This is a genomic window from Altererythrobacter sp. C41, assembly GCF_016803135.1.
Taxonomy (GTDB): domain Bacteria; phylum Pseudomonadota; class Alphaproteobacteria; order Sphingomonadales; family Sphingomonadaceae; genus Pelagerythrobacter.
Genome location: NZ_JAEVFE010000006.1, coordinates 1 through 55622, shown reverse-complemented (window position 1 = coordinate 55622; position 55622 = coordinate 1). Strand labels below are relative to the sequence as shown.

At 67.0% G+C, this 55622-nt stretch carries 55 protein-coding genes, 1 tRNA gene and 2 pseudogenes; 26 read left to right on the top strand and 32 right to left on the bottom strand.

Annotated elements, in window-relative coordinates:
- The first annotated feature begins 306 nt into the window (after positions 1 to 306).
- The 12 genes and pseudogenes from JNO53_RS11415 to JNO53_RS11360 all read left to right on the top strand — a co-directional run bounded on the left by JNO53_RS11415 (position 307) and on the right by JNO53_RS11360 (position 10676).
- Positions 307 to 1692 (top strand): FAD-dependent oxidoreductase, encoded by a 1386-nt coding sequence (locus JNO53_RS11415; protein WP_203111120.1) that lies wholly within the window; start codon positions 307 to 309, stop codon positions 1690 to 1692.
- Between the two features lie 24 nt (positions 1693 to 1716).
- Positions 1717 to 3150 carry a mannitol dehydrogenase family protein gene (locus tag JNO53_RS11410; protein WP_203111118.1) on the top strand — a complete coding sequence of 478 codons (1434 nt, stop codon included), beginning with the start codon at positions 1717 to 1719 and terminating at the stop codon, positions 3148 to 3150.
- 86 nt (positions 3151 to 3236) lie between these two features.
- Entirely contained in the window at positions 3237 to 4796 is a 1560-nt protein-coding gene (locus tag JNO53_RS11405; protein ID WP_203111116.1) for an alkaline phosphatase D family protein, read from the top strand.
- Between the two features lie 45 nt (positions 4797 to 4841).
- Positions 4842 to 5741, top strand: coding sequence for an ROK family protein (locus JNO53_RS11400; protein WP_203111114.1), 900 nt, complete (start codon positions 4842 to 4844; stop codon positions 5739 to 5741).
- 32 nt (positions 5742 to 5773) lie between these two features.
- Positions 5774 to 5989, top strand: coding sequence for a hypothetical protein (locus JNO53_RS11395; protein WP_203111112.1), 216 nt, complete (start codon positions 5774 to 5776; stop codon positions 5987 to 5989).
- A gap of 264 nt (positions 5990 to 6253) precedes the next feature.
- Entirely contained in the window at positions 6254 to 6505 is a 252-nt protein-coding gene (locus JNO53_RS11390) for a hypothetical protein (protein WP_443111176.1), read from the top strand.
- A gap of 144 nt (positions 6506 to 6649) precedes the next feature.
- Positions 6650 to 6958: a DUF6127 family protein gene (locus JNO53_RS11385; RefSeq protein ID WP_203111110.1), complete on the top strand. Its 309-nt coding sequence runs from the start codon at positions 6650 to 6652 to the stop codon at positions 6956 to 6958.
- A complete protein-coding gene (locus JNO53_RS11380; protein WP_203111405.1) occupies positions 6958 to 7347 on the top strand; it encodes an HK97 family phage prohead protease in 390 nt (129 codons plus the stop codon). Before JNO53_RS11385 ends, JNO53_RS11380 begins: the two co-directional genes overlap by 1 nt.
- A gap of 62 nt (positions 7348 to 7409) precedes the next feature.
- Positions 7410 to 8254, top strand: a pseudogene (locus tag JNO53_RS11375) (phage major capsid protein); the annotation flags it as partial.
- Positions 8253 to 8714, top strand: a complete 462-nt coding sequence (locus tag JNO53_RS11370; RefSeq protein ID WP_203111403.1) for a DUF2793 domain-containing protein — start codon at positions 8253 to 8255, stop codon at positions 8712 to 8714. The pseudogene JNO53_RS11375 and the gene JNO53_RS11370, both read left to right, overlap by 2 nt.
- Positions 8715 to 8907: 193 nt before the next feature.
- Positions 8908 to 9993: an OmpA family protein gene (locus tag JNO53_RS11365; RefSeq protein WP_203111107.1), complete on the top strand. Its 1086-nt coding sequence runs from the start codon at positions 8908 to 8910 to the stop codon at positions 9991 to 9993.
- A 92-nt stretch (positions 9994 to 10085) separates the two neighbouring features.
- Positions 10086 to 10676 (top strand): superoxide dismutase family protein, encoded by a 591-nt coding sequence (locus tag JNO53_RS11360; protein ID WP_203111105.1) that lies wholly within the window; start codon positions 10086 to 10088, stop codon positions 10674 to 10676.
- Between the two features lie 12 nt (positions 10677 to 10688).
- On the opposite strand, the gene JNO53_RS11355 is transcribed toward JNO53_RS11360, so the two are convergent.
- From JNO53_RS11355 to JNO53_RS15475, 7 genes are all read right to left on the bottom strand, one after another.
- Positions 10689 to 12305 (bottom strand): MFS transporter, encoded by a 1617-nt coding sequence (locus JNO53_RS11355; protein ID WP_203111103.1) that lies wholly within the window; start codon positions 12303 to 12305, stop codon positions 10689 to 10691.
- Entirely contained in the window at positions 12286 to 12990 is a 705-nt protein-coding gene (gene queC / locus JNO53_RS11350; protein ID WP_203111101.1) for a 7-cyano-7-deazaguanine synthase QueC, read from the bottom strand. The genes JNO53_RS11355 and queC overlap by 20 nt, the downstream gene beginning before the upstream one ends.
- A gap of 61 nt (positions 12991 to 13051) precedes the next feature.
- On the bottom strand, positions 13052 to 13363 hold the full coding sequence (locus JNO53_RS11345) for a DUF3617 domain-containing protein (protein WP_338015344.1): 312 nt from the start codon (positions 13361 to 13363) through the stop codon (positions 13052 to 13054).
- A gap of 181 nt (positions 13364 to 13544) precedes the next feature.
- On the bottom strand, positions 13545 to 14438 hold the full coding sequence (gene hslO, locus JNO53_RS11340) for an Hsp33 family molecular chaperone HslO (RefSeq protein WP_203111095.1): 894 nt from the start codon (positions 14436 to 14438) through the stop codon (positions 13545 to 13547).
- A gap of 48 nt (positions 14439 to 14486) precedes the next feature.
- Positions 14487 to 15416, bottom strand: coding sequence for an ornithine carbamoyltransferase (gene argF / locus JNO53_RS11335; protein ID WP_203111093.1), 930 nt, complete (start codon positions 15414 to 15416; stop codon positions 14487 to 14489).
- Positions 15416 to 16606: an aspartate aminotransferase family protein gene (locus JNO53_RS11330; protein WP_203111091.1), complete on the bottom strand. Its 1191-nt coding sequence runs from the start codon at positions 16604 to 16606 to the stop codon at positions 15416 to 15418. Before JNO53_RS11330 ends, argF begins: the two co-directional genes overlap by 1 nt.
- 120 nt (positions 16607 to 16726) lie before the next feature.
- Positions 16727 to 17515 carry a cold-shock protein gene (locus JNO53_RS15475; protein WP_203111089.1) on the bottom strand — a complete coding sequence of 263 codons (789 nt, stop codon included), beginning with the start codon at positions 17513 to 17515 and terminating at the stop codon, positions 16727 to 16729.
- Between the two features lie 264 nt (positions 17516 to 17779).
- Here JNO53_RS15475 and JNO53_RS11320 point away from each other — a divergent pair, with 264 nt between their 5' ends.
- A complete protein-coding gene (locus tag JNO53_RS11320; protein ID WP_203111087.1) occupies positions 17780 to 18586 on the top strand; it encodes a TerC family protein in 807 nt (268 codons plus the stop codon).
- Positions 18583 to 19023, top strand: coding sequence for a TIGR01244 family sulfur transferase (locus tag JNO53_RS11315; protein WP_203111085.1), 441 nt, complete (start codon positions 18583 to 18585; stop codon positions 19021 to 19023). The genes JNO53_RS11320 and JNO53_RS11315 overlap by 4 nt, the downstream gene beginning before the upstream one ends.
- Here the strand turns inward: JNO53_RS11315 and JNO53_RS11310 are convergent, their stop codons facing one another.
- Complete coding sequence (locus tag JNO53_RS11310) at positions 19024 to 20445, bottom strand: amidohydrolase (protein ID WP_203111077.1); 1422 nt, start codon at positions 20443 to 20445, stop codon at positions 19024 to 19026.
- A gap of 98 nt (positions 20446 to 20543) precedes the next feature.
- On the opposite strand from JNO53_RS11310, the gene JNO53_RS11305 reads away from it, so the two are divergent.
- The 3 genes from JNO53_RS11305 to JNO53_RS11295 are packed head-to-tail and all read left to right on the top strand — an operon-like array spanning position 20544 to position 23501.
- The gene (locus tag JNO53_RS11305) at positions 20544 to 20942 is read left to right on the top strand and encodes a hypothetical protein (protein WP_203111075.1); all 399 of its coding nucleotides are present in this window, start codon (positions 20544 to 20546) and stop codon (positions 20940 to 20942) included.
- A gap of 11 nt (positions 20943 to 20953) precedes the next feature.
- Positions 20954 to 21889 carry a sterol desaturase family protein gene (locus JNO53_RS11300; RefSeq protein WP_203111401.1) on the top strand — a complete coding sequence of 312 codons (936 nt, stop codon included), beginning with the start codon at positions 20954 to 20956 and terminating at the stop codon, positions 21887 to 21889.
- 25 nt (positions 21890 to 21914) lie between these two features.
- Positions 21915 to 23501: a GMC family oxidoreductase gene (locus JNO53_RS11295; protein WP_203111073.1), complete on the top strand. Its 1587-nt coding sequence runs from the start codon at positions 21915 to 21917 to the stop codon at positions 23499 to 23501.
- Between the two features lie 261 nt (positions 23502 to 23762).
- Here JNO53_RS11295 and JNO53_RS11290 read toward each other — a convergent pair whose 3' ends face one another.
- The 15 genes from JNO53_RS11290 to glpX all read right to left on the bottom strand — a co-directional run bounded on the left by JNO53_RS11290 (position 23763) and on the right by glpX (position 39885).
- Positions 23763 to 25088 (bottom strand): ammonium transporter, encoded by a 1326-nt coding sequence (locus JNO53_RS11290; protein ID WP_203111071.1) that lies wholly within the window; start codon positions 25086 to 25088, stop codon positions 23763 to 23765.
- Positions 25089 to 25117: 29 nt separating this feature from the next.
- The gene (locus JNO53_RS11285; protein ID WP_203111068.1) at positions 25118 to 25456 is read right to left on the bottom strand and encodes a P-II family nitrogen regulator; all 339 of its coding nucleotides are present in this window, start codon (positions 25454 to 25456) and stop codon (positions 25118 to 25120) included.
- Positions 25457 to 25606: 150 nt separating this feature from the next.
- Entirely contained in the window at positions 25607 to 26308 is a 702-nt protein-coding gene (locus JNO53_RS11280; RefSeq protein ID WP_203111065.1) for an endonuclease/exonuclease/phosphatase family protein, read from the bottom strand.
- 118 nt (positions 26309 to 26426) lie between these two features.
- Complete coding sequence (locus tag JNO53_RS11275) at positions 26427 to 27947, bottom strand: peptide chain release factor 3 (protein ID WP_203111061.1); 1521 nt, start codon at positions 27945 to 27947, stop codon at positions 26427 to 26429.
- Between the two features lie 98 nt (positions 27948 to 28045).
- Positions 28046 to 28801 carry an SDR family NAD(P)-dependent oxidoreductase gene (locus tag JNO53_RS11270; RefSeq protein ID WP_203111059.1) on the bottom strand — a complete coding sequence of 252 codons (756 nt, stop codon included), beginning with the start codon at positions 28799 to 28801 and terminating at the stop codon, positions 28046 to 28048.
- Positions 28798 to 31191, bottom strand: a complete 2394-nt coding sequence (gene pheT / locus JNO53_RS11265) for a phenylalanine--tRNA ligase subunit beta (RefSeq protein WP_203111050.1) — start codon at positions 31189 to 31191, stop codon at positions 28798 to 28800. The genes JNO53_RS11270 and pheT overlap by 4 nt, the downstream gene beginning before the upstream one ends.
- Positions 31188 to 32288: a phenylalanine--tRNA ligase subunit alpha gene (pheS, locus tag JNO53_RS11260; protein ID WP_203111048.1), complete on the bottom strand. Its 1101-nt coding sequence runs from the start codon at positions 32286 to 32288 to the stop codon at positions 31188 to 31190. Before pheS ends, pheT begins: the two co-directional genes overlap by 4 nt.
- Before the next feature lie 64 nt (positions 32289 to 32352).
- On the bottom strand, positions 32353 to 33234 hold the full coding sequence (locus tag JNO53_RS11255) for an AraC family transcriptional regulator (RefSeq protein WP_203111046.1): 882 nt from the start codon (positions 33232 to 33234) through the stop codon (positions 32353 to 32355).
- Between the two features lie 160 nt (positions 33235 to 33394).
- On the bottom strand, positions 33395 to 33754 hold the full coding sequence (gene rplT / locus JNO53_RS11250) for a 50S ribosomal protein L20 (protein ID WP_119513652.1): 360 nt from the start codon (positions 33752 to 33754) through the stop codon (positions 33395 to 33397).
- A gap of 112 nt (positions 33755 to 33866) precedes the next feature.
- Positions 33867 to 34070, bottom strand: a complete 204-nt coding sequence (gene rpmI / locus JNO53_RS11245) for a 50S ribosomal protein L35 (protein ID WP_129525396.1) — start codon at positions 34068 to 34070, stop codon at positions 33867 to 33869.
- A gap of 123 nt (positions 34071 to 34193) precedes the next feature.
- Entirely contained in the window at positions 34194 to 34943 is a 750-nt protein-coding gene (locus tag JNO53_RS11240) for an SDR family oxidoreductase (protein WP_203111044.1), read from the bottom strand.
- Positions 34944 to 34971: 28 nt separating this feature from the next.
- Positions 34972 to 36996, bottom strand: a complete 2025-nt coding sequence (locus tag JNO53_RS11235; protein ID WP_203111042.1) for a sulfatase-like hydrolase/transferase — start codon at positions 36994 to 36996, stop codon at positions 34972 to 34974.
- Between the two features lie 36 nt (positions 36997 to 37032).
- Positions 37033 to 37839 (bottom strand): histidinol-phosphatase, encoded by an 807-nt coding sequence (gene hisN / locus JNO53_RS11230; RefSeq protein ID WP_203111035.1) that lies wholly within the window; start codon positions 37837 to 37839, stop codon positions 37033 to 37035.
- Position 37840: 1 nt separating this feature from the next.
- Complete coding sequence (locus JNO53_RS11225; RefSeq protein WP_203111027.1) at positions 37841 to 38776, bottom strand: ribose-phosphate pyrophosphokinase; 936 nt, start codon at positions 38774 to 38776, stop codon at positions 37841 to 37843.
- A 125-nt stretch (positions 38777 to 38901) separates the two neighbouring features.
- Positions 38902 to 39885, bottom strand: a complete 984-nt coding sequence (gene glpX, locus JNO53_RS11220) for a class II fructose-bisphosphatase (RefSeq protein WP_203111025.1) — start codon at positions 39883 to 39885, stop codon at positions 38902 to 38904.
- Positions 39886 to 39941: 56 nt separating this feature from the next.
- Here glpX and JNO53_RS11215 point away from each other — a divergent pair, with 56 nt between their 5' ends.
- The gene (locus tag JNO53_RS11215) at positions 39942 to 40478 is read left to right on the top strand and encodes a hypothetical protein (protein WP_203111016.1); all 537 of its coding nucleotides are present in this window, start codon (positions 39942 to 39944) and stop codon (positions 40476 to 40478) included.
- 3 nt (positions 40479 to 40481) lie between these two features.
- On the opposite strand, the gene JNO53_RS11210 is transcribed toward JNO53_RS11215, so the two are convergent.
- The gene (locus JNO53_RS11210) at positions 40482 to 41792 is read right to left on the bottom strand and encodes a homoserine dehydrogenase (protein ID WP_203111014.1); all 1311 of its coding nucleotides are present in this window, start codon (positions 41790 to 41792) and stop codon (positions 40482 to 40484) included.
- 89 nt (positions 41793 to 41881) lie between these two features.
- Positions 41882 to 42724: a hypothetical protein gene (locus tag JNO53_RS11205; RefSeq protein ID WP_338015343.1), complete on the bottom strand. Its 843-nt coding sequence runs from the start codon at positions 42722 to 42724 to the stop codon at positions 41882 to 41884.
- Between the two features lie 361 nt (positions 42725 to 43085).
- On the opposite strand from JNO53_RS11205, the gene JNO53_RS11200 reads away from it, so the two are divergent.
- From JNO53_RS11200 to JNO53_RS11180, 5 genes are all read left to right on the top strand, one after another.
- On the top strand, positions 43086 to 43733 hold the full coding sequence (locus JNO53_RS11200) for an energy transducer TonB (protein ID WP_238401854.1): 648 nt from the start codon (positions 43086 to 43088) through the stop codon (positions 43731 to 43733).
- Positions 43734 to 43811: 78 nt separating this feature from the next.
- Positions 43812 to 44609 carry a MotA/TolQ/ExbB proton channel family protein gene (locus JNO53_RS11195; RefSeq protein WP_203111003.1) on the top strand — a complete coding sequence of 266 codons (798 nt, stop codon included), beginning with the start codon at positions 43812 to 43814 and terminating at the stop codon, positions 44607 to 44609.
- Between the two features lie 74 nt (positions 44610 to 44683).
- Positions 44684 to 45217: an ExbD/TolR family protein gene (locus JNO53_RS11190; RefSeq protein WP_203111000.1), complete on the top strand. Its 534-nt coding sequence runs from the start codon at positions 44684 to 44686 to the stop codon at positions 45215 to 45217.
- Positions 45218 to 45252: 35 nt separating this feature from the next.
- Entirely contained in the window at positions 45253 to 45711 is a 459-nt protein-coding gene (locus tag JNO53_RS11185; RefSeq protein ID WP_203110998.1) for an ExbD/TolR family protein, read from the top strand.
- A gap of 134 nt (positions 45712 to 45845) precedes the next feature.
- Entirely contained in the window at positions 45846 to 46262 is a 417-nt protein-coding gene (locus JNO53_RS11180; RefSeq protein ID WP_203110996.1) for an ExbD/TolR family protein, read from the top strand.
- A gap of 13 nt (positions 46263 to 46275) precedes the next feature.
- On the opposite strand, the gene JNO53_RS11175 is transcribed toward JNO53_RS11180, so the two are convergent.
- Positions 46276 to 48732, bottom strand: a complete 2457-nt coding sequence (locus JNO53_RS11175) for a ligase-associated DNA damage response DEXH box helicase (protein ID WP_203111399.1) — start codon at positions 48730 to 48732, stop codon at positions 46276 to 46278.
- Positions 48733 to 48952: 220 nt separating this feature from the next.
- On the opposite strand from JNO53_RS11175, the gene JNO53_RS11170 reads away from it, so the two are divergent.
- Complete coding sequence (locus JNO53_RS11170; RefSeq protein WP_203110994.1) at positions 48953 to 49828, top strand: BON domain-containing protein; 876 nt, start codon at positions 48953 to 48955, stop codon at positions 49826 to 49828.
- Positions 49829 to 49882: 54 nt separating this feature from the next.
- On the opposite strand, the gene JNO53_RS11165 is transcribed toward JNO53_RS11170, so the two are convergent.
- The 4 genes from JNO53_RS11165 to JNO53_RS11150 are packed head-to-tail and all read right to left on the bottom strand — an operon-like array spanning position 49883 to position 53270.
- Positions 49883 to 50719: a DUF2059 domain-containing protein gene (locus JNO53_RS11165; protein WP_203110992.1), complete on the bottom strand. Its 837-nt coding sequence runs from the start codon at positions 50717 to 50719 to the stop codon at positions 49883 to 49885.
- A 20-nt stretch (positions 50720 to 50739) separates the two neighbouring features.
- Complete coding sequence (gene pgmG, locus JNO53_RS11160; protein WP_203110990.1) at positions 50740 to 52143, bottom strand: phosphoglucomutase/phosphomannomutase PgmG; 1404 nt, start codon at positions 52141 to 52143, stop codon at positions 50740 to 50742.
- Between the two features lie 26 nt (positions 52144 to 52169).
- Positions 52170 to 52457, bottom strand: a complete 288-nt coding sequence (locus tag JNO53_RS11155; protein WP_203110988.1) for a J domain-containing protein — start codon at positions 52455 to 52457, stop codon at positions 52170 to 52172.
- A 3-nt stretch (positions 52458 to 52460) separates the two neighbouring features.
- Positions 52461 to 53270, bottom strand: a complete 810-nt coding sequence (locus JNO53_RS11150; RefSeq protein WP_338015342.1) for a division plane positioning ATPase MipZ — start codon at positions 53268 to 53270, stop codon at positions 52461 to 52463.
- An 85-nt stretch (positions 53271 to 53355) separates the two neighbouring features.
- Here JNO53_RS11150 and panC point away from each other — a divergent pair, with 85 nt between their 5' ends.
- Complete coding sequence (panC, locus tag JNO53_RS11145; protein ID WP_203110986.1) at positions 53356 to 54216, top strand: pantoate--beta-alanine ligase; 861 nt, start codon at positions 53356 to 53358, stop codon at positions 54214 to 54216.
- Positions 54217 to 54222: 6 nt separating this feature from the next.
- Here the strand turns inward: panC and JNO53_RS11140 are convergent, their stop codons facing one another.
- Together JNO53_RS11140 and JNO53_RS11135 are read right to left on the bottom strand one after the other, a co-directional pair.
- Positions 54223 to 55119, bottom strand: a complete 897-nt coding sequence (locus JNO53_RS11140) for an iron-containing redox enzyme family protein (RefSeq protein WP_203110984.1) — start codon at positions 55117 to 55119, stop codon at positions 54223 to 54225.
- 126 nt (positions 55120 to 55245) lie between these two features.
- Positions 55246 to 55319, bottom strand: a tRNA-Gly gene (locus tag JNO53_RS11135).
- 178 nt (positions 55320 to 55497) lie between these two features.
- Here JNO53_RS11135 and JNO53_RS15375 point away from each other — a divergent pair.
- Positions 55498 to 55622 (top strand): annotated as a pseudogene (locus JNO53_RS15375) (sulfate adenylyltransferase subunit CysD); the annotation flags it as partial.

Genomic DNA, 55622 nt, shown 5'->3' with positions numbered 1-55622 from the left:
CACACATCAAGTCCTCCCATCACTGGACGGGATGATAAAACCATCAATATATCAACTATCTATAAGCACGTTGACTGGGTTGACGGGTTATGGCAGGAATAACATTATCGATATCTAGATATATCGTCATTGTAGATAACGACACGGGAAGGAGTGGGATCAGGCAGGGAGTTCCGAGTGGCGCACGCCCCCCCACCGTTCCAGTACCGCCAGCACTTTCATTCTCGGCCGGCCGCTCATCCACCGAGGCGTCGCGGCATGGCCGCGTACGAATTCAGATCACCAACAGGAAAGAAACGCCCCGCAATGCCCAAGCACAATGCGTCAATCAGCGTCCCCCGCAGCGAGGTTCCGGTTATCGGAAGCTATGACGTCGTCGTCTGCGGCGGCGGTCCGGCGGGGCTGATCGCCGCGGTCGCGGCGGCGCGAAACGGCGCGAGGACGCTGCTGATCGAACGCTATGGCTTCGTTGGCGGCATGTCGACGAGTGCGTTGGTGACGCCGATCAGCGAATTCCGGCATTTCGGCAAGCAGCATATCGGCGGCATCCCCTTCGAGCTGCTGGAGAAAGCGGCCGAACTCGGCGGCGCAGACGTCACGCGCGAGAGCGGCAATTTTCCTGTCAACGACGAGATCCTGAAACTCGCTGCCCAGCGTCTGCTGCTCGAAAGCGGGGTGACGCTGCTCTACCACTCCTGGTTTTCGGACTGTGTCGTCGAGGGCGACCGCGTCACCCATGTCATCGTGCAGAACAAGGCGGGCCGCGTCGCCTACGAGGCGGAGGTGTTCGTCGATTGCACCGGCGACGCCGACCTCGTGCGCGCGGCCGGCTTCCCGACCACGAAGGGAGACGTGCTGCAGCCGGCGACACTGTGGTTCCAGTTGGGCGGCGTCGATACCGACGCGCTCGGTTATCTGTTCGGCGACGCGGTCGACGGGATGCTGCCGGTGTCCGAGGCCATCCGCGGCCGGCTGCTCGAACTCAACGAACAGGGCGAGATTCCGATTTTCGGCGGCCCCTGGATCAACAAGTTCTTCCACGACGGCATGGTGAGCATCAACGTGCTCCGCGAGGCGACCGACGCCAGCGATCCCGAGTGGTTCACCAAGACCGAATGCAGCCTGCGCGAGAATCTGCAGCTCATCATCGAAGTGCTGCGCCGCGAATTTCCGGAATTCCGCGACTGCTGGCTGGCGAAATCGGGCATCCAGACAGGCGTGCGCGAATCCTATCACATCGTCGGCCTCTACGAGTTGCAGCGCGACGACATCCTGTCCCCGAAGGCCTTCCCCGACACGATCGCGAAGGGCGCGCACGTGATCGATATCCATGCGAGCGACAGCAACGATCAGAACGGCCTCGTCATCCCGCGGCAGGAATATAACGTTCCCTTCCGCTGCCTGGTGCCGCGAGGCAGCGTCAACCTCGTCACGGCGGGCCGCTGCCTGAGCGCGGACGGCCCCGGCTTCGGCTCGGTTCGTGTGATGGCGACCTGCATGGCGATGGGCCAGGGCGCAGGAACGGCGGCCGCCCTGAGCGTCAAGCACGGCTACAGCATGTCGGCGATGAACTTCGAGCATCTGCGCGAAACGCTGATCGCGCAGGGCGCGGTGGTCGATTTCGACAATGTCGTCGCCCCGGCGGCACCGATCGAACTGACCACCTATCCCGCGGTCAGCGCTGCCCGGTGATGCTGCCTCCCGAAAGAGCATGAGATGAGCGTCGCCCAGCCCCGCTATGATCGCGCACGCCTGACAGCCGGGATCGTCCATATCGGCCTGGGCAATTTCCACCGCGCCCATATGGCGGCCTATCTCGACGATCTGTTCGCGCTGGGCGAGGATCACGACTGGGCCATCCTCGGCGCGGGGGTGCGCCCGGCCGATGCGCGGATGCGCGATGCGCTCATGGCGCAGGACTGGCTGTCGACGGTGATCGAGCTCGACCCCCAGGGCAAGCGCGCGCGCCGTATCGGTTCCATGATCGGCTTCGTGGAGGTCGATCCCGCGAACGGCCCCCTGATCGCCGCGATGCGCCGGCCGGAAATCCGCATCGTCTCGCTGACCGTTACCGAAGGCGGCTATTTCATCGATCCCGCGACCGGCCGCTTCGACCCGTCGGCGCCCGAGATCGTCGCCGACGGTACCATGCCCGATCGCCCGGCGACCGCCTTCGGAGCGATCGTCGCGGCGCTGGCGGCGCGCCGCGACGCCGGCGTCGTGCCGTTCACGGTGCTGTCGTGCGACAATCTGCCCGGCAACGGCGATGTCGCGCGCGCCGCGGTGGTGGGGCTGGCCCGCCTGTCCGATCCCGGCCTCGCCGACTGGATCGACGCCCATGTCGCCTTTCCGAACGCCATGGTCGATCGCATCGCGCCGGCGACCGGCCCACGCGAGCGCGCGATGGCGGCGGCCTTCGGCCTCGGCGACGATCCAGTGCCGGTGACGTGCGAGCCGTTCCGCCAGTGGGTGATCGAAGACCGCTTCTCGGCCGGTCGCCCTGCCCTCGAGAAGGTCGGCGCTACCTTCAGCTCTTGTGTCCACGATTTCGAGACGATGAAGATCCGCATCCTCAATGGCGGCCACGCGATCATCGGCTATCCGGCGGAACTTCTGGGAATCGAGCATGTCCACGAGGCGATGGCCGACCCCACGATCGCGGCCTTCGTCGACAAGATCGAAAGCGACGAGATCGTGCCGATCGTCCCCCTCGTTCCGGGTCATGACCTGAGCGACTACAAGCAACTCATCCTGCAGCGTTTCTCGAATCCCGAGATCGCCGACACCGCGCACCGCCTGTGCTTCGACGGATCGAACCGGCAGCCGAAGTTCATCATCCCGTCGATCCGCGACAATATCGCCAGAGGCGTCATGCCGAAGGGACTGATCCTCGCCAGCGCCCTATGGTGCCGCTATTGCTACGGCACCGCCCCCAATGGCCGCGCGATCGCCCCGAACGATCCCGATTGGGACAAGCTGACGGCCACAGCCCGCGCGGCGAAGCAGGATCCCGTCGGATGGATCGGAATGCGTGCGATCTACGGCAACCTTGCGAACGATCCCGCCCTCGTCGCCGCGTTCGCGGAGGCGCTGCATCTCGTCTGGGATGAGGGAGTGCGCGGGGCCATGGCGCGCTACATCGAAGGCTGACCGATGCGACGCGCGCCCACCCGGATCGATGACGGTCTGACGCTGTCGAACACCGCCTTCCAGACAAACCCTGCGAGCCTTATATTATGACGGGATATCCGTTCAGCCGCCGCACCCTTCTTCGCGCCGGCGGACACGCCGCGCTGGTCGCTGCGCTGGCGCGGGCGCCCGCACTCGCCGCGCCGAAATTCCTCGACGATCCGTTCACGCTGGGCGTCGCCTCGGGCGATCCGGCGCCCGATGGCTTCGTCATCTGGACCCGCCTGGCGCCGAAACCGCTCGAACCCCATGGCGGCATGCCAGCCGAGGCCGTGCCGGTCGGCTGGGACGTCGCCGAGGACGAATCGTTCCGCCGGATCGTGCGTACCGGCGTGGCGCTGGCACGGCCCGAACTGGCGCATTCGGTTCATGTCGAGGTTGGGGGCCTCGGCAGCCATCGCCGCTACTGGTATCGCTTCGTCGTCGACGGGATCGCGAGCGACATCGGCACCGTCCGCACGGCGCCCGCCGCCGGAGCGACGCTGGACCGGTTGCGCATGGCGGTCGCCGGATGCCAGCATTACGAGCGCGGGCTCTTCACGGCTTGGCACCATATCAGCCAGGAAGCCGACCTGGATCTCGTCTATCATTACGGCGACTATATCTACGAAGGAAAGGCGGCCGGCCTGGCGGCGGCAGCCAAGGCGCCCCTCGTGCGCCACCACAACAGCGACGAGATATACAGCCTCGACGACTATCGGCAGCGCTATGCGCTCTACAAGACCGATCCCGATCTGAAGGCGGCGCACGCGGCCGCGGCGTTCGTATCGACCTTCGACGATCACGAGGTCGAGAATGACTGGGCGGGCGATCTCGATGCCGGCACCACGCCCCCGGAAGTGTTCCTGCTGCGCCGTGCCGCCGCGATGCAGGCCTGGTACGAACATATGCCCGTGCGGATGACCCAGTTTCCGTATCGGGGGTCGCCGCGCACCTACCGGCGGCTCGATTTCGGCCAGCTCGTGCGCCTCCACGTCCTCGACAAGCGCAGCTATCGCAGCATCCGTCTGTGCGAGAAGCCCGGCAACGGCAATTGCGTCGATACGCGCGACACGCCGGACACCCTGCTGGGCGGGGCGCAGGAGCGCTGGCTGGGTGAAGGTCTCACGCCTGCTTTCGCGTGGAATCTGCTGGGACTCGGCGGGCTCGTCATGCCGTTCGATCGGTCGGCGCAAGCGGTTCCCTCGAACGGCTACGACAACTGGACGGGCTATCCCGATGCACGCGAGCGGTTGATCGGGATGATCGGGGAACGCGGCAAGAATGTCGTCATCACCGGGGGCGACAGCCACATGTTCTTCATCGGCAACCTGCCGTCGCGTCGCGGAGATCTCGAAAGCCCATCGATCGCGCCCGAGTTCCACGGAACGTCGGTCAGCTCGATCAGCACCAACGGATTGCCCATCGGCCCCGATCCGCGCGCGGCGACCAACCCGCATATCTCGATGATCCACGATCAGCGCGGCTATCTGCTGTTCGATGTGGCCCCCAAGACCTGGCACGCCGATCTGCGCGTTGTCGATCAGGTGTTCACACCAGGTGGCCGCATCAGCACGCTGGCGCGCTACGTCGTGGAGCCCGGCAGGCCGCAAGCAGTCAAGGTCTGATCACCGCTCAAGGCGGCGGATTTCATCTCTCATTTGGAAGTTCCAATGACACGTTCTCCATTGATTGCCGGTCTCGAACTGGGCGGCACCAAATGCGTCGCCATTCTGGGAACCGAACCCGACGATGTTCGGGCTTGCGAAACGGTGCCGACCACCGATCCCGCCGCGACGTTGGCTGCGCTGGAAAAGGTGCTCGACAGCTGGCGCTTCGATGCGCTCGGCGTCGCCTCCTTCGGACCGCTGGATCTCGATCCGCACAGCCCCGGCTTCGGATCCGTCAGCGCAACCCCCAAACCCGGCTGGACGGGAACCGATCTCATGCGCCGGTTCGCCGCACGCTACGGCAAGCCGTTGGCGATCCAGACCGACGTGATCGGCGCCGCGCTTGCGGAGCAGCGCTGGGGCGGTGCGCAGGGGCTGTCGAGCCATTGCTATATCACGATCGGCACGGGTGTTGGTGTCGGGCTGATCTCGGGCAACCAGCCGGTGCAGGGCGTAGCGCATGGCGAGGCAGGGCATATGCGCGTGCGCCGCGCAACCGGCGACGGCTATGCCGGCTGCTGCCCGTTTCACGGTGATTGCGTCGAGGGGCTCATCTCGGGACCGGCTCTTGTCGAGAGGTTCGGCCGACCCGGACAAGATCTTGCCGAAGACGGCCCCGAATGGGATCTGTTTGTCCATGACCTCGCAGGGCTGTTGCATAACCTGATCGTCACTGCCGCACCGGAGCGGATCGCAATCGGCGGCGGCGTGATGGCATCACGAGCGGAGTTGTTTCCGAAGTTGCGTGTAGCGCTCGCTGCAAGCATTGCCGGGTATGGATCGCTTGCGGCCTATGCGGAACAACTTGGCCACCGTCTGGCCCCGCCGAAGCTGGGGCCGATGACCGGTCCATTGGGGGCGCTCGCGACTGGACTGGAAGCTTTGAGCGGCGCCAGCCGGTAACTTTCGATCCAGCAACCACGCCGGCACCGGTGATGATGCTCAATCGTGCGGTGCCAGTGGCCAGAGTGCACGGCGTCGAGGCTGCGATCGAGTTGATCGAGCCCTTGGTGCCGGAACTCGACGGCTATTTCTATTTCCATGGCGCGCGCGGAGCCTTGCTCAAGGCGGGCGGGTGCGTCGTACCTCTGCGCCTCCGCGCAAAACAAACCCGAAATAACCTGTTTGGCACTTTTTTATTGACATCGTGACGCTCTTTGGTTAGAAAAGCAAAATATCGCGATGGTGTGATTCGAAACGGGCGGTGCCGGGCTTCCGGCGCCGCCCGTTTGCGTCTCGGGCCGTCGCACAGATCGAACCGGGAGCGACATCATGGCTCAACGCCGTACGAACACCCTGCGCAAACAGGTGAGGATCTCGCCCACGCAGAAGGCGCGAGGTGGCGAAGGCATTCTCGACAAGCACTGGCGGACCTATTTCCTGCAGGAGCTCGCGACATCGCGCTCGCCTTCGGGGTGCCGCCGATGCTGCTCGGGCTGCTAGGCGACAACACCTACGCCAACTGCCGCGAGGCCAACCGCGCGCTGTGGGCAAGATCCTCGCCGGCCTGTGAGGGGCTGGCACCGTGGTTCCCCGAGGCCGCGCTGGCGGTCGACCTCGACCGGGTGCCCGCGCTGGCCGAGGATCGGGAGCGGCTGTGGACGCAGGTTTCATCGGCCGAGTCTCTCTCTGCGGATGAGAAGCGCGCCATCCTCGAGCTGGAGTAAGCAGCAAAAAATGCATGGGGGTGAGCCAGCTCACCTGCACCTTCAGCGAGAACCGCCGATAGTCGGAATGTCGCACGGGATTGGCCCATGCCTGATCATCGAAGCCCAGCGCATCGAGATCAGCAATTTTTTGGAGAAACGAACATGATCCGTGAGGACATGATCGCCCGGCTGATCGCCGAGGCGAAGGAAGGCGGCTGCGAGCTGGTGACGCTGCGCGCGATCGTCGAAGAAGCGACCGATCTCGGCGCCGACCGCGCGCTTCAGCGTACCGGGCTCGCCGATCCCGATGCGCGCGACGATCTCGACGAGCTGCGCAAGCTGCTCCAGGCCTGGCGCGACGCCAAGGCGAGCGTGTGGCGCGCGGCGCTGGCGTGGCTCGTACGCGGGGTGCTGGCGCTGGTGCTGATCGGCATCGCCGTGCGGCTTGGATTGACCGAGGTACTGCGGTGATGCGGCTGGCCGGTTACGCGGCACTGTTCGGCCGCGCGGATGCGAGCCGCGATACGATCCGGCCCGGCGCCTTCGCCCGCACGCTTGCCGAGCGGCAGGAGCCGCTGCCGCTCTATTGGCAGCACCGGCCCGAGCAGCGGATCGGCTGGGTCGAACGGATCGCGGAGGACGCGCGCGGCCTGCGCGTGATCGCCGCACTCGACAACCCGGACGGTCGCGCCTCTGCGATGCTCCGCCGGCGCGCGGTGAGCGGGCTGAGCTTCGGCTACCGCGCGCGGCGCTTCCGGCACGAACCCGCGGGCCGCGTGCTGGAGGATGTCGAGCTGTTCGAGGTGAGCCTCGTCACGCATCCGCTGCAGCACGCGGCGCGGGTGCATCTGATCATCTGACCCCCCTCCTCTGAAGAGGAGGGGGCTATTTTTTGTCAGCCCGAAGAAAGGTGAATTGCCCGATGGATATGCCCGTTACGCCCACCGCCCCCGCCGACTCGCTCGAGGAAAGCTTCGATCTCGTCGCACGGCAGGAGAAGACCGAGACCGATGTCGCGGCACTGCGCACCGATGTCGACGAAATCGGCCGTGCCGCCCAGCGGCCCGCCATTTCCGGCGCGAATGACAACCCCGAGGTCAAGGGCTTCGTCGACGGATACTTGCGCCGCGGCTCCATCGCCGAGGTCAAGTCGCTTTCGACCGGCGTTCCGGCCGACGGCGGCTACGCCGTGCCGCGCGAGATCGACGCGGAGATCGCCCGCGCCCTCACCGATATCAGCCCGATCCGCTCGATCGCGCAAGTCGTGCAGACCGGCACGAGCGGCTACCGCAAGCTGGTGAGCACCGGCGGCACCGCCTCGGGCTGGGTCAGCGAGACCGCCGGGCGGCCCGAGACCGCGACGCCGCAGTTCACCGAAATCGCCCCGCCGAGCGGCGAGCTCTATGCCAACCCGGCGGCGAGTCAGGCTATGCTCGACGACGCGGCGTTTCGACGTCGAGGCCTGGCTGGCCAGCGAGATCGCGATGGAGTTCGCCCGCGCGGAAGGGGCCGCGTTCGTCAACGGCACCGGCGCGAACCAGCCGGCGGGCTTTCTCGCCGCACCTTCGTCGGCCGTCGACGATGGCGCGCGGGCGTTCGGCACGTTGCAATATGTCCGCAGCGGCGATGCCACGGGCTTCGGGAGCGATCCCGACCTGGCGCTGATCGTGCTGGTGCACACCCTCAAGGCGGGGCACCAGCAGGGGGCGAGCCTCGTCCATGAACTCGTCCACGCTGGCCGAAGTACGCAAGCTCAAGACTGCCGATGTCACAGCCCGTCACTTTCGAATCCGCGACCCCGCGCTTCGGTCTGCGCCATCTTTTTCCGGCGCAATCCCAGAAAGAATTCATCGTCAACGAATCGCATGCGCTTCTCGACATGCTCCTGCACTGCGCGGTCGAGGGCGAGGCGAACGATCCGCCCCCTGCGCCCACGGAGGGCGAAGTCTGGATCGTCGGCCCTGCACCGACCGGCGAGTGGAACGAGCACGCAGGCCAGCTCGCCGGGCGCCAGGCGGGAGCCTGGCTGTTCGCTGCGCCGCAGGACGGCATGCGAGTGTTCGACAGGGCGGCACGGCAGGCCGCGCTTCACCAAGGCGAATGGGTGCGGGCGGTCGCCCCGGAGAGCCCCGCGGGAGGGTCCACCGTGGATGCCGAGGCGCGCGCTGCGATTGATAACCTTATCGAAACCCTCCGCCTCGCAGGAATTTTACCCCGCACCGATTGAGGAACCCAATCGTGGGTCGCGCGTTCGGGGTGGCACAGGAGGGTCTTTTTCGTTCAAGATTTCGGCCGGAGCATCCCAAAGCGAGGCATTATTGCAACAGTTTCGGGATATTGGCCGCTTGCCTCCCTCTTGGGGAAAAGTTAGAAAACAGAGCACACGGTGGCTCTATTTCGCTGAAAAGGGGAATTATATAATGCGGAAACTCGTCATTGGATTGGCGATGGCCTCTACGGCCCTTGCATCGCCGGCCCTCGCACGTGACGGCCAGTGGTACATCGAAGGCCAAGGCGGCCCGATGATCGTCGAAGATCTCGACTTCGACATCGTCGATGCCGACGGCGAGGTCATCGACACCGCCGGCGCCGACATGGACAAAGGCTACGACTTCGGTGGTGTGGTTGGTTACGACTTCGGTGGCTTCCGCCTCGAAGCCGACGCCAGCTATCGCTCCGCGTCGATCGACACGCTGACCACCGAGGGCGACCAGTTCGGCGCCGGTGGTGACGCCAGCGCCCTCGCGTTCATGCTGAACGCGCTGGCCGACTTCGGTGAAGACGACGGCCTGCAGGGCTTCGTCGGTGCCGGTGCCGGTGTTGCGCGCACCAGCCTCGACGCGACGGTTGGTGGTGTCGACGTGCTCGACGATTCGGACACGGGCTTCGCGTGGCAGGCTCTCGCCGGCATTCGCGCTCCGCTGACCGACAGCATCGACGTCGGTCTGCGCTATCGCTTCTTCAACGCCGACGACGTCACGCTTGTCGACGCGGACGGTGGCGAAGTGGACACGCGGTTCCGGTCGCACTCGATCCTGGGCACGCTGACGTTCAACTTCGGTGGCGAACCCGCGGCTCCGCCGCCCCCGCCGCCTCCGCCGCCGCCCCCGCCGCCTCCGCCGCCCCCGCCGCCTCCGCCGCCTCCGCCGCCGGTGTGCAACCAGGGGCCGTACATCGTGTTCTTCGAATGGGACAAGTCGGACATCACGCCCGAAGCAGCCACCATTCTCGACAACGCGGTGTCGGCGTACACCAACTGCGGCACGGCTTCGGTCATGCTCGCCGGTCACACCGACCGGTCGGGTACGCAGACCTACAACATGGGTCTGGCCGAGCGTCGTAACGAGTCGGTCCGTTCGTACCTCAGCGGCCGAGGTGTTCCCGACGCGCGGATCTCGAGCGAAGCGTTCGGCGAATCGCAGCCGCGCGTTCCGACCGCCGACGGCGTGCGCGAACTCCAGAACCGCCGGGTGGAAATCACCTACGGTCCGGGTTCGGGCATGTAAGTCTCGCGAAAGCGACGATTTCAATGGAAGGGGCCGGAGCAATCCGGCCCCTTTTTTGTTAAGCTAGGGTCCTCGCAAGACAGGAGCCTTTCATGATTCGCCTATCTTTCCCCATCGCCCTGACCGCCGTGGTCGCGCTTGCCGCATGCTCTCCCGCTTCGGATACCGCGGAACAGGACGCATCGAGCGAGACTTCTTCGAATGATACTGCAGCGACTGAGACTCCCTCGAGCGGGACGGTCGGATCGGCCTCGCTGGCGCTCGCCGACGGCACGCCTGCCGGGACGGTCGAACTGCTGTCCAATGGCGGCAATCTTTCGCTGAAGATCGCGGTCACGGGAATTCCGGAAGGGACCCATGGCTTCCATCTGCACACGACGGGCGAATGCACGCCGCCCGACTTCACCTCCGCGGGCGGGCACCTCAATCCCGCCGGCAAGGAGCATGGCCACGAGAATCCCGCCGGGAGCCATATGGGCGACCTCCCCAACCTCGAAGTCGCTGCCGATGGCACTGCGTCGACCACGGCCGACCTGGGCAGCGGAGACCAGAGCGTGATCGACTCGCTGTTCGACGCCGACGGCACTGCAGTGGTCGTGCACGCTGATGCGGACGACTATCGCACCGATCCCACCGGCAATGCCGGCTCGCGTCTCGCCTGCGGAGTGCTCGCACGCACCTGACGCGAAGCGCGTCTAGCGCAACTCTTCACCTGCTGCGCGTGCGCGTTCGACCACGGTCGCGCCCGCAGCAGGCACGAGCTTGAGCGCGGCGAGCAGCAATACGAAGCCGATCGGCACGGCCACCAGCGTGGACATGATGCCGAGGGTCAGGTCGTCTCCGCTGATCGCGGACACGTAGCCCGCCATGAAGGGGCCGATTCCGAGCCCGATCAGCGTGGTCGAGAGGAAGAAGATCGCCGTGGCGAGACCGCGCATGCGCGGCAGCACGAGCGCCTGACTGCTTGCGGCCGCCGCCCCGAGCGCCGACGCCGACGTCAACTGCGCGAAGAAGCTGGCGATGTAGAAGACCGTCAGGCTGGAGGTGTTGTAGGCGAGCACGAGCGGCGGCACCGAGGACAGAAGCCCGAACATGATCACCCAGACGCGTCCCGTCGGGCGGCGTTCCAGCAGGAAGTCCGCCATTCGGCCGCCGCCGATGACACCCAGGAAGCCCGCCAACGCCGAAGGCGCGCCGAGAAACCAGCCGAGATCGCTCTTGTCGGCCCCCAGCGCGCGCTCCGCATAAGGCGCGCCCCAGTAAGCCGCGGAATAGGCAACGAAGGCCACCGTGCCGTAGCCGAGCACGACCGTCAGGAATGCGGGCGATCCCCAGGTGAGCCGGAATGTCGGCAGGTCGCGCGACTTGAGCGACATCGTCCAGCTGAACACCGCGTAATAACCGACGCCGAGGAACAGCCATTGGTCGGACACGCCGGGAACGAGCGCCGAAGTCGCTGGAACGAGCGACGAGAGCAGCACCACGAGCATGGCGAAGAAGATCGCGCCGGCGATATTCACGGCCAAGGCGCCGAGTCCCCGCATGGCTGCGCCGATCAGAGTGAAGGGCGGGATCACCTGGACCAGCTCCTCCAGGAACCCGCGGAACGGGTGTGGATCTTCCGGCGTCGGCAATCCGTCCATCGCGCCGCGGATCGGCTCGCGCAGCGTCAGGATCCACAATGCCAGGAGCAGGCCGGGAATGCCCACCGAGAGAAAGGCGGCTTGCCAGCCTACGAGCCCCAGCGGTCCGCCCTCGGGATAGGCCGCGTTCCAGTTTTCGACCACCAACCCGCCGATCAGCAGCGATATGCCGCCACCGAGATAGAGGCCCGAGGAATAGATCGCGAGCGCGGTCGCGCGCAGGCGGGCGGGAAACCAGTCCGAAATCAGCGAATAGGCGGCAGGGCTGGCGGTCGCCTCCCCCACACCGACACCGATGCGCGCCACGGTCAGCGTTGCGGCATTGCGCGCGAAGCCGGAGAGTGCGGTCATCGCCGACCACAGCGCCAGACCGAGGCTCATCAGCCGCAGGCGCCTCCAGCTATCCGCCAGCCGCCCGAGCGGAATGCCGAACAGCGCGTAGAACACCGCGAAAGCCGTGCCGTAGAGGAAGCCGAGGTAATCGTCCTCCACCCCCAGATCGAGCTTGATGTCGTTCGCGAGGATCGAGAGAATCTGCCGGTCGATGAAGTTGAGTACGTAGACGATCACCAGAACGCCGAGTGCGTACCAGCTATAAGCCGGTACCGTTTCCCGCGACCGCTCCGCATCGGCGGGCGCGGGCGACTCGTCAGTCTGGATGTCGTTCATACGTGATCCCGTCCTCCAACCCCGCCTCCGCAAACCCCTTTTGACGCAAGCGGCAGCTGTCGCATACCCCGCACGCGCGGCCGGTCGGGCCGGGCGCGTAGCACGACCAGCTCAGCCCGGTGTCCAGGCCCAGGCGATGCGCCTCTGCGGCGATCTCGGCCTTGCTCATGTGCTGTAGCGGCGCGTTGATGGCGATCGCACGCCCCTCGACGCCGGCCTTGGTGCCGAGCCGCGCCATCTCCTCGAACGCGGCGATGAATTCCGGCCGGCAATCGGGGTAACCCGAATAGTCGAGCGCGTTCACGCCGATGAAGATGTCGCGCGCGCCGACAGCCTCGGCACAGGCCAGCGTGAGCGAAAGAAACACGATGTTGCGCGCGGGGACGTAAGTGACGGGGATCTCTTCCCCCACGCCGCCGGTCGGCACTTCGATGTCGTCGGTAAGCGCCGAACCACCGAAGACGGTGAGGTCGAGCGGAAGGACGATATGCCGCGTGCACCCGAGCATGGCGGCGATGTTCCTCGCGGCCTCGATCTCGACCCGGTGGCGCTGACCGTAATCGATCGTCAGCGCATGCAAGGCAAAGCCACGCTCGCGCGCCAGGGCAGCGGATACCATCGAGTCGAGTCCACCGGAGAGCAGCACCACCGCAGCGTCGCGCCGATTGTCCGCATTCGATCCCATTGTTCCGGGCTAGGGAGAAAAGCCGGACGGAGCAATCGAAAGCGTTGCCCCGTCGCCCGAGTCAGCGGCAGGTCCCCGTCCGGCGCGCCTCGGCAGTGAACTGGAACGGGAGGCCGCCGGCGATTCCCTGGCTTTCCACTTGGGCCAGCGAGCCTGTTTCCCGGCGAATGCTGGTTCGCCCGTAATTCGCGCCGCGGCAGGTATACTGGATCGTCACTTCGTCGCGCCCGTCCTCGATCACGTAACGCGAGCACTTGCTGTTCTGATGGCGCAACTGGATCAGTTCGCGCCCGGTCCTGACGCAGATCTGCTGCGCCGGGCTGCCGTCTCGGAAACGCAACTGCCACTGTCCCGGTTCGAGCCTGTCGAGCATCGACAGGCTCGGCGATTGCGCAGCAGCAGAAATCCCGGCTGCGAGCCCGACAGCTATCGCAATCGATCGAAATGCAGCGACGGACGACTTGAGCATCGATCTATCTCCAGACAACACGCCTGACTGTTAAATATGTATCATGCTCGTGACGGCAAGTCGTTGCACGAATGCGACAGTCCGTTCAGGCCTCGATCTCGAACACTTTCGAACAGAACGCGCAGTCGACCATAATCTTTCCGCTTTCGTCTCGCATGTCCGCCCGGTCCTCCTCAGGAAAGCGCTCGATGATCTGCGTATAGTGTTCGACCGAGCAACGGCATCCCCGCGCGATCGGCGCGCCCGGCTGGACACGCACTTCCTCCTCCTCGTGAAACAACCGCCACACCAGTGCGTCGAGCGAAAGCGCCGGATCGACGAGTTCCTCGTGCCGCGTGCTCCCGGCAAGCGCGACCACGTGTTCCCATTCCGGATGATCCATTCGCGTGTGAAGCCGCTCGCGGCCCTCCTCGCCGTCCGCCAGATGCTGGATGAGCAGACCCCCGGCGACGCAGCCGTCCTCTCCGGCGCGCGCGGCGACCCGGATGAGCGTGGGGATCTGTTCCGACTGCGCGAAATAGGTCTCGCAGGCTTCCGCCAGCGTTTCACCTTCGAGGGGCACGACGCCTTGGTAACGCCCCTTGCCGCCAGCCATGTCGAAGGTGATCGCGAGGTAGCCCTTGCCGAACAGCGCTAAGAGCGATGGATTGGCGCCGAGCTCGGTCAGCCGTTCGCGGTCGAAATCGACGTAGCCGCGAAGCTGCCCGTCGCGGTAGTCGCACACCAGCAGGCGCACCACGCCGCTTTCGGTCTGGGCCTGCATCGTCAACTGGCCGCTCTCGTCCTTGAGCAGCCCGCCGATCAGGGTCGCGAGCACGAGCGCTTCGGCCAGCAGATGGGTAATGGCGGGCGGATAATCGTGCGCCGCGAGAATTTCGTCGATCGCGCGATCGAGTCGCACGGCCTTGCCGCGCGCATTGCGCGCCGGGATCGTGAAGCCCAGCAGCTTGTCGGAGAAGGTTTCGGTCTGGTCCGTCATGCCGCGCATATGGGGCAGCGAGTCAGCGAAAGTAAGGCGTGGACGCGCTCAAAGCTTCCCGAAGCACCAGAGCAGGACCGACTTCTGTGCGTGAATGCGGTTCTCCGCCTCGTCGAAGACGACCGATTGCGAGCCTTCGAATACGCCCTCGCTCACTTCCTCGCCGACATGCGCCGGCAGGCAGTGGAGGAAGCGCGCATCAGGCTTGGCACGTGCCATCAGCGTTTCGTTCACCTGGAACGGCGCCATCGCCGCGAGCTTGGCCTCGGCATGCTCCTGCCCCATCGAAATCCAGGTGTCGGTGACGAGGATGTCTGCGCCTTCCGCGGCTGCAGCCGCGTCGTTCGTCAACAGGATACGCGCACCGTTCGCCCGCGCGGCCTCGACGAACTCTCCGTCCGGTTCGTAGCCAGGCGGAGTGGCGACGCGGACGTTGAACTTGAACAGGCCGGCCGCCTCGAGGATCGAGTGCAGAACGTTGTTGCCGTCGCCGAGCCAGGCGAGCTCGAGCCCGGGCAGCGGTTTGCCCTGTTCGATGACTGTCAGCAGATCGGCGACGATCTGGCACGGATGCGACCGGTCGGTCAGCCCGTTGATCACCGGCACGCTGGCATGGCGCGCCATCTCCTCCGCCTTCGCGTGATCGTCGGTGCGGAGCATGATCGCGTCGGCCATGCGGCTGAGCACGCGCGCGGTGTCGGCGATCGATTCGCCGCGGCCGAGCTGGCTCGACGCGGAATCGAGCACCAGCGCCGAGCCGCCGAGCTGGCGCATGGCGATATCGAAGCTGACCCGGGTGCGCGTCGAATTCTTCTCGAACACCATCGCCAGTACATGCCCGGCGAGCGGAGCGTCGGCGTCGGCCTTGCCTCTGGGCCACTCGCGGCGCGCCACCTTGCGCTGCTGCGCATCGTCGATCATCGCGGCGAGCGCGTCGGTCCCCGCATCGGAAAGGTCGAGGAAGTGGCGAACGGCCATCAGGCGGCCTCAGGGATCACGTAGTCCGCCGCGCCGGCCGAGAGCTTGTCGAAGAACTCGTCGATCTCGGCATCGCCGATCACCAGCGGCGGCAGGACGCGCAGGGTGTTGTCGCCCGCGGCCACTGTCAGCAACTGATGATTGTCGCGCAGGTGGACGAAGAACGGGCGGCTTTCGACCTTCATCTTCAGCCCGAGCATGAGGCCCTTGCCGCGGACGAGCTCGAACAGGTCGGGATAGTTGCCGATGAACTGTTCGAGCCGGGCGCGGATGCGCTCGCCCTTCTCGGTCACTTCGGCGAGGAATTCGTCGTTCGCGACCGCGTCCATCACTGCCGTGCCGGCGGCCATCGCCAGCGGGTTGCCGCCGTAGGTCGAGCCGTGCGTGCCGAAGCCCATCCCGCGCGCAGCCTTCTCGGTCGCAAGGCAGGCGCCGAGCGGGAAGCCGCCGCCGATCCCCTTGGCCGAGGCGAGGATGTCGGGCTCGATCCCGTAGTGCTCGTGCGCGTAGAACTTGCCCGTGCGCGCGACGCCGCACTGAACCTCGTCGAGCACCAGCATGAGGTCGTGCTCGTCGGCCAGGGCTCGCAGCCCCTTCATGAACGCCTCGGACGCGGGGCGAATGCCGCCTTCGCCCTGGATCGGCTCGACCAGGAAGCCGGCCGTATCGGGACCGATCGCCGCCTTCGCACCTTCGAGATCGTCGAACTCGACGTACCTGAAGCCGCCGAGCAGGGGCATGAAGCCCTTGTGCATCTTCTCCTGATTGGAAGCGCTGATGGTCGCCATCGTCCGTCCGTGGAAGGCGTTGGTGAACGTGATCAGCTCGTAACGCCCGTCGTTGCCGGCCGCCTGATGGTAGGCACGCGCCGTCTTGATCGCGCACTCGACCGCTTCCGCGCCCGAATTGGTGAAGAACACCGTGTCGGCGAAGGTCTTGTCCACCAGCCGCTGCGCCAGGGCCTCGCCTTGGGGGCTGCCATAGAGGTTAGAGACGTGCATCAGCGTCGCGGCCTGGCGCTGGATGGCGCCGATGAGGCCCTCGTGGCTGTGGCCGAGCAGGTTGACCGCGATGCCGCTCGCGAAATCGAGGTAACGCGTGCCGCCTTCGTCGATCAGATGGCAGTGATCGCCGCGCACCGGGCGCACACCGCAGCGTGGGTAAACGGGCATGAGCGGGGTGATCGACATCGGCAGAATCCTTCGCGAACGGGATCGGGAAACGACAAATGGCGGCCCCTGAGAGCCGCCATTCGCACCGTTTAGTTTTTCGCTGCCGTCCGGTCAAACACCGGGCGGGAAGCGGGCGTGTCAGCCCTGGACGGGCACCAGGTTGACCGCCGAGTACTTGCCTCGTCGATCGACCTCGAGATCGAACTCGTAGCGTTCGCCCTCGTTGATGCCGGCCAGGCCGGAACGCTCCACCGCGCTGATGTGCACGAAGGCATCGGGCTGTCCATCGTCGCGGACGAGGAAGCCGAAGCCTTTCATCGCGTTGAAGAACTTGACCGTGCCGGTCGCTTTCTCACCGGTCAGCTCACGCTGGGGAGCACCCCCGCGGTCGCCCCGGTCGCCGCGATCCTCGCGGTCGCCGCTGCGCGCCTGCACCGGCACGACGTCGCCCACGATCTGCAGATCCTGCGCGGAAATCTTGCCGCCACGATCGACCAGGTTGAATTCGAGCTCCTGCCCCTCGCCCAGACCTTCGAGGCCGGCGCGCTCGACAGCGCTGATATGGACGAACACGTCCTCACCGCCGCCTTCCTGCTGGATGAAGCCGAAGCCTTTCTGTCCGTTGAAGAACTTGACCGTGCCCTTGCCGGTGCCGACGACCTGTGCCGGCATGCGGCTGAAACCGCCACCACCGCCACCACCGCCGCCGCGCGGTCCGCCACGGTCGCCGCCGAAGCGACCACCGCCTCCGCCGCCACCGAAACGATCGCCACCGCCACCGAAGCGGTCACCGCCGCCGAACCGATCGCCGCCGAAACCGCCCTGTCCGAAATCTCCGCCAGGTCCACCGAAAGGATCGAACCCGTCTTCACCGAAACCATCGCGCTTGTCGCGTCCGCGACCCCGGCGGCCTCTATCGTAACCCATAGTTCAACACGTACCTTCGCACCGCCCCCGAACTCTCCCATGCCTACCGGACGGACGGGCCCCGGCAAGGTCACGTCGGTGGCCAACCACGCGAATGCGCTGGATCCCCACCTGCCAAACGCCAACCATAGCGCAGAAAGTGTGCCTGCGCGAACGATTTAACGGCTTCGCCCACCTTGGCGCAAAATTGTGACATTTTGGCATTGCGTCTTTCGCTCGCACAGACGCTTGCCTGCGACTCGCGCTTGCGGCATCAGGCGCGGCATGGACATCGTCGCGCTCCTTTCCGACCCGGCCGCATGGGCCGCTCTGCTCACGCTGATTGCGCTCGAGGTCGTTCTCGGGGTCGACAATCTGATCTTCATCGCGATCCTGTCGAACAAGCTGCCCGAACACCAGCAGCAGCGCGCGCGCCGCATCGGCCTGACGCTGGCGCTGGTCATGCGGATCGGCCTGCTGATGCTGATCGGCTGGATCGTGACGCTGCAGACGCCGCTGTTCGACCTCGGCTTGCAGGGCGCGCCCAATCAGTACGGCGAGCCCAGCTTCGAGACCGCATTCTCGGGCCGTGACCTGATCCTGCTCGTCGGCGGTCTCTTCCTGCTGTGGAAGGCGACCAAGGAAATCCACCACTCGATGGAGCCTGCCGATCCTTCGGGCGACCTGCTCGACAAGACCCCCGGCATCGCGGCCGCGGCGACCGCCACCTTCGGTGCGGTGATCGCGCAGATCGTCGCGATCGACATCGTCTTCTCGGTCGATTCGATCCTCACCGCGGTGGGCATGACCGACGACATTCCGATCATGGTGACCGCCGTGGTGATCACCGTCGGCATCATGATGATCGCCGCCGATCCGCTCGCCCGCTTCATCGAGAAAAACCCGACGCTGGTGATGCTCGCGCTCGCCTTCCTCGTGATGATCGGCCTGGTGCTGATCGCCGACGGCTTCGGTTTCCACGTTCCCAAGGGCTACATCTACGCGGCGATGGGGTTCTCGGTCGGCGTCGAGCTGCTCAACATGGTGCAGCGCAATCGGCGAACCAAGGCCGCACGGGCCGGCTCGCAATGAGCGACTTCCGGACCCTGAGCGAGTCGGTTCTCGCAAGCCCTCAGATCACACCGGGCGATATCGCGGCGGCGCAGGCCGAAGGCGTGACCCTGATCGTGAACAATCGTCCCGAGGGCGAAGCCGAGGACCAGACGCCCGGCACAGAGATCGAAGCGGCGGCGCGCGCCGCGGGGCTCGATTACGTGGCCATTCCCATCGGCGGCGCGGGCTTCGGCGAACCGCAGGTCAGTGCAATGGCCGACGCGCTCGCGAGCGCCGAGGGCAAGGTGCTCGCCTATTGCCGGTCGGGCACGCGTTCGACGCTTCTCTGGGCGCTCGCGCAGGCGCATAGCGGCGGCGATCCCGAAGAGATCGCGGCCGCCGCAGCCGCCGCCGGTTACGACGTCACGCCCGTGCGGCCCGCGATCGACATGCTCTCGACCCGCGCGCGCGGCTGATCACTTGCGGAAATCTAGCGGCGGATCGCGGTCGCCGAGCAGCGAGCGATATTCGTAGCCTTCCCCGCGCGCTGCATCGAACTCGGCGCGCGCCTGCGTACGCAGTTCGGGGTTCGTGTAGAGCTCGATCGAGGCCAGCGTCATCGCTTTCGCCGCCACTTGCGCACCCTTGAAGCCGATCGTGGTGCCGCTAGCGGCGGCCGACTGCCAGCTATGGGCCGAAGTGCCGGGCACCCATGTTGCCGTGCGCAGCCCGACGGTGGGCGTCGCCCACGAGACGTCGCCCACATCGGTCGAACCGTAGCCGAGCGACGTCTCGTAGGGCTGCACTTGCGCCGCGCCGGTCAGAGGCTCCGCCGCGTCGCCCAAGGTCGTTGAGAGCTGCTCGGCCCACGCCAGTTCCTCGGCCGTGTAGTCCACGCCGCCGACCCGGCGCAGCTTGGCGTCCATCATCTTCGCCAGCGTCTCATTCACGAGCAGCGGGTTGTTTCCGTGGATGATCTCCCATTCCACTTCGGTTCCGGTGCCCATGGCGGCGCCTTTGGCCGCGGCTTCGAGCCGCTTCCACATCGCCTCGACCTCGGCAGTGTCCGAATGGCGCACGTAGTAGAACACTTCGGCAAAGTCCGGGATCACGTTCGGCGCGGTTCCGCCTTCGGTGATGACATAGTGGATGCGCGAATCCATCGTCGTGTGCTCGCGCATCATGTTGACCATCATGTTCATCGCCTCGACCCCGTCGAGCGCCGAGCGGCCCTGTTCCGGTGCGCCGGCGGCATGTGCGGAGCGTCCGCGGAAGCGGAACTTGGCCGAACGGTTGGCGAGGCTGGTCTGGGCCGCCGCGCTGTTCTCGTCATCCGCATGCCAGTGGATGGCGACGTCCACGTCGTCGAACAGGCCTGCGCGGGTCATGTAGACCTTGCCCGACCCGCCTTCCTCGGCCGGGGTGCCGTAGAACCGGATGCGGCCGGGCGTACCCGTTTCCTGGAGCCATTGCTTCACCGCAATGGCGGCGGTCAGCGAGCCGGCGCCGAACAGGTTGTGCCCACAGGCGTGGACGGCATGCTTGCCCGCCACGGCCTCACGCAGCGGCGAGACGGACTGGCTGAGGCCGGGCAAGGCATCGAACTCGCCCAGAATGGCGATCACCGGGCCTTCGCTGCCGTACTCTGCGACAAATGCCGTCGGGATGCCGGCGACGCGTTCCTGCACCGTGAAGCCGTTGGCCTCGAGCTCGGACTGGAGCAGCCCGCTCGACTTCGTTTCCTGATAGCCGACCTCCGCCCATTCCCAGAGTTGGCGCGCAACCCGTTCGGTGCGGTCGTACTGCGCGTCGACCGCCTCCACGGCGTCGAACGTCTGGGCGAAGGCCGGCTGCGCCGCCAGCGCGGCGACGGTGAGCAGAAACGCTGTTTTCCTCATTGATCTCTCCCTCTGTCGAAGGAGGTCTAAAGCGGCCCTGCCGATTTGCAAATGTGGACCGCTCGACACGCTCGCAGGTGCGTGGCAGATCGCAAGCGATGGATCTCGACCTCCTTCTCCGCCTCGGCGGCTCGCTTCTCGCGATCTTCGCGCTGGCCGGGCTTGCCTGGAAGCTTCGTCTCGGCGGCGACTTGCGGATCCGCGACGAGGCCCATGCGCGCGAACTGGCGGAGGAGGCGGTGTACGGGTTCGACGCCGCCGACGTCGCGATCGACCGCGCTGGCCATGCCGCCCTGCTGCGCGATGCGAACGGCCGCGTCCTGCTGCTGCGCCGCCACGGGGCTCACTTCGCTGCACGACTGCTGACCGGCCACACCCACGCGCGGCTCGACCGCCACCAACTCGTGGTCGGAACGGCGGAGAGGCGCTTCGGCGAGGTCACCCTCGACCTCGGCCCTCAGGCGCAGTATTGGGCGGCAAGCCTCAGGAGGCTGTGACCCGGTCCATCATGCCCGATTTTTCCCCCGTCGACTATGCGATCCCGGCCTTCGTGCTGCTCGTCCTCGCCGAGATACTATGGGCGTGGAAGCGGCGGCCGGAGGCTTACGAGCCGAAGGACACCCTCACGAGCCTCGCCTTCGGGCTCGGCAGCACGGTCGCCGGGGTGCTGTTCGGCGGGTTCGCCCTGTTCGTCTTCCTTGCCGCCTACGAGTACCGTCTGTTCGACATCGGCTGGGCGTGGTGGGTGTGGATCGCCTGCTTCGTACTCGACGATCTCGCCTACTATTGGGTTCACCGGGCGGGTCACCGCGTGCGCTGGTTCTGGGCCAGCCACGTCAATCATCATTCGAGCCAGCACTACAACCTCAGCACCGCGCTGCGGCAGAGCTGGACCGGCGCCTTCACGCTCGGGTTCGCGTTCAAGCTGCCGCTGGTGCTGCTCGGCTTCCACCCGGCGATGATCGCGATCTGCGCAGGCTTCAACCTGATCTACCAGTTCTGGATCCACACCGAGGCGGTCGGGCGGATGCCGCGCTGGTTCGAGGCGGTGATGAACACCCCCAGCCACCACCGTGTGCATCACGCGACCAACCCGCGCTACCTCGACCGCAACTACGCCGGCGTGTTCATCGTGTGGGACCGCCTGTTCGGCACGTTCGAGCCGGAAAACGACGAGGAGCGGATCCGATACGGCATCGTAAAGCAGCTCGGCTCGTTCAACCTTCTATGGTCGGTGTTCCACGAATGGATCGGCATGCTGCAGGACATCTGGCGCGCGCCGTGGCGGCACAAGCTGTCCTACCTCTTGCGCGAGCCCGGCTGGTCTCACGACGGCAGCCGCGAGACCTCGGACATGATCCGCGCACGCTGGCGCCAGCGGCGCGGCGGCGAAGAAAAGGTTCCAAACGAAAACCCGATTGCCGCGGAGGGCGAGCCTGCCTAACCATCCTTCCCGGGGAGGATGAAACATGGCGGAATTCGACGTGATCGTAATCGGCGGCGGCAGCGCGGGGAGCGCGGTCGCCGGACGGCTGGCGGAAGACGGCAGGCGCAAGGTCTGCCTGCTCGAAGCGGGCGGGACGAACGACAACTTCCTGGTGAAGACGCCGGGCTTCATGCCCTTCCTGCCCAAGGCCGCGAACTACCGCTACGAAACGGCGCCGCAGAAGGGGCTGAACGGCCGGACCGGCTATCAGCCGCGCGGACGAGGGCTTGGCGGGTCCAGCGCTATCAACGCGATGATCTACATCCGCGGGCACGCCTGGGACTACGACAACTGGGCGGCGCTCGGTTGTGCCGGGTGGGCTTACGAGGACGTTCTGCCCTACTTCAAGCGTGCCGAAGACAACGTGCGCGGCGCGGACGAATTCCATGGAGAGGCAGGGCCGCTATGCGTCTCCGATCAGAAGTGGCCCAATCCCGGCAGTCTCGCCTTCGTCGAGAGCGCCGCCGCGCTGCAACTGCCGGTGAACCATGACTTCAACGGGGCGAAGCAGGAAGGCTTCGGGCTCTATCAGGTGACCCAGAAGGGCGGCGAGCGCTGGTCCGCGGCACGCGCCTATGTCGAACCGCTGCGTGCCCGTGCGAACCTCGCGGTCCTGACCGGAACGCTGGTCGAGCGGATCGTGATCGAGGACGGCCGGGCGACCGGCGTGACCATCCGGCGCGGCGGCAGGCGCGAGACGCTGCGCGCGGGCGGCGGCGTGGTGCTCTCGGCCGGCGCATTCAACAGTCCGCAGATCCTGATGCTCTCGGGCGTGGGGCCCGGCGAGCATTTGCGCGAGCACGGGATCGAGGTCGTACTCGACCGACCCGCCGTCGGCAGCGATCTGCAGGACCACATCGACTATGTCTCTAGCTGGGAGACCGAGAGCCGCGACTTCATCGGCGACAGCCTCGCCGGGACATGGCGCATGCTGAAGGCGATCGCCGAGCACCGTCGCCGCCGGACCGGCGCGATGACCACGCCCTATGCGGAAGCGGGCGGGTTCTGGCGCGTCCTGCCCGATTCCCCGGCACCCGATGTGCAATGGCACTTCGTGCCCGCCATGCTCGAGGATCACGGGCGGACCAAGGTCAAGGGCCACGGCTTCTCGCTCCATGCCTGCGTGCTGCGGCCCGAGAGCCGCGGCACGGTGCGGCTCGCCTCGCCCGATGCGGCCGCCGCGCCGGTGATCGACCCGAATTTCCTGGCCGACGAGCGCGACATGGCCGTGCTGCGGGCCGGCGTGCGGCTCTCGCACCGGATCGTCGGGGCGCCGCCGATGAGCGGATACCGCCCCAAGGACCGTTACCCGATCGACCTCGACGATGATCAACCGCTCGACGAGCTGATCCGCAACCGGGCCGACACCGTCTACCATCCCGTCGGCACCTGCCGCATGGGCGCGGACGAGCAGGCGGTGGTCGACCCCACGCTCGAGGTGCGCGAAGTCGACGGCCTGTGGGTCGCCGACGCCTCGATCATGCCCCAGTTGATCGGCGGCAATACCAATGCGCCGAGCATCATGATCGGCGAACGCTGCGCGGATTTCATGAAGCGCAGCCTGGCCTGAGCGATCCTGCCGGTTGTCGCGCAGCGCAATTGGGGGATCGGAATGTCCGGTCCGCCGCAGGCGGCCCGCAAGGGCGACCGCCCGTCCGGAGCGCTCCGCGCGGAGGATAGCCAAGCGCGCGTATGCGCGCGCCGGCGCTTGAGGCATAAAAAACGGGCCGGAGCGGCTGGCTCCGGCCCATAAAGGTGGCGTTCGCAGGAGGAACGCTGGAAGGCGGACCGGGTGGAGAGGAGGTAGGCCCCAGTCCGCCAAACTTGTCCGTCAGTTGTAGGCGCGCTCCCCGTGTTCGGAGATGTCGAGACCGTCGACCTCGCTCTCCTCCGAGACCCGGAGGCCCATCAGCGCCTTGACGATCGTGCCGGCCACCAGAGTGCCGACGCCGGCCCAGACGATCGTGACGAGCACGCTGAAGATCTGGACCCCGAGCTGTGCGCCGAGCGCGGTCGAGCCGTCGCCGGGCCCGCCGAGGAACGGCTGGTAGACCACCGCCGTGCCGATCGCGCCGACGATGCCGCCCACCCCGTGAATGCCGAAGGCGTCGAGCGAGTCGTCGTAGCCGAACTTCGCCTTCACTTTCGCCACGGCGAAGTAGCATACGGTCGAGGAGAGGATGCCGAGCAGGATCGCGCCGAACGGGCCCGAGTTCCCAGCTGCCGGGGTTACCGCAACGAGGCCCGCGATCACACCCGAGCAGAAGCCGAGCGCCGACCCCTTGTGGCCCGCGAGTCGCTCGATCATCATCCAGGCCAGCGCGGCAGCCGCGGTGGCGACGAAAGTGTTGATCATCGCCAGGCCTGCCGAGCCGTCCGCTTCCAGCGCCGAACCGGCGTTGAACCCGAACCAGCCGACCCACAGCAGGCCAGTGCCGACCATCGTCAGAGTCATCGAGTGCGGCGGCATCGGCTCGGCCGGATAGCCGCGGCGCCTGCCGAGGAGATAGGCGAGCACCAGGCCCGATACGCCGGCATTGATGTGCACCACCGTGCCGCCCGCGAAGTCGAGCGCGCCGTCTTCGAACAGCAGCCCGCCGCCGGCCCAGACCATGTGCGCGATCGGGAAGTAGACGATCGTCAGCCAGATCGGGACGAAGGCCATGAGGGCGGAGAACTTGAGCCGCTCCGCCGTCGCACCGAGGATCAGCGCGGCGGTGATCGCAGCGAAGGTCATCTGGAAGCTGATGAAGACGTACTTGCTGATCACCTCGTCGGTGAAGGTCGCGGCGGTGCTGCTCGCGTCGGTTCCGGCAAGGAAATAGCTGCCGCCGCTGACGAACAGGCCGAGCATGCCTTCGTAAGTCGTGTCCCCGAAAGCGAGCGAATAGCCCCACATGACCCAGATCAGCATCGCGAGCGCGGCGGTCGCGCCGACCTGGGTCATCGTCGAGAGCATGTTCTTCTGCCGCGTGAGCCCGCCGTAGAACAGCGCGAGGCCGGGCAGGATCATCATCAGGACGAGGACCGTTGCGGTCATCATCCAGGCATTGTTGCCCGGGTTGGGCACGGCAGCGGCGTCCTGCGCGAGTGCGGGCGCGGCGGCGAACAGCGCGGCGCCGAGCGCGCCTGCACCGCAAAGCATGTTGCGGATCATCGTCTGGTCCCTCTTGTCTGTTGCCGCACTCACAGCGCGGTGTCCCCGGTTTCGCCGGTGCGGATGCGGGTCGCTTCGGAGAGGTCGAGCACGAAGACCTTTCCGTCGCCGATGCTCTTGGTGCTCGCAGTCTGCGTGATCGTCTCGACCACTTGCGGCGCGAGGTCGTCGCTGGCCGCGATCTCGATCTTCACCTTGGGCAGCATGTTGGTCGAATACTCGGCCCCGCGGTAGATTTCGGTCTGGCCCTTCTGCCGCCCGAAGCCCTTGACTTCGGAAACGGTCATGCCGGCGACGCCGATCGAAGCGAGGGCATCGCGCACCTCGTCGAGTTTGAATGGCTTGATGATGGCGATGATGAGCTTCATCGATCCCCCCTGGCTGTTCGCCGGAACCTCTCCGGCTTCGCAAGCGCAGCAAGAGGCGTGCCAGTTGGGGAATTTTGCTGTTCTACAGGGACTTTATGCGCAACTACGTTTCGTTAGCTAGAGCATTAATGCTCAATCATTAAGCAATGCCTATATTTTACGCATTTCAAGCGTGGCAAGCACCGGCAGATGGTCGGAGGCCTGGGCCGCCAGAGCGCTATGGTGCACCCCGGCCGCATGCACGTCCCAATCGCCCGAGGCGATGATCCGGTCGAGCCGCGCGACCGGCTGGCGGCTGGGGAAGCTCCGCCCGGGATCGAGCAGTTGCCACCCGTCGCCGAACTCGCGCATCGCGCCGCTGCGGGCGCCCCACTGGTTGAAATCGCCCATCAGGATCGTCGGGCAGCCGCCCGCACATTGCCCGTGATGTGCAAGGATCGCCTTGATCTGGTCGCGGCGCCGGAGACCGGAGAGGTCGAGATGTGTTCCGATCACGCGCACGCGCCGGCCGTGGCAGTCGATGTCCGCCCGCACGGCGCCGCGCGGCTCGAGCGTGGGAAGGTCGAGCGGCTCGGCCTCGATCACCTCGTATTCGCGGCGCACGAGGATCGCGTTCCCGTGCCAGCCGAGGCTGCGCGGCCGCTTCGCGAGCTGGACCGGCTTCCACGGCGTGTCGTCCAGCGCCGCGCGCGACAGAACGCTCGCCCGGTCGCCGATCCGCCGGTCGACTTCCTGCAGCGCGATCACATCGGCATCGACCTCGCGCAATACCGAAATGATCCGATCGGGATCGCGCCGCCGGTCGACCCCGACGGCCTTGTGAATGTTGTAGCTGGCGAAGGTGAGCTGCACGCGGAAGGAAACGCGATCTAGCGCCGATCGGTACCGGGTGCGCCGCACGATCGGTCGCGGCGCGGCATGTCTGCAGGATCGCCCATCACCGGCCTTCTAGGGCGCATGGCCCGGCCTGTCACCGCTCCTTGGTCGCGGAGAAGGTCAGGTCGGGGTTCTTTTCCTGCTGATAGCCGACATCCCATGGGCTCTTGGCCATGAACACCAGATCGCCATCGCGGTCGCGCGCGAGATTGGCGCGGTTGAAGCTTTCGAACTCGCCCAGCGCCCTGGCATCGCCCTTGAGCCAGCGAGCGGTGGCGAAGGGTGCGGGTTCGAGCGCGGCCTCGACCTTGTATTCCGCCTCCAGCCGGCTGACGAGCACGTCGAGCTGGAGCTGGCCCACGACGCCGACGATCCACTGCGCGCCGATCTCGGGATAGAAGACCTGGATCACGCCCTCTTCGGACAAGTCGTCGAGCGCCTTCCTGAGCTGCTTGGTCTTGGTCGGGTCCCTGAGCACCACACGGCGCAGGATCTCCGGCGCGAAGTTCGGCAGGCCGGTGAAGCGGATCTGGTTCTTCTCGCTCAGCGTGTCGCCGACGCGCAGCGTGCCGTGGTTTGGAATGCCGATGATGTCGCCCGCTTCCGCCGTGTCGGCGAGCTCGCGGTCCTGCGCGAAGAACAGAATCGGCGAGTGGATCGCGATCGGCTTGCCCAGCCCGCTCGGGGTCAGCTTCATGCCGCGCTTGAAGGTGCCGGAGACCTGCCGCATGAAGGCGATGCGGTCGCGGTGGTTCGGGTCCATGTTGGCCTGGACCTTGAAGATGAAGCCGGTGACCTCGTCCCGCTCTGGGCTCACCTGCTCCTCGCCGGCGGGTTGCGGGCGCGGCGGCGGCGCGTGGGTCGCGATCGCCTCGATCAGCTCGGTCACGCCGAAATTCTTGAGCGCGCTGCCAAAATAGACCGGCGTAAGATCGCCGTTGCGGTAGGCTTCGAGGTCGAACTCGGGATAGCCGATCCGCGCCAGCTCGGCCTCCTCGGCCACATCGTCCGGCAGCACGGCGTCCGCTTCGCGCGTGCCCTGGAACTCCTTGCTCGGCCCTTCCGGCCGGCTGACTTCGCCGGAAGCGAAGTCGAGAATGCCCTGAAAGGTGCCGCCCATGCCGACCGGCCAGCCTTGCGGCGACACGTCGAGCGCCAGCGTGTCGGCCACTTCGTCGAGCAGCTCGAAGCCGCTCTTGCCCTCGCGATCGACCTTGTTGACGAAGGTGATGATCGGCACCGAACGCAGGCGGCAGACCTCGAACAGCTTGCGCGTCTGCGGCTCGATCCCCTTGGCCGCATCGATCACCATGATCGCCGAGTCGACCGCGGTCAGAGTGCGGTAGGTGTCTTCCGAGAAGTCCTCGTGCCCCGGCGTGTCGAGCAGGTTGAAGGTGATCCCGTCGCGCTCGAACGTCATGACCGAGCTGGTCACCGAAATCCCGCGCTGCTGCTCGATTTTCATCCAGTCCGACCGCGCCCGCCGCGCCTGCCCCCGCGCCTTGACCTCGCCTGCGAGATGAATCGCCCCGCCCTGAAGCAGCAGCTTCTCGGTCAGCGTGGTCTTGCCCGCGTCGGGGTGAGAGATGATGGCGAAGGTGCGGCGGTTGGACATATGGTTTCTTCCTTCGTCATTCCCGCGCAGGCGGGAATCCATCTGACCTCGACCCGTGCGGCGAGGCTAGCTGGACCCCCGCCTGCGCGGGGGTGACGTTAATGGTGCTCCCGCGCGACCTGGAATCCGGCGAAGCTCTGGCTCACCGGCATCAGCTCTAGCGTGTTGATATTGAGATGCGGCGGCAGTTCCGCGACCCAGCGGACGGTTTCGGCGATGTCGTCGGCCGTCATCGGGTCCGCGCCGCCGTAGAGCCGCTCGTGTGCCTCCTGGTTCCCGCCTGTGCGCACCAGGGTGAACTCGGTTTCGACCATGCCCGGCTCGATCGACGTCACGCGCACGCCGGTGCCGTGCAGGTCAGCGCGCAGGCCCAGCGTGAACTGGCGCACGAAGGCCTTGGTCCCGCCATAGACGTTGCCGCCCGTATACGGATAGTTCGCCGCCACCGAGGAGATGTTGACCACCCCGCCCTTGCGCGCGATCAGGCCCGGCAGGAGCTTATGGGTGAGCGAGACCAGCGCGGTGACGTTGGTCTCGATCATGGTCTTCCAGTCCGCCAGGCTCGCGTCCTGCGCCGGCGCAGTGCCGAGCGCGAGGCCGGCATTGTTCACCAGCAGGTCGATGTTCGCGAACGCCTCCGGCAGCGCATCGAGCGCGGCGTCGCGCGCCGCCTCGTCGCGCACGTCGAACACCGCAGCATGCACCTTGTCCGTCCCGAGATCGGCAACCAGCTTCTCCAGCCGCTCCGCCCGGCGCCCCGTAGCAACGCAGCGCCAGCCGCTGGCGACGAGGCTGCGCACGCAGGCCTCGCCGATCCCCGCAGTCGCTCCGGTGACAAGCGCCGTCCGGCTCATGCTCTCAGCTCCGCGCCCTGCTTGCCAGCGGCCGCGACGATCCGGTCCGAGATCGCCTTGATGTCCGCATCGGTGAAGCTCTTCTCGCCGGGTTGCAGCACGACCTCGACCGCAACCGACTTGCGGCCTTCAGGCACGCCCTGGCCGGCAAAGACGTCGAACACCCGCGCATCGACGATTGCCTGCTTGTCCGCCCCCTTGACCGCGCGGACAAGATCGCCGGCGGCAAGGTCAGCAGGCACCAGAAACGCGAAGTCGCGCGTGACCGGCTGCAGCGCAGGCGGCGAATAAGCCGGGCGAGCGAACGCGCCGCCGCCCTTCCTCGCCGGAATCGCATCGAGGAAGATCTCCACCGCGACGACTGGCCCCTCGATGTCGAACGCCCTGAGCGTGTTCGGGTGCAGCGCGCCGAAGCGGGCGAGCACGTTCTTGGGGCCGAGGCGCAAGGTGGCGGACTGCCCGGGATGGAACTGCGGCCCTGCCTCCCCCATGACCATGAGGTTGCCGACCGGCGCGCCGGCGGCTTCGAGCAAGGACTCGGCCTCGGCCTTGGCGTCGTAGGCATCGACGCCCTGCGCCTTGCCCGTCGCCCAGCCGCGCGGCGACTTCTCACCCGCCAGGATCACGCCCAGCGTCGGGCGCTCGTCGCTTGCGCCGCCCTCCCCGCGGAAATAGCGGCGGCCGATCTCGAACAGGCGCGAGCCGGCAGCGCCGCGATCGGCATTGCGCTTGGCCGCAGCGAGGAGACCAGGCAGCAGCGAGGGGCGCATGGCCTTCATGTCCTCGCTGATCGGGTTCTCGAGGATCCACAGGCCGCCGTTGCCGTCCGCGAAGTGATCGGCGTCGGTTTCGGGGAGGAAGGACCAGGTCACCGCCTCGTTCAGACCGCGCGCTGCCGCCGTGCGGCGCAGCTTCCGCTCGATCTGCTGCAGCGGCGTAGCGGTGGGCTTCGCCACACCTTCGGCCCGCGGCAGCGCGACGCTTTCGACCTTGTCGAGCCCGTGGATGCGGACGACTTCCTCGACCAGATCGGCCCCGCCTTCGATGTCGTGGCGACGCGGGGGACAGGTGACTTGCCAGCCATCCCCCACGCGGAAATCGAGCGCTTCGAGAATGCGGCGCTGTTCGGCTTCGGCGATCTCTACCCCACCCAGCCGCCGCGTCAGCGCCGGGTCGAATGCCACGACCCTGGGCTCGACCCGCGGTGAGCCTGCGCGCACGATCTCGCTCGCCTCGCCGCCGCAGGTTTCCACGATCAGGCCGGTCAGCAGGGCCAGCCCGTCGTCGAGGAAGGCCGGGTCCACCCCGCGCTCGAAGCGCGTGCGTGCGTCCGAAGTGAGGCCGAGCTTGCGACCCGTCACGCCGATCCGCGCAGGATCGAAATAGGCGATCTCGAGCAGGACATCGGTCGTGCCCTCGCTGACACCCGAATGCTCGCCGCCCATGATGCCTGCAATGTCGTGCACACCGGCATCGTCGGCGATCACGGTCATCGTGTCGTCGAGCGTGTAGGTCTTCTCGTTGAGGGCGAGCACCTGTTCGCCGTTCTTCGCGCGCCGCGCCACAACCGCGCCGGTCAGCTTTGCGAGATCGTAGGCATGCGCCGGGCGCCCGAAGCCGAGCATGAGATAATTGGTCAGGTCGACGATCGCGCTGATCGATCGCTGGCCAGCGGCGATGAGACGCCGTTGCATCCATTCAGGGCTCGCGCCGTTGCGCACACCCTTGACCACGCGACCATAGAACGCGGGGCAACCCTCGGAATCGTCGGTGCGGATCTCGACCGGGCACGCGCCCTCGCCCGCAATCTCGGGCACCGCGATCGGCTTGAGCGTGCCCAGCCCGGCCGCCGCAAGATCGCGGGCGATGCCGTAGACACCCATGCAGTCCGGGCGGTTGGGCGTGATCGCCACATCGAACACCGGGCTGGCGCCGTGGTAGTTGGCGAAGGCCGTTCCCACCGGCGCATCTGCCGGCAGCTCGATGATGCCGTCGTGCTCGTCGCCCAGTTCGAGCTCGCGCACCGAGCACATCATGCCGTTCGATTCGACGCCGCGGATCGCGCTCTTGCGCAGTTCCATGCCGTTCGCCGGCACGACCGCGCCCGGTAGACCGAGCACGCCCTTCATCCCGGCCCGCGCGTTCGGCGCACCGCAGACGACCTGCAGTGGGTCACCCTCGCCCGTATTCACCGTGAGCACTTGCAGCTTGTCGGCATCGGGGTGCGGCGCGGCGGTCAGCACCTCCGCCACGCGAAAGCCGGCCAGCCGTTCGGCTGGGTCTTCGATCCCTTCGACCTCGTGCCCGATCGCGTTGAGCGCGGCCGCGATCTCGGCGGCGCTCGCCTCGGTTTCGAGGTAATCCTTCAGCCATTCGAGCGAGAACTTCATGCGCGTGCTCCCACGCCGGCCGAGATCGACGGCTGATCGAACGCCGAGAAGCCGTAATGCGCAAGCCACCGCGCATCGCCGTCGAAGAAGGCGCGCAAGTCGTCCATCCCGTATTTGAGCATGGCGAGGCGGTCGACGCCGACGCCGAAGGCGAAGCCCTGCCATTCGTCGGGATCGAGCCCGGCGAATTCGAGCACCCGTCGGTTGACCATGCCGCTGCCAAGGAGTTCCATCCAGCCGTGGCCCGGCGCATCGCCGTCGCCGCCGAGCACGCGCCTGCCGTTCACGGCCTGCCAGCCGACATCGACCTCCACCGAAGGCTCGGTGAAGGGGAAGTAGCTCGGGCGCAGGCGCAGGACGATGTCGTCGCGCTCGAAGAAGGCCTTGAGGAAGGTCTCCAGCGTCCACTTGAGATGCCCGAGGTGAATATCGCGGTCGATCACCAGGCCTTCGATCTGGTGGAACATCGGCGTATGCGTCGCATCGCTGTCGGAGCGATAGACGCGGCCGGGCGCAATGATGCGGATCGGCGCGCCCTGCGCCACCATGCTGCGGATCTGCACCGGCGAAGTGTGCGTTCGCAGCAGCATTTGCCGCTTCTCCGCATCGCGGTCCGGGAAGTAGAACGTATCGTGCATCGCCCGCGCCGGGTGTGTCTCGGCCATGTTGAGCGCGGTGAAGTTGTGCCAGTCGTCCTCGATCTCCGGACCCGTGGCAACCGAGAAGCCGAGATCGGCGAAGATCTCCGCCAGTTCGTCCATCACCTGGCTGACCGGGTGCACCGAGCCGCGCGGCGCCTGAGGCGCGGGCAGCGAAAGGTCGAGAGTCTCGCTCGCCAGCCGGCGTTCCAGCTCGGCATTCTCGAGCGCGGCCTTGCGCGCGGCGATCGCGTCGGCGACTTCGCCTCGCGCAGCCTGGATCGCAGGCGCCTGGTTCTGCCGCTCTTCGGGCGACATCTGGCCGAGCGTCTTGAGCAGCAGGCTGATCCAGCCCTGCTTGCCCAACGCCTCGACACGCAGCGCCTCGAGCGCATCCAGATTGTCGGCGGCATCGATGGCCGCGATCGCTTGGTCCTTGCGGGTTTGCAGTTCACTCATCGCGATGGCCCGCTAGCGCCAAATCCGCGCCAACGCAAAGCGCCATCGCGCGCACGGGCGCGCGTCAATCGCGTCCAGGTGCGTCGAGGGTCTGCACAGGGCTGCCGTGGAGGCGGAGACGTTCGCGCAGGAAGCTCGCCATGACGGGGTGGTCCATCGCCGCATATTCGCTCGGCGCCATGCCGAGGAACGCGTGGCAATCGCGGACGAAATGGGACTGGTCGCAATAGCGCCTGTCGATCGAACCGCTCCAGCGCGCGTCGGGCCGGACCATGAAGGCGGCAAGGCTGCGCATGAAGCGCTGGCGCCGCAGGAGCAGCTTGGGCGAGAACCCGAACGCGCGGTGCGAGATCCGCTCCAGCGTGCGCTGATTGAGACCCGTCCGCTCGGCCAGCGTGGCGACGTCGGGCAGGTCTTCTTCCAGCAGCATCGCGTGGATCGCCTGGATGCGCGAGTCCTCGGGCCCGTGCCGGGGCGCTTCGTCCCGAAAGAACGCGACCAATCGGTCGTATTCCTCGCTTTCGCGCTCCGCACTGCCGGTGAGCTCGTCGGCGAGCGGCACGAAAGGCGCGAAGGCGGGCTCGGCGCGGCCGTCGAACACGCGGTTGGCCATCCGGTCGGCAGGGCTGCCGATGAACGTGCTCCAGCCGAGCGGTAGCAGACCGATGCCCCAGATACGCGTATTGCCGAGAGTGAATTCGAGGAGGCTCGTGCTCGGCCCGGTCGGTACGAAGTCGGCGCCGCGAACTTCGTCTCCGCTCACCGAGCGGGTGACGGGCAGATCGCCCCTGAAGAAGCGCAGGTTGCCCCATTCGGGCTGCAGGGCATCGGCAACGCGTGCGCCTTGCGCGACGGTGATCTCGACCCGGTAGAAGGTCGTGAAGAACCTCGCGAGATCCGCCGGCGGTGCATGGAAGCGCACCGCGATGTCGCATTGCGTCGCCATCCTAATTCGCGCCCCGTTTGCCCCCCTTTGCCTGCGGAGAATACCGGGCGCCGGGCGCGGGGGGAAGCGATACGACCCCAAAAAACTTAGAGGGCGCGGCAGGCGATATGCCTGCCGCGCCCTCTCTTGAGCATCGATGGGGCTCGAAACCCCTTATGCGTCAGGCCGGAAGGGCCTTCTTCGCCTGCGCGATGATCGACTGGAAGGCGCCGCCTTCGTTCATCGCGAGGTCCGCCATGACCTTGCGGTCGAGCTCGATGCCGGCGAGCTTCACGCCGTGCATGAACTGCGAGTAGGTCAGGCCCTCTGCGCGAACCGCCGCATTGATGCGCTGGATCCACAGCGCGCGGAAGTTCCGCTTCTTAACCTTGCGGTCGCGGTAGGCATACTGCCCGGCCTTCTCGACCGCCTGACGGGCGATGCGGATGGTGTTCTTGCGGCGACCGCGATAGCCCTTGGCCTGGTCGAGAATCCGCTTGTGCTTCTGGCGCGTGGTAACGCCGCGTTTGATGCGAGGCATGTGTTATCCTTTCAGAATGCGGTGCCGGCCCGCTCCCCCGCCCTTCCACCCGGATCCTCCCGGGCATAATCCGGGTGGAAGGGCGAGGGAGCGGGCTGGAGCCGCTCAGCTATCAATCAAGCCCGTACGGGGCCCACTTCTTCACCGTGCGGCTGTCCGCTTCGGACAGGACGGTGGTGCCGCGGTTCTGGCGGATGTACTTCGCGTTGTGGCTGATCAGGCGGTGGCGCTTGCCGGCAACACCGTGCTTGACCTTGCCGGTCGCGGTGAGCTTGAAGCGCTTCTTCACGCCGCTCTTGGTCTTCAGTTTGGGCATTTTCATCTCCTGTAACAGAGACACGTCGAACCAGCCCTGGCAGCCCTTGTCGCCAGGCCGGCACATGAAACACGTGTCGGTGAAGCACGCGCCCCTAGCGAAATCGGCGCGGAATGCAAGCTTTCAGAAGTGGGCGAGATAGCCGCCGTCGACCGCGAGCGTCTGCCCGGTGACATAGGATGCCTCGGGCGAAGCGAGGAAGGCGACCGCGCCTGCGATCTCGTGCGGCTTGCCCCAGCGGCCGAGCGATGTGCGCCGGGCGAGATGCGCGGCGATCGCGGGATCGGCGACCATCTCCGCGTTTGCATCGGTCGCGAAATAGCCCGGCGCGACCGAGTTGACGGTGATGCCGTCGCCGCCGAGTTCCGCCGCGAATGCGCGGGTCAAAGCGGCAAGTCCGCCCTTGCTCGCGGTATAGGCCGCATCGCCGCGCGCGATCTCGGCGGCGATCGAGGTGATGTTGACGATCCGCCCGTAACCGCGCGCGCGCATCAATGGTGCGGCGCGGCGCGCGAGATCGAAAGGCGCGACCAGATTGGTATCCAGCATGGCGCGCACGGCCTCCCGGTCGAGCTCCGCCATCCCGCGCCGGTCACGGGCTCCGGCATTGTTCACGAGGATATCGAGCCCGCCCTCGCGCTCGATCCGCGCGAAGGCGTCCGCGCTCGCCGCGTCGTCGGCGATATCGAAGGCGATCGGCCGCGCCAAATCGCCGATCCGCTCCGCCGCCGCGTCGAGCGCGGCGGGGTCGCGCCCGTTGAGCCAGACGGCCGCTCCCCCCGCGGCAAGCCGCCGGGCAATCGCGTATCCGAGCCCGCGCGCTGCGCCGGTGACGAGGGCGATCCGCCCTTCCAACGATGCCGATGCTGTCATGCGCGCCCTAGTGGACCATGCGCGGCGCTCATTCCACCGCCGAAGTTCCTTCAGCGCGCTCATGGGCACGCCAGCGTTCGGAGCCCCAGCGGGCGATCAACGCCTCGATTCGCGTCTTCGCGGCCCCCGTGAACGTGCCATGCGGTGCGCATTCGCCGCGTTCGACGAGGCAGGCCTCGCCGGTGTCGAGGCGCAGGCTGGCGAGTTCTCCCCCCGGCCCGGCGAGCCCGATTGCCGTCGGCGTATCGAGCGGGCCGATATGGAGGAAAGGCGGCGCGGCAGGCACTCCGGGCGGCTCGCTCCGCAGTGCGGCCGTCAGGATAGCGCGATAGTCCGCCAGTGCGATTGGCGCGGGCGGCAGAATGCCGGGGCGGTTGGCGACCAGCATCGTGCCGAACTGGCGGGCGTTGATCACATGGCCGTGACCGAGAAAGCCATCTTCGAACAGATCCTCGCCATGATCGCCGGTGACGATCAGCAAGGTGTTCTCCCACACGCCCTTCGCCTTGAGCCGCTGCACGACCTCGCCCAGCCAGGCATCGGCGTTGGCCACTGCGTTCCAGTAGGTCGCCTGCACGTCCTCCGCCCGGTCCGCGCCGATCGCGCCGCGCTCGATCGGAGTATCGACCATGCGCGCCGGCACGCCTTCGTGATCGTAGGGGAAATGCGGCGACTGGAAGTTGAAATAGACGAAGTGCGGCCGCGCCTGCCAGTCCTCCGCACCGAGCGTACGATCGAAGGCGGCGAGCAAATGGCTTTCGTCGACCAGCAGGCTGCCCTGCGCGGCGAAGTCGAACGCCCGCTTGTTCCGCAAGCGTTCTGCATCGACGAAGACCTCGGCGCTCTCGCGCATGCCGACCGTCTCCGAAATCCCGCCGAAATCCTCAGGCTGACCCGAGAAAACTCCGATGCGATAGCCGCTCGCCTTCAGATCGCGGAACAGCGAGGGATCGCCCTCGCGCGGGGCGAGCTGGCCGGAGAAGATCGACTTGAGCGATTCGGTGGTGAAGCCGACATGGCTGTAAGCGGGATAGACCGCGCTGCCCGCTGCCGCGATCGCCTCGAGGTTGGGCGCGACCGGCTTGCCGCCAATCCGCTTGCCGAGCACGTCGCCGCGGGTCGATTCCATCACCACGATCACGACATGCGGGCGATCGCCGGTAAACACCTGCTGGCCCAGCGGCGCAGCGAGTGGAACCAGGCGCAGATCACCGCCATAGCCGTCCTCGTCCACCCCGTTGCCGGGGACATCGAGCGCCAGCGGATGGCGGCTACCATCGAACGGCGCGGTGTCGTGCTGGATGCCGAACAGGCCGTAGCCGTCACGGTCGACGTCGCTTGCGAGATCGAGCGTCCCCGTCAGCGCCTGCCATGCGAGCGTGCGGTTGAGTCCGAAGGCGGCGTCGCTTCCGGTGCGCGGGATGGCGAAGGCGGCAAGGAGAAATCCGGCGATCACTGCCACCCACACCGCCCGTCGCGGCGCGGTCGGGCGCGGCAGGTTTCGCGGCAGCAGCCAGGCAAGCGATCTCCACACGATCCATGCGCCGATGACGACGGCCAGCAACGCGATCAGGGCCACGCCGATCTCGCTCAGCCCGAACAGGATCGCATCGACCAGGCTCCCGCCGCCGAGCTGCTTGAGCAGCGCGAAGCCGACCGCGTCGCTGAAGTAGGAATGGAGCTGGTACTGCGCGGCAAGCAACCCGCAGAACAGTGCGCCGTTCAGGAGCGCGAAGGCAAAGCAGGTCGCCCAGGCGGGGCCGCGCCGCGCGAGACGCAGGGCAAGCGCCCAGCCTGCCAGCGCGATCACGGCCTGTGCGGCAATATAGCCGAGGAAGAACAAGGCGATCTCGCCCGGCGTATCGACCGCACGCGACTGGCCGAAACCGCCGGTGAACAGCCCATACTTGCGATCGGCGAGCGCCAGCTCGATCAGCGAGACGAGCGCCATGAGCGCGAACGGGAACGCAACGACGAGGCGCGCCCATGCGCTGCGCGCGCGCAGCGCTCCGGGCGCGGGAACGAGGTTGCCTTCGAAAGGTGTGGTCGCCATGCGCGCGAGGATTAGCGCGCAGGGCTTAGCATTTGGCTAACCGTGCGAGTGCTCTGCCCCGTGCGCAATGCCGGCCATCGCCTCGATCACGTCCTCCAGCCGGGCGGGATCGCCGATCGCGAGCACTTCACCGGTCGAATGAGCGTTGAGCGGTTCGCCTTGCCAGTCGCACATGGTTCCGCCGGCTCCCTCGACCACCGGCACGAGCGCGGCGAAATCGTGCAGTTGCAGCCCCGCCTCGCACACCAGGTCCATATGGCCCGAGGCGACGAGGCCGTAGCTGTAGCAGTCGCCTCCGTAGACGATCTTGCGCTCGGCCACCGCCTTGGCGAGGCTCATGAAGGCGTCGACCTGCTCGCCCGAGAAACAGTGGGGGCTGGTCGTGCCGAGCACCGCGTTGGAAAGCTCCGGACAGGGCGCCGAACGGACAGGCTTGCCGTTGAAGGTTGTGCCATGACCGACACGTCCGACCCACCGTTCGCGCAGGACCGGCTGATCGATCACGCCCAGCACCGGCCAGCCATCTTCCATCAGCGCGATCAGCGTGCCGAAGATCGGCCGCCCGGCGATGAAACTGGTCGTGCCGTCGATAGGGTCGAGCACCCACTGGCGCGCGGCGGCCGGGTTGCGGTTGCCATATTCCTCGCCGATGATCCCGTCGCCCGGCCGCTCGCTCTCGATGATCGCGCGCATGGCCGCCTCGGCGGCGCGGTCGGCTTCGGTCACGAACGTTGCGTCGCTCTTGCGTTCCTCGGCCCATTCGCCGCGAAACAGCGGGCGGATCGCCTCGCCCGCCGCGTCCGCCAGCCGGTTGGCGAGCGCGATATCGCTGTCCGTCGCCATGTCAGTCGAAAAGCGAGCTGACGGAGCTTTCGTCGGCGATGCGGCGAACGGCTTCGCCGATCAGCGGGGCAACGGTGAGAATACGGATCTTGTCCGAATCCTGCGCCGCGTCGGTCGGGCGGATCGTGTCGGTGATGACCAGCTCGGTCAGCGTCGAGCCGTCCACCCGCGCCACCGCGCCGCCCGAAAGCACGCCGTGAGTGATATAGGCCGCGACCGAGGTCGCGCCCTGGTCGAGCAGCGCCTGCGCCGCGTTGCACAGCGTACCGCCCGAATCGACGATGTCGTCGATCAGGATGCAGTGGCGGCCCTTCACATCGCCGATGATGTTCATGACCTCGCTCTCGCCGGGGCGGTCGCGGCGCTTGTCGACGATCGCCAGCGGCGCGTTGTCGAGCCGCTTGGCCAGCGCACGGGCGCGGACCACGCCGCCGACGTCGGGGCTGACGACCATCAGGTCGCGGTCGCCGTAGCGCGCCTGGATGTCGGCGGCCATGACCGGTGCGGCGTAGAGGTTGTCGGTCGGGATATCGAAGAAGCCCTGGATCTGCCCGGCATGGAGATCGACCGCGAGCACGCGGTCGGCGCCCGCCTGGGTGATCAGGTTGGCGACCAGCTTGGCCGAGATCGGCGTGCGCGGACCCGGCTTCCGGTCCTGCCGGGCATAGCCGAAGTAAGGCACGACCGCGGTGATCCGCGTGGCCGAGGCGCGCTTGAGCGCGTCGATGCAGATCAGCAGTTCCATCAGGTTGTCGTTCGCCGGGAAGCTGGTCGGCTGGATCAGGAAGACATCCTCGCCGCGCACGTTCTCGTGGATCTCGACGAAAACCTCCTCGTCGGCGAAGCGGCGGACGCTGGCGTCTGTCAGCGGCATCTCGAGATAGGCGGCGACCGCGCGGGCGAGCGGCAGGTTCGAGTTGCCGGACATGATCTTCATCGCGCGGGGTACCTTCGTTGCTGCGGCGGGAATCGGTCCGCTTCGCTTAGCCCGGCGTCACGCGATTGCAACAGGGGGCACCCGATCCTCCCCGTTTTCGCTGCAGGAGCAAATAAGGAGGATCTTTAGGGGAGCCGATGTTCGCCCTTGATCCAGCGCACCGTGCCGCTGCTGGCGCGCATGACGACGCTTTCGGTCGTCATCCTGCCGCCGCGCAGGCGCTTCACGCCTTCGAGCAGCGATCCTGAGGTGACGCCGGTCGCGGCGAAGATGCAGTCGCCCTTGGCCAGATCCTCCAGCTTGTAGATCCGGTCGAGGTCCTCGATACCCCACTTGGCCGCGCGGCGCTTCTCGTCCTCGTTGCGGAACACCAGCCGGCCGTTGAACTGCCCGCCGACGCAGCGCAGCGCGGCGGCCGCGAGCACGCCTTCGGGTGCACCGCCCTGGCCCATGTACATGTCGATCGTGGTTTCGGGATCGGTCGTCGCGATCACGCCCGCCACGTCGCCGTCGCCGATCAGCACCACGCCGCAGCCGAGTCCGCGCAGCTCGGCGATCAGCTCCGCATGGCGTGGCCGGTCGAGCACGCAGACGATGATGTCCTTGGGCTCGACGCCCTTGGCCTCGGCCACCGCGCAGACGTTCTCGGTCGGGGTCTTGGCGAGATCGATGATCCCCTCGGGATACCCCGGACCGACCGCGAGCTTGTCCATGTAGGTGTCGGGCGCGTTGAGCAGGCAGCCCTTTTCCGCAGCGGCCAGCACGGCGAGCGCATTGGGGCCTGCCTTGGCGGTGATGGTGGTCCCTTCGAGCGGATCGAGCGCGATGTCGATCTTCGGCCCCTTGCCCGGCGCTCCACCGACTTTCTCCCCGATGTAGAGCATCGGCGCCTCGTCGCGTTCGCCCTCGCCGATCACCACGGTCCCGTCGATCTCGAGCTGGTCGAAGGCGTGGCGCATGGCTTCGACCGCGGCGGCATCGGCCGCCTTCTCGTCGCCGCGCCCGATCAGCTCGCTCGCGGCGATCGCGGCGGCTTCGGTGACGCGGACCAGTTCAAGCACCAGGACGCGATCGAGCTGCGAGCCCGCGGGCGGATTCTTGCTATTCATACTGGATTCAGTCCTCCGGGAGTGCTTGGAAGCGCGCTTAGACAGCGGGAGCGGGAATGTCGAGAAACCACCTGGCGCTTGCCCTCTGCCTCGTCGCCGCACCGGCCGGGGCGCAGACGAGCGACCCGGACCCCGGCGTGACCGATCCGGTGGAGCAGGCGTTCGAGGCGACCCGCGACGCCTACGGCCCGCCGCCCCCCGCGCCGCCGCAACCCGATTGCGAGCAGCCCGAAGGCGACGAGATCGTGGTCTGTGCGCGGCTGGAGGAGCAGTCGCAATTCCGCGTCCGCTCCGACGAGGACGCGGAGAACGAATACGCGGCGGCGACGATGAACAAGGGCGATCCCAAGGCGCCAGACGTGTCCGGACCGGGAATTTTCAAGGGGCCCGCGACCATCTCCGGCATGTGCGTGATCCCGCCCTGCCCGGCGCCTCCCGCCTACATGATCGACTTCGAGGAACTGCCCGAGACGCCGCCCGGCTCCGATGCGGCACGCGTCGGGCGCGGGCTCGCACCGCGCGGCTACGATGGGGAGCCGGAGGAGCAGACCGCGAGCGAGCCGGAACCTGCCGCCGACCCGCCGCCGCAATAGCGCTCAGTCGCCGAGGATCTGCATCGACAGCGGCGGCGCGGTGAAGCTGTCGGAGCCGCGCAGGAGCTCCAGTGCGTGCTGTACGTTCCGCTCGGGCCCCTCGTGCGCGACCATCGCGACGAGGACCTCGCCGCCTTCCTCCTGCCGGCCCTGCTGGATCAGGCTTTCGATCGAGACGCCCGCGTCGCGCATCGCGGCGGTCATCTCGGCCAGCACCCCGGGACGGTCGGCGACGGTGAAGCGCAGGTAAGTGCGGCCGGTGCGGTGTCCAGCCTCGGCGCGCGGCATCGGCGCTATCTCGGCCGAAGGGATGGAGAACGGCGCGCCGATTTCTCCGCGGGCGATGTCGATCAGGTCGGCAACGACCGCGCTCGCGGTCGGTCCCGCACCCGCCCCGGCGCCCTGGAACAGCAGGCGGCCCGAGAAATTGCCCTCGGCCACGACCGCGTTGGTCGCTCCGGTGACGTGCGCGAGCGGGTGGCCCTTGGGTACCAGGCACGGCCTGACCCGCTGGAGCAGGGCCGTCGCACCGTCCTCCCCCGCTTCCAGATCCGCCATGCCGATCAGTCGCACGACGTAGCCGAGCGTGTCGGCGCGGGCGATGTCCTCCGCCCGCACGCGGGTGATGCCCTCGCAAGTCACCCCGGTGAAATCGACCTCGGCGCCGAAGCAGATCGCAGCGAGGATCGCGAGCTTGTGCGCGGCGTCGGTGCCTTCGATGTCGAACGCGGGATCGGCCTCTGCGAACCCCTTCCTCTGCGCCTCGGCCAGCGTCTCGTCGAAGCCGGCGCCGGTCGCCTCCATGGTCGAGAGGATGTAGTTCGAAGTGCCGTTGAGAATGCCGTAGATGCGCCCGATGGCGTTCGCGGCCGCGCCTTCGCGCAGGGCCTTGACCACCGGAATGCCGCCCGCGACCGCGGCTTCGAACTTGAGCGCGATGCCGGCCTGCTCGGCGGCGCCAGCAAGTTCGGCACCGTGGTGCGCGATCATCGCCTTGTTCGCCGTAACCAGCGCCTTGCCCGAGCCGATCGCCCGGCGCGCCAGGGCCAGCGCTGGCCCGTCCGACCCGCCGACGAGCTCCACCACGACGTCGACATCGTCGCGCGCGGCCAGCTCCGCCATGTCGTCGACCCAGGCGAAGGAGGAGAGGTCGACGCCGCGGTTCTTGTGGCGCTCGCGCGCGCTGACTGCGACGATCTGCAGCTCGCGCCCGGAGCGGGCACGCAGCAGCGCGGCGTTGGTTTCGAGCAGGCGGATCACGCCCGCCCCCACTGTGCCGAGCCCGGCCAGCGCGATGCGCAGCGGCTCAGCCATGGCGGCGGCGTTTGTTGGCGACGCGTTTCATGGCGCCGCCCCTAACCCGCGAGGCGGCGGCATGGGAACCAGTTTCGCTTGGGCGCGCGCTAGCTGCGGTTGCGCCGGCAGGGCCCGAGGCTCTGCTGCACGAAGCGGAAGTCCTCCTCCGCCTGCGCGCGGGAGGCCGGGTCCTGCGCGAGGTTGGCGTCGGCCGGGAGATCGTCGGGCAGGAAGCAAGCGATCCGGTACCAGGCGAGCGTGTCCTTCGCCGGCGGTCGCGCGGCCTGGTCGACGATCTCGGTCCACGAGACTCCCCACACCGGCGCCATGTTCGGACGCCGCACGACGGTGATCGAGACCGGCCCGTCGCCGTCCGTATTGAGGAACATTTGGGTCTCCGATTCCCCCGCGAGGTTGCCCGGCATCGAGAGAATGTCGCGCACGCCGAGGACCGAAGGCGGCGTGTCGGCAGCCGACAGTTCCGCCAGGACGGGGCGCAATCTGCCCGCGAGCGCTTCGCTCCAGGGCAACTGGGCGGTGGGCGCGATGAGCTGGATCTCGCCCGGCCGGCCCGCCGATCTGGCGAACAGGATCACCTCCTGCTTCTTCAGCTTGGGCGGATCGCCGTCCTCGTCCAGCGGCACGTCGACCAGGTAGCGGATCGATTCGCCGATCGGCTCCGAACCCGCGATCAGCGCGAGCGTACGCGCCTCGACATAGAGCCGCCCGTAACCGGGGCGCACGCCCGGAGCGCGTTCGGGCCTGAGCAGGGCCTGGTCGCGAATCTGCGCGCGGATCACCAGATCGGCCGGGTCCGCGAGGTCCACCAGATCGGCATAAGTCGGCGCATTGGGCGCCGGAGCCGGCTGCGCGGCGGCCGGCGCGGCCAATGCCGAAAGGCCCGCCGCGAGCGTGAGCGTAAGCTTGGTGAGTTTCTGCATATCCGCCATAAAATTCCAGTTTTGGGGCATTTTTCGCAATGCGCGATGCCTTGCGTCGTTCCGTTCCCATTCACTCTTGCGATCGTGAATTCGCAGTTAACCGATAAAGCGTTTGCGCGCCCTCGGCATCGAAGCTAAAGCTCGCGGCAGTTTGCCGCAACAGACAACATGATGCGCGGCAGACAGGCCCATGCTGGCCTCGCGGCGCCTGGGCCCATCGGCCTTCGCGTTTTTCGAAGTCGGCCGGCAGGGTGGACATTTGGGATTGCCCTCTGGCAAGGGATTTGCTTGTCGTGAGGAGAATCGCCGGGGCTACCCTCGGCGAGAGACGATGGAGTGATGCGACTGAATGGCCTACGCTGACCAACAAATGAGCGGAAACCGGGTCGTCGCCCTGGTCATAGTGGCGGTTATCCATATCCTGCTCGGATATGCGCTGATCACCGGTCTCGCCTATGAGGCGGTTACCCAGGTGGTCGAACGCGTGACGACGGTGGATATCGAGGAGCCGCCGCCACCCGAGCCGGAAGACGAACCGCCGCCGCCGCCGGAACCCGACACCGCGCCGCCGCCGCCGGTCGCACCGCCGCCGCCGATCAGTATCGCGCCGGCTCCGCCGCCGATCCGCACGCAGCCGACGATTCCGCCGCCCGCACCGCCCGTGCTGCGCGTGCCGCCGCCGGCCCCGCCGGCTCCCCCGCCCCCGCCGCCGCCGCGGTTCCCGCCGAAGAACCCCGAGCCGCGGAACAATCCCGGTAGCTGGGTTACGACCTCGGACTATCGCAGCAGCTGGATCAACCGCGAATACACCGGCACCGCTTCGTTCACCGTGCGTGTGGGAGCAAACGGCCGCGTCGAATCGTGCTCGATCACCGGCGGCTCGGCTCCGTCGGAACTCAAGGAAGCGACTTGCAGCCTGATCGAACGGCGCGCCCGCTTCCGTCCGGCGACGAACGGCAACGGTGACGAGGTTGCGGGGAACTACTCCAGCACCGTTCGCTGGGAGATCCCGAACTAGCTGTTTTTCCGCCGCCGCGCAGGGCGCGGCGGCGGGTCTCTTCTTCCCAATCTGCTTCTTTCTGAGAGGACTTTCGCAATGCTTATCGAACTTCTTGCCGCCGCCGGAGAGGCTGCCCCCCAGAACTCCTTCGGCTTCATGGAAGCCATGGAACAGGGCGGCGTGATCGCCTGGTCGATCTTCGGCGTGCTCGTCATCATGTCGGTCGGATCGTTCTACATCCTGATCACCAAGCTGCTCGAGCAGCGGAAGATTTTTGCCGAGTACAAGAACGTGCGCGGCCAGTTCTGGCGTGCGAGCACGCTGCGCGAGGGCGCGACCAAGCTCAACAAGAACAGCGCATGGCGCCAGCTCGTCGACGACGGCCTTGCCGCCGAAGACGCGCACAGCAAGATGACCGACAGCCTCGAAGCACACGACTGGCTGCACGGCTCGCTGGCCCGTTCGGAAGCGTCGATCAACTCCAAGCTCGCGGGCGGTCTGCCGTTCCTCGCGACCGTGGGTGCGACCGCACCGTTCGTCGGTCTGCTCGGTACCGTTATCGGTATCTACCGCGCGCTGATCAACATCGGCATCGCCGGTTCGGCCTCGATCGACAAGGTCGCCGGTCCGGTCGGTGAAGCGCTGATCATGACCGCCATCGGTCTGCTCGTCGCCGTTCCCGCGGTGCTCGCCTACAACTGGCTTCAGAGCCGCAACAAGCGTATCGCCGAGCTGCTTTCGGGCTTCTCGACCGACATCCTCGCGAACATCAATTCGAAGGGTGCGGTGAAGCCGGCGGTGCTGACCAAGGCGGCGTCGACCCAGCAGGCGGGCAAGGCTGCGGCCACCGCCCCGGCTACGGGCACGACCACGACCACCACGACGAAGCGCTGATAGCCGTGATGCTGGGCCGGCTTCGGCCGGACCAGCATGACCTCCGAAATAGATAAGTTGGATAGGATATAGTCATGGCGATTTCGACGGGAGGCGGCGGCGACGAAAGGCCGATGTCGGAGATCAACACCACGCCGCTCGTGGACGTGATGCTGGTGCTTCTCATCATCTTCCTCATCGCGGTGCCGGTTGCGATCCAGACCATCGAAAAGCTCCGCATCCCCGTGTTCGAGTCGACCGAATCCAAGGACAAGGTCGAGAACCTGCAGCTGACCGTGAGCACCACCGATGCCGCGGGCCGCAGTGCGGGTGAGCCTGGTTTCGAAGGCGCCTCGCGCGAAGGCGAGTGCCGGGTCTACTTCAACAACACGACCCCGGTGGACTCGCAGGAGCTCTACGACCGGGCGTTCGAACGGCTCGACGCGATCGTGCAGCGCGCGGGTGGTCCGGAGGCGATCATGGAAGATCCCGACAAGATCCCGCAGGTCCACATCCGCGGCGACGTGAATGCCCCGTGGCGGTGCGTTGCGGGCACGATCTACAACGTCCAGGCGGCCGGTTATCCCACGATCGGCTTCATCTCGAACCCGGTCGATCCGAACGCGTGATCCGGTCCGCGGATAGAATTCAGGAGTAGCCCACCATGGCAATGTCAGGCGGCCGCGACGACGGCACCCCGATGATGGAGATGAACACGACGCCGCTGATCGACGTCATGCTCGTTCTCCTCATCATGTTCATCATCACGATCCCGGTTGCGACGCACTCGGTCGACATCGATCTTCCGGCGCCGAACCCGAATCCGCCGCCGGAAGACCAGATCGATCCGATCAAGAACAAGATCGTCATCACCCAGACGGGCGAGATCCTCTGGAACGGCGATTCGATCGATCAGAGCGAACTGGTCCGCAACCTCGAGATCAGCAAGTCGATCGACCCGGAGCCCGAGCTGCAGTTCGAGCCCGAGCAGTTCGCGAGCTACGATCTCTCGGCCAAGGTGCTGAACATCATCAAGGTTTCCGGCGTGACCAAATTCGGCTTCGTCGGCAACGAGAAGTACCGGACGTTCACCACCGGCGGGCCGGCCAACCCGACCGGCTGATCCGAACGTACGAACGAACACCGAAAGGGGGCGGAGCGATCCGCCCCCTTTTTCGTTGCGCTCCGAGGGCGCAGGTGCGCTTGGTGAACGCGACGCGTCATGGTATGACATCTCCCAACTGTGGGAGAAGTGCGATGTCAGTACCCGGCAGCCGGCCATTGGGCGAAATCAACACCACCCCGCTCATCGACGTGATGCTCGTCCTCCTGATCATGTTCGTGATCACGATCCCGGCGGCGACACATTCGGTCGAAGTCGATTTGCCACGCGATTGCACGGACTGTCCCGCGGTCGATAACGTGAAGAACCGCATCGTCATCGACGGCAGCGACCGGGTCCTCTGGAACGGCAACTCCGTGAGCCACGCGCAGCTCGGCGCACTTCTGGCCGAAACCCGCCGCCTGCCAATCGAGCCGGAGCTGCAGTTCGAACCCGCTTCGCAGGCAAGCTACGACATCTCGGCACGCACGCTGCACGCGATCGAGGCGGCGGGGATCACCAGATTCGGCTTCGTCGGCAACGAGAACTACCGGACTTTCGCCGCGCGCTGAGCCGGCGCAGGGCCTAGTCCGTCTCGTCGTCCGCCGCATCCACCCGCATTGCCGCGGCGGCGAGGCTCTCCGCCTCGAGCAGAAGCTCCTCATCGACTGCGCCCTGAGGCAGCGCCTCGCGCCCGATCATGGTCATGACAGGCACCGCCAGCGGGCTGACGCGGTCGAGTTCGACATGGACCAGTTGCTCGGCCGAGCGCTCTAGCAGGCTCGCGAGTCGCCCGACGTCAGTCAGCCGCGCGCGCGCGTCGGCCCAGGCAGCCTCGAGCAGGACGTGATCGGGCTCGTACTTGCGCAGCACGTCGTAAATGAGGTCGGTCGAGAAAGTGACCTGCTTGCCGGTCTTGCGCTTGCCCGGATGCTGGCGCTCGACGAGGCCCGCGATCACTGCGACTTCGCGAAACGCGCGGCGCAGGAGGTGTGATTCCTGCACCCAGTCGACGAACTCGTGCGCCAGGATGTCGGGAGATAGGAGCGGCGCGGGATCGGCGACAGGCTTCAGACCCCAGACCGCAAGCGAATAGTCGTTGGCGACGAAGCCGCCGGGCAGCAGCCCGCGGTCCTCCATCCGCCGCGTGATCAGCATGCCGAGGCTCTGGTTCGCGTTCCACCCCTCGAAGGTGTAGTAGACGCTGTAGTGCTTCTTCGCATGCGGGAAGCTTTCGACCAGCAACTCGCCCGGGCCCGGCAGCCGGCTGCGCCAGTCCTGCACTTCGAGCCATTCGCGCACGTCGTCGGGAAAGCGCGCCCAGCCAGCGCGATCGACCAGCATCGCCTGCACCCGCTCTGCCAGATGGGTGGTCAGCGGCAGCCGCTGGCCGCCATAGGAGGGGATGGTGGCCGACTTCTTCGCGGCGCGCACGGTGACCTCCATATCCTTCACCCGCTCGACCTCGAGGCTCATGCCGGCGAAGAAGAAGGTGTCGCCCGGCGAGAGCGAGGCGGCGAAGCGCTCCTCCACTTTGCCGAGCTGACGGCCATTGCGGAACCGCACCGTGAGCATTTCGGAATCGACGATGATCCCCGCGTTCATCCGATGCCGCTGGGCGTGTTCGGGATGGGTTAGCCGCCAGACGCCATGGCGGTCGCGGACAATGCGCTTGAACCGGTCGTAAGCCCGCAGCGCGTAGCCGCCGTTCTCGACGAAGCCCAGCACGCGCTGCCAAACGGTTTCATCGACCCAGGCATAGGCGAGTGAGGCGCGCACTTCCGCCAGCAGCGCCGTCTCGTCGAACGGCGCCGCACAGGCGCAGGCCATGACATGCTGCGCCAGCACATCGAGGCCGCCCGGGCGGAAATCCTCGCCGTCGCGCTGCCCCTGATCGACCGCGTCCTTGGCCGCGGTCGCCTCCAGAAACTCGAAGCGGTTGCCGGGCACGAGGATGGCACGGCTCGGCTGATCCAGTCGGTGATTCGCCCGCCCGATGCGCTGCAGCAGGCGCGAGGAGCCTTTCGGCGCGCCCATCTGCACTACGCAGTCGATGTCCCCCCAGTCGACGCCGAGGTCGAGGCTGGCCGTGGCGACCAGCGCCCGCAGTTCGCCCCGCGCCATCGCCCCTTCGACCTTGCGCCGCGCTTCCTTCGACAGCGAGCCGTGGTGGATGCCGATCGGCAGGTTGTCGTCGTTGACGTCCCACAGAAGCTGAAACACGAATTCGGCGAGAAAGCGCGTGTTTGTGAAAACCAGCGTCGTCCGGTTGCGGCGGATCTCGTCGTAGAGCTGGGGAATCGCCCAACGCCCTGCATGCCCGCCCCACGGCACGCGCTCCTCTTCCGGCAGCAGGATCTCGACCTCCGGTGGCGCGCCCTTCTCTCCTTCGACCAGCGCGACCGAATCGATCTCGCCCCACGGGGCAAGCCACTCGCGGAAGCCCTCCGGATCGGCGACGGTCGCGGAAAGCGCCGCGCGCTGCATCGCCGGCGCGATCGCCTGCAGCCGCGCCAGCGAAAGCGCGAGCAGGTCGCCGCGCTTGCCGGTGGCGAAGGCGTGGACCTCGTCTATCACCACCCTCTTCAGCCCGGCGAACATGGCGAAGCTCTCCGGATAGCTGAGCAGCAACGAAAGCGATTCAGGCGTCGTCAGCAGGATATGGGGCGGCCGCCCGCGCTGGCGGCGCTTGCGGTCGGCCGGGGTATCGCCGCTGCGCGTCTCGATCCGCAGCGGCAGGCGCATTTCCTCGACCGGGGCGAGAAGATTGCGCTGAACGTCGTGCGCGAGCGCCTTGAGCGGCGAGACGTAGAGCGTGTGCAGCCCCTCCGGCGGCGCCGCACCGGCGAGCCGCGACGGGCAGAAGTCCGCCAGCGTCGGCAGGAAACCCGCAAGCGTCTTGCCCGCGCCGGTATCCGCCACGAGCAACGCGTGCCGCCCCGCCTGGCTCGCCGACAGCATATCCGCCTGATGCCGCCGCACCCGCCAGCCGCGCGCGTCGAACCAGGCCGCGATCTCGGGCGGGATCTGCGCCTCAGGCATGTGCGGAGCAACGATCGTGCATGGCCTCCACTGCACCAGATTCCTGCGCGATGCGAAAGGTTCCGGCGACGGTACCACATGCCGTCGCCGAAGCGCGGTCCGCATGCGCCCGGCCGGGCAACGATCCGCCCGCTCGCGCATTGGTTTCATGCAACAGGGCGACGCGGCCGTCCCCCCAGGCGGCGCGCCGGAGCTTCCCCGAGAACTTCAGGAGAGACCAATGGCTTACAGGAACGACTACCGCCCGGGCGACCGTTATGGCGAAAGGCGCCGCGGCAGCTACGACCGCGAGGACTACTACACGCAGGCCGACCAGTTCGAGGCCGACCGCTACGGGCAGCCCGATTACCGCGAGGATCGCTACGACGAACCGCTCGCCGGCCAGATGGGCGAACGCCGCAGCTACCGCGACGACTATCGCGAACGCGACTACACCGACATGCAGAAACGCGGCTGGCGCGAACAGGAGCGCCAGGACCGGCGCGGCGCGCAGCAGTCCCGCTATCGTTCGAGCTATGGCCCGGCGCGGTACGACACCGGCGAAGGGCGCGGTTTCTCGAGCTTCACCGCGAGCGATCAGGCAGGCGGGGATTTCTCGGCCGGCAACCGCCGGCCTTATGGCGGATACGGCGCCGGGTTCGGCGGCATGTCGGCCGCCTATGGCTCCGGTACTTACGATGCGGAACCGCATTCCGGTTATACCGACCGCTATGAAGAGCGCGGCTTTCTCGACCGCGCGGGCGACGAGGTCGCGAGCTGGTTCGGCGACGAGGACGCTGCGCGCCGCCGGCGGATGGATCACCGCGGCCGAGGCCCCACCAACTATACCCGTTCGGACCAGCGCATCCTCGAGGATGTGTGCGATACGCTGACCGACGACTGGAATCTCGACGCCAGCGGCATCCAGGTGACGGTCGAGAACGGCGAAGTCACGCTCGACGGGACCGTCGGCAGCCGCTTCGACAAGCGCCGCGCGGAAGACTGCGCGGAGGACGTGTCCGGTGTCGGGCACGTGCAGAACAACCTGCGGGTCAACGTGCGCAGCTACCGCAACGAAGATGCCGGCACGCCGATCGACGAGGGCACGGCGATCTGATCCACCTCCGCCATTGCAACGCGAAGGGCCCGGCGCGTCCGGGCCCTTTTTGCGTCAGGCACCGTCGCCGGGCGCTTCGCCTTCCGCCGCCGCCTCGCTTTCCGCCGCGTTGGCACGCAGTTCCTCCGCCGGCACACCCAGCAGCGCCGACAACCGCTGCAGCTCGGCATCGCTCAGGTCGGACAAGGCGCGCGGCTCGGGAAGGCCCTCCATGCGCTGCTGCATCTGTTCCATCATCGCCGGCATCATCTCCAGCACGGCAGGCATGACTTCGTTCATCGCGGCCATGACCTGCGGGTCGGCATAGATCAGCATCGATTCGGCCGCGTAGCGGCTGCCCACCGGCGTCTGGAAGAACCGCTCAAGCTCTGCGAGATCGGACGGTGCGAAGCGCACGGCGTAGGCACGCGCCAGCCCCTCGCGGTAGGACGGCTCGATCCGCTTCATCACGTCGCCCATCATCTCCATCATGACGTCCGACGCGATCGCGTTGCGGCGCTCGTACACCGGATCGACGATCGCCATGATCTCGCCCAGCTTCCCCTCGCCCATCGCGGCGACCTGCGCCTGCTCCATGCCGGCGATCGCGGCGAGCTGCGCGATGGGAATTTGCGCCATCGAGCCGAGGATCGAGTCCATCATCGGCCCCATCATCTCGTCCATCATCCGGGCATAGGTGCCGGGAGGAAAGATGTGCGCGACCACCGCCTGGGCCGCCGGCAGGCGCGCCTCCTGCTCGGGCGTGAGCGGCGCGGCCGGGAACATCTCGCCGAATGCGGACGCAAGCGCCTCCATGTCCGGCGACGCGTCCGCAGCCGGCGGGCTCTCGTCCTGTGCAAGCGCCGGTGCCGCCGCAAACAGCATGAGCGCCGCCAGAATACCGTTCTTCATCGTTCCCTCCCCTATGGGATCTAGTGCCCTGCCTGTGCTCCACGCGCGAGGCCCGAAAGGGCAAGCTGTTCGTCGATCTGCGCGATCAGACGCTCCAGCCCTTCCTCGCTCTCGCTTTCTGCACGGGCGACGAGGACGTCCTGCGTGTTGGAGGCGCGCAGCAGCCACCAGCCGTCCGCAGTGGTCACGCGCACCCCATCGGTGCCGTCGACGTCAGCCGGACTGTCCGCCAGCCGCGCCTTGACCTCGCCGATCGCGGCGAACTTGCGCGTCTCGTCGACCTGGAAGCGCATCTCCGGCGTGTTGACCATCGCCGGCATGGCACCCCGCAGCTCGGTCACCGAGCGGCCGAGCCGCGCGCTGGCGGCGAGCAGGCGGACCCCTGCGTAGAGAGCATCGTCGTAGCCATAATAGTCGTCGGCGAAGAACACGTGCCCGCTCATCTCGCCCGCGAGCAGCGCGCCGGTTTCCTTCATCTTGGACTTGATCAGCGAATGGCCGGTCTTCCACATCACCGGTGTTCCGCCGTGCTGCGCGACGTGATCGAACAGCGCACGGCTGGCCTTCACGTCGGCGATGACCGTCGCATTAGGTAGTCTTGCGAGGAGGTCTTCGGCGTAGATCATCAGTAGTTGGTCACCCCAGATCACGCGGCCTTCGCCGTCGATCGCACCGATGCGGTCGCCGTCGCCGTCGAACGCGATGCCGAAGTCGAGATCCTTCTCGGCAACGAGCGTGCGCAGGTCCGCCAGGTTCGCTTCGACCGTGGGATCGGGATGATGATTGGGAAAGTCGCCGTCGACGTCGGTGTAGAGGAGGTGATGCTCGCCCGGGAGGCGGGCGGCGAGCGCTTCCAGCGCAGGGCCCGCGGCGCCGTTACCGGCATCCCAGCCGACGCGCAGCCTCTCGATCGCTGCAGGTTCCACACCGCCAAGGCCAGAGAGCAGCCGCTCGATGTACTCGTCCAGGATCGCGCGTTCCTCGACCGTCCCGGTCCCGTCGCGCCAGGCGCCTTCGGCGGCGACGCGGCCGAGCCGCTGGATGTCCTCCCCGAAGAACGGCCGGCCCTGAAAGACCATCTTGAAGCCGTTGTAGTTGGGGGGGTTGTGGCTGCCAGTTATCTGAATGCCGCCATGTACCTCTTCGGCTGAGGCTTCGGCGTAGTAGAGCATCGGGGTCGGCCCCATGCCAACCCGTACGACGTCGCACCCGCTCGCCGTGAGCCCTTCGATCAGTGCGTGCTCCAGCGTCGGCGAGCTCACCCGGCCGTCGTAGCCGACCGCCACCTTGCTGCCGCCGGCCTCGCGCAGAAGAGTTGCGAAGCTGCGGCCGATCGCGCGCGCGTCATCCGGGCCGAGCGTTTCGCCGATGATGCCGCGGATGTCGTATTCGCGCAGGATGGTCGGGTCGAAGTTGTAAGTCATACGCTCCCTTCAGCGTCAGCGGCCCTTCAATGTTGGTCGGGCAGATCGTCGAGCAGCAGGTCGCGCGCGGCATTCGCCTCGTGCACCTGATCGCTGGTCCCGCCCCGGTCGGGGTGGACCATGGCCACCAAACGCTTGTGGGCTGCGATTATTTCCCCGCGATCGGCACGGGCGCCAACACCCAGCAGCTTGCGCGCGCGAAACAGCGCCTGGCCCCGCGTCGAAGCGGGTCGCAGATAGTCCCACGGCCACTTGCCGAAGATCATCCGGCAGCCGATCGATACGACCGCAAGGATAACGATCAGCCGCAGCATGGGTCAGGCGGGCTCCAGCTCTGCCGCCTTGCTCGCCGGTTCGGGCAGGTTGAGCCCTGCGACGAGCGTGCGCAGCTCCTGCCGCGCGACGAGATGGCTGGTGCCGAGTTCGCCCAGGTGCCCCTTGTCGAGCAGCGTCAGACCCGACGGGAAAAGCTCGCGGTAGATCACGCGCTCCGACAGGCCCCGCGCGACGCGAAAGCCCGCCCGCTTCGAAAGTTCGGCAAGCGCCCGCTCGATGCGCTGCATGTTGCGCGCCTCTACATGGCCGGTGCGGTTGCGCACGACGACCCAGTCGATTTCCTGCCGCCGCTCGAGCGCGCGCGTCTTGCGCGTGTCCCAGATCAGCTCGGCATAGAAGCTCAATCGGCGGACCTTGAACGTCTCGGGATCGACCTGGCCGATCAGGTCGAAATCGACGAAGCTGTCGTTGAGCGGCGTAACCAGCGTGTCGGCGCCGACCGCCGCGTGGCGCGCGAGGAGATCGTCGCGGCCCGGCGTGTCGATGACGAGGAAGTCGGCCCCTTCGCCCACCCGTTCGAGCGCCTCGTCGAACTCCTCGATCGCCTGTCCGCAGAACACTTCACAGCGCGCGCTGGGCAAGGTGGCCCCACGCCGCTGCTCGGTCTCGGCGCGGTTCTCGAAGTAGCGGTCCATGGTGCGCTGGCGCGAATCGATGTCGATCGCGGCGACCTTGGCCCCGCGATAGGCGAGCGCGACCGCGACGTGGACCGCGGTGGTCGACTTGCCGGTTCCGCCCTTCTCGTTGGCGAATACGATCCGGTGCGGGCGCTGCGACACTTTGGCGGACACTGCGGGCAGGCTTTCTGTCTGTTGTCATTGCCGGGCGCCAGCGGCTAAGCGGCCCCGTGCTCGCTTTATCGGAGGCCCCGGAGACGTGCAAACCGCGACCGAGCTTGATGTGTTGAGAACGGCCGTCGCGGAATTCCGCGGTGGCGGCGAAAGCCTGGCGCTCGTGCCGACGATGGGCGCACTGCACGAAGGGCATTTGACGCTCGTGCGTGAAGCTAGGGCACGGGCCGATCGGGTCGCGGTCTCGATCTTCGTGAACCCGACGCAGTTCGGCCCGAACGAGGACCTCGACGCCTATCCGCGCCAGATGGAGGAGGACAAGCGCCTGCTGGAGGCAGAGGGCGTCGACCTCCTCTGGGCGCCCGATGTGGCCCAGATGTACCCCGAAGGGTTCTCCACGACGATCTCGGTCGCGGGCGTGAGCGAGGGCTTCTGCGGTGCGAGTCGCCCCGGGCATTTCGACGGGGTGGCGACCGTCGTCTGCAAGCTGTTCAACCAGGTGCGGCCCGATGTCGCACTGTTCGGCGAGAAGGACTGGCAGCAGCTCGCCGTGATCCGCCGCATGACGCGCGATCTGGATCTCACCGCGCCGCATGCCGATGCCATCCTCGGCGTGCCGACGGTGCGCGAGGCGGACGGGCTCGCGATGTCGAGCCGCAACCGCTATCTCTCGCCCGAGCACCGGGAAGCCGCTGCGACGCTGCCGCGCGCGATGCGCCAGGCGATCGAACGGATCGAGGCGGGCGCGGACCTGCGGATCACCATGCGGGCGCTCGAGCAAGCTTTGACGAACGCCGGTTTCTCCTCGGTCGATTATGCCGACATCGCCGACGCGGCAAGCCTCGCTCGGTTGGACCATCTCGGCAAAACGCCCGCCCGCCTGCTCGTCGCCGCACGGATCGGCGGCACGCGCCTGATCGACAATATGGCAGTCGGCACGGGTTAACCGCCGTCAGCTCCACAGCCGCGCGCGATAGGCCTCGAAGCAGCGCTCGCCGCACTTGAGCCGGATCAATGCGCCTTCGGCCATCGCAGTCGCGCGCGCCGGATCCTCCTCCACCGCAGGGCGGATCGCCTCGCGGTTCCAGTCCTCACTGTGCTTGACGTCGAGCACGGCGTGGACTGCGAAGTAGCGCCGCTCCTTGCCCGAGAAGCCGAGCCGCTCGAGGCCCTTAGTGACCAGCGCGGCGCGGCCGGGCGCGGTAAGCTCGATAACGCCCAGCGCGCCGACTGAGTGCCAGGCATAGCGCCGGTTGGCCGCCATGGCGGTCATCGCGTTGGCGAGAGCGAGGCTCTCCCACACGGTGTTCTCGATCACGGGATCGACCCGCAGCGTTTCGACCAGCGCATCGAGCATCGGTCCGTGCATTCCCTTCTCCACGCCGTGGCCCATTTCGTCCCAGTAGTTGCGGGCCAGTTCGAGCTTGGGCCGCACCGGCAACTTGACCTGCGTCATGGCCACGAGATCGTCGAACCCGGCCTCGCCTGCCGCTTCCTGCTCGAAGAACCAGCGGAACTGGTCGATGTCAGCCTCTTCGGCGAGCCAGGGGAACAGCGGGTCGCCCTGTCCAGGGCCGGTTTCCTTCAGGCTTTCGAACCAGTCGATGAATCCGTCCGCGTCGGTCGGCGCCTCGGCCGCCTCTGCGACGACCTCCGCCCGCAAGCCTTCGAGGAAGGCGCCCTCGAGCCGCTGCATCCGCAAGTCTCGCTCCAGCTCGCGCTGCCATGCCTCGCCGGGGAATCCGGGCTGCAGGCGCTCGCGGTTCCAATGCGCGAGCCCGCGCTGGAAGCTGTCGGTCAGGAACTGCGATCGCTGCGGCTCACCGCGATCGATGAATCGTGTCGCCATCAAAAAATCTCCTTTTGCCCAAGGGAATGGGCCGCGCCCGGTCTTGGTTCCGAGCTCAGGAGAACTGCTGACGGCGCACGCGTACCGACCATGCAGGGGCCGGAAGGAACGTCATGAGAGAAGAGTTGGAGCGGGTAGCGGGAATCGAACCCGCATAACCAGCTTGGAAGGCTGGGGCTTTACCACTAAGCTATACCCGCTCGGCGCCGACCCGCTTGCCATCATCGGCGCGGATTCGTCAACATCGCGTTTGCGGTTGCCGGCGCGGGACACGATCGCTTCGTCCCTTTCAAGCAAATCCCTTTTGCCCTTGTGCGCCGATCCGTTAGCCAGTCGCATCCCTTTCCTTGGCAGAGATCGCCTTCAAGACATTGTTCGATGCATCGCCTGACCCATCTTGAGCGGCTTGAGGCCGAGAGCGTACATATTATGCGTGAGGTTGCGGCGGAAGCGTCGCGGCCTGTGATGTTGTATTCGGTGGGCAAGGACAGCGCGGTGATGCT

Bases quoted from the DNA above. Each gene is read 5' to 3' on its own strand.
- queC (WP_203111101.1), bottom strand. From the start codon at position 12,990: ATGGGATCGAATGCGGACAATCGGCGCGACGCTGCGGTGGTGCTGCTC.
- JNO53_RS11270 (WP_203111059.1), bottom strand. From the start codon at position 28,801: ATGAGCCGGACGGCGCTTGTCACCGGAGCGACTGCGGGGATCGGCGAG.
- rpmI (WP_129525396.1), bottom strand. From the start codon at position 34,070: ATGCCCAAACTGAAGACCAAGAGCGGCGTGAAGAAGCGCTTCAAGCTC.
- JNO53_RS11345 (WP_338015344.1), bottom strand. From the start codon at position 13,363: ATGCTCGACAGGCTCGAACCGGGACAGTGGCAGTTGCGTTTCCGAGAC.
- argF (WP_203111093.1), bottom strand. From the start codon at position 15,416: ATGGCCGTTCGCCACTTCCTCGACCTTTCCGATGCGGGGACCGACGCG.
- JNO53_RS11415 (WP_203111120.1), top strand. From the start codon at position 307: ATGCCCAAGCACAATGCGTCAATCAGCGTCCCCCGCAGCGAGGTTCCG.
- JNO53_RS11395 (WP_203111112.1), top strand. From the start codon at position 5,774: ATGATGCTCAATCGTGCGGTGCCAGTGGCCAGAGTGCACGGCGTCGAG.
- JNO53_RS11330 (WP_203111091.1), bottom strand. From the start codon at position 16,606: ATGTCGATCACCCCGCTCATGCCCGTTTACCCACGCTGCGGTGTGCGC.
- JNO53_RS11240 (WP_203111044.1), bottom strand. From the start codon at position 34,943: ATGACAGCATCGGCATCGTTGGAAGGGCGGATCGCCCTCGTCACCGGC.
- JNO53_RS15475 (WP_203111089.1), bottom strand. From the start codon at position 17,515: ATGGGTTACGATAGAGGCCGCCGGGGTCGCGGACGCGACAAGCGCGAT.
- pheT (WP_203111050.1), bottom strand. From the start codon at position 31,191: ATGAAGTTCTCGCTCGAATGGCTGAAGGATTACCTCGAAACCGAGGCG.
- JNO53_RS11275 (WP_203111061.1), bottom strand. From the start codon at position 27,947: ATGTCCAACCGCCGCACCTTCGCCATCATCTCTCACCCCGACGCGGGC.
- JNO53_RS11405 (WP_203111116.1), top strand. From the start codon at position 3,237: ATGACGGGATATCCGTTCAGCCGCCGCACCCTTCTTCGCGCCGGCGGA.
- JNO53_RS11185 (WP_203110998.1), top strand. From the start codon at position 45,253: ATGGCAATGTCAGGCGGCCGCGACGACGGCACCCCGATGATGGAGATG.
- JNO53_RS11205 (WP_338015343.1), bottom strand. From the start codon at position 42,724: ATGGCGGATATGCAGAAACTCACCAAGCTTACGCTCACGCTCGCGGCG.
- JNO53_RS11155 (WP_203110988.1), bottom strand. From the start codon at position 52,457: ATGCTGCGGCTGATCGTTATCCTTGCGGTCGTATCGATCGGCTGCCGG.
- JNO53_RS11410 (WP_203111118.1), top strand. From the start codon at position 1,717: ATGAGCGTCGCCCAGCCCCGCTATGATCGCGCACGCCTGACAGCCGGG.
- JNO53_RS11210 (WP_203111014.1), bottom strand. From the start codon at position 41,792: ATGGCTGAGCCGCTGCGCATCGCGCTGGCCGGGCTCGGCACAGTGGGG.
- JNO53_RS11290 (WP_203111071.1), bottom strand. From the start codon at position 25,088: ATGATCCGCAACATGCTTTGCGGTGCAGGCGCGCTCGGCGCCGCGCTG.
- JNO53_RS11190 (WP_203111000.1), top strand. From the start codon at position 44,684: ATGGCGATTTCGACGGGAGGCGGCGGCGACGAAAGGCCGATGTCGGAG.
- JNO53_RS11400 (WP_203111114.1), top strand. From the start codon at position 4,842: ATGACACGTTCTCCATTGATTGCCGGTCTCGAACTGGGCGGCACCAAA.
- JNO53_RS11165 (WP_203110992.1), bottom strand. From the start codon at position 50,719: ATGAAGAACGGTATTCTGGCGGCGCTCATGCTGTTTGCGGCGGCACCG.
- JNO53_RS11300 (WP_203111401.1), top strand. From the start codon at position 20,954: ATGCCCGATTTTTCCCCCGTCGACTATGCGATCCCGGCCTTCGTGCTG.
- JNO53_RS11315 (WP_203111085.1), top strand. From the start codon at position 18,583: ATGAGCGACTTCCGGACCCTGAGCGAGTCGGTTCTCGCAAGCCCTCAG.
- glpX (WP_203111025.1), bottom strand. From the start codon at position 39,885: ATGAATAGCAAGAATCCGCCCGCGGGCTCGCAGCTCGATCGCGTCCTG.
- JNO53_RS11140 (WP_203110984.1), bottom strand. From the start codon at position 55,119: ATGGCGACACGATTCATCGATCGCGGTGAGCCGCAGCGATCGCAGTTC.
- JNO53_RS11180 (WP_203110996.1), top strand. From the start codon at position 45,846: ATGTCAGTACCCGGCAGCCGGCCATTGGGCGAAATCAACACCACCCCG.
- rplT (WP_119513652.1), bottom strand. From the start codon at position 33,754: ATGCCTCGCATCAAACGCGGCGTTACCACGCGCCAGAAGCACAAGCGG.
- hslO (WP_203111095.1), bottom strand. From the start codon at position 14,438: ATGACGGACCAGACCGAAACCTTCTCCGACAAGCTGCTGGGCTTCACG.
- JNO53_RS11360 (WP_203111105.1), top strand. From the start codon at position 10,086: ATGATTCGCCTATCTTTCCCCATCGCCCTGACCGCCGTGGTCGCGCTT.
- JNO53_RS11175 (WP_203111399.1), bottom strand. From the start codon at position 48,732: ATGCCTGAGGCGCAGATCCCGCCCGAGATCGCGGCCTGGTTCGACGCG.
- pheS (WP_203111048.1), bottom strand. From the start codon at position 32,288: ATGAGTGAACTGCAAACCCGCAAGGACCAAGCGATCGCGGCCATCGAT.
- JNO53_RS11170 (WP_203110994.1), top strand. From the start codon at position 48,953: ATGGCTTACAGGAACGACTACCGCCCGGGCGACCGTTATGGCGAAAGG.
- JNO53_RS11370 (WP_203111403.1), top strand. From the start codon at position 8,253: ATGTCACAGCCCGTCACTTTCGAATCCGCGACCCCGCGCTTCGGTCTG.
- JNO53_RS11385 (WP_203111110.1), top strand. From the start codon at position 6,650: ATGATCCGTGAGGACATGATCGCCCGGCTGATCGCCGAGGCGAAGGAA.
- JNO53_RS11225 (WP_203111027.1), bottom strand. From the start codon at position 38,776: ATGAAGATCATGTCCGGCAACTCGAACCTGCCGCTCGCCCGCGCGGTC.
- hisN (WP_203111035.1), bottom strand. From the start codon at position 37,839: ATGGCGACGGACAGCGATATCGCGCTCGCCAACCGGCTGGCGGACGCG.
- JNO53_RS11295 (WP_203111073.1), top strand. From the start codon at position 21,915: ATGGCGGAATTCGACGTGATCGTAATCGGCGGCGGCAGCGCGGGGAGC.
- JNO53_RS11355 (WP_203111103.1), bottom strand. From the start codon at position 12,305: ATGAACGACATCCAGACTGACGAGTCGCCCGCGCCCGCCGATGCGGAG.
- JNO53_RS11195 (WP_203111003.1), top strand. From the start codon at position 43,812: ATGCTTATCGAACTTCTTGCCGCCGCCGGAGAGGCTGCCCCCCAGAAC.
- JNO53_RS11200 (WP_238401854.1), top strand. From the start codon at position 43,086: ATGAGCGGAAACCGGGTCGTCGCCCTGGTCATAGTGGCGGTTATCCAT.
- JNO53_RS11320 (WP_203111087.1), top strand. From the start codon at position 17,780: ATGGACATCGTCGCGCTCCTTTCCGACCCGGCCGCATGGGCCGCTCTG.
- JNO53_RS11365 (WP_203111107.1), top strand. From the start codon at position 8,908: ATGCGGAAACTCGTCATTGGATTGGCGATGGCCTCTACGGCCCTTGCA.
- pgmG (WP_203110990.1), bottom strand. From the start codon at position 52,143: ATGACTTACAACTTCGACCCGACCATCCTGCGCGAATACGACATCCGC.
- JNO53_RS11305 (WP_203111075.1), top strand. From the start codon at position 20,544: ATGGATCTCGACCTCCTTCTCCGCCTCGGCGGCTCGCTTCTCGCGATC.
- JNO53_RS11235 (WP_203111042.1), bottom strand. From the start codon at position 36,996: ATGGCGACCACACCTTTCGAAGGCAACCTCGTTCCCGCGCCCGGAGCG.
- JNO53_RS11380 (WP_203111405.1), top strand. From the start codon at position 6,958: ATGCGGCTGGCCGGTTACGCGGCACTGTTCGGCCGCGCGGATGCGAGC.
- JNO53_RS11255 (WP_203111046.1), bottom strand. From the start codon at position 33,234: ATGGCGACGCAATGCGACATCGCGGTGCGCTTCCATGCACCGCCGGCG.
- JNO53_RS11310 (WP_203111077.1), bottom strand. From the start codon at position 20,445: ATGAGGAAAACAGCGTTTCTGCTCACCGTCGCCGCGCTGGCGGCGCAG.
- JNO53_RS11215 (WP_203111016.1), top strand. From the start codon at position 39,942: ATGTCGAGAAACCACCTGGCGCTTGCCCTCTGCCTCGTCGCCGCACCG.
- JNO53_RS11285 (WP_203111068.1), bottom strand. From the start codon at position 25,456: ATGAAGCTCATCATCGCCATCATCAAGCCATTCAAACTCGACGAGGTG.